This window comes from Pseudomonas sp. NPDC078700 (genome assembly GCF_044542375.1).
GTDB lineage: Bacteria > Pseudomonadota > Gammaproteobacteria > Pseudomonadales > Pseudomonadaceae > Aquipseudomonas.
This window is the reverse complement of sequence record NZ_JBITUI010000003.1, coordinates 709,970-766,117: the sequence shown is the minus strand read 5'-3', so window position 1 is coordinate 766,117 and position 56,148 is coordinate 709,970. Positions and strand designations below refer to the sequence as shown.

Annotated in this window: 56 protein-coding genes and 1 tRNA gene (2 of these 57 only partly in view); 35 read left to right on the top strand and 22 right to left on the bottom strand. The window is 54.0% G+C overall.

All coding sequences use genetic code 11. The features are described 5' to 3' along the window. From ACIGCM_RS13995 to ACIGCM_RS13980, 4 genes are all read right to left on the bottom strand, one after another. A protein-coding gene (locus ACIGCM_RS13995; protein ID WP_397502668.1) for a diguanylate cyclase domain-containing protein crosses the window boundary here: on the bottom strand, positions 1 to 691 show its 5' portion. It extends 182 nt beyond the left edge of the window; only the first 691 of its 873 coding nucleotides appear in the window; the start codon lies at positions 689 to 691; its stop codon lies off the left edge, out of view. 351 nt (positions 692 to 1,042) lie between these two features. Beyond that, entirely contained in the window at positions 1,043 to 2,335 is a 1,293-nt protein-coding gene (locus tag ACIGCM_RS13990; protein WP_397502667.1) for a PQQ-dependent sugar dehydrogenase, read from the bottom strand. Next, a complete protein-coding gene (locus tag ACIGCM_RS13985) occupies positions 2,332 to 2,760 on the bottom strand; it encodes a DUF2231 domain-containing protein (RefSeq protein ID WP_397502666.1) in 429 nt (142 codons plus the stop codon). Before ACIGCM_RS13985 ends, ACIGCM_RS13990 begins: the two co-directional genes overlap by 4 nt. A 212-nt stretch (positions 2,761 to 2,972) precedes the next feature. Continuing rightward, on the bottom strand, positions 2,973 to 3,365 hold the full coding sequence (locus tag ACIGCM_RS13980; protein WP_397502665.1) for a hypothetical protein: 393 nt from the start codon (positions 3,363 to 3,365) through the stop codon (positions 2,973 to 2,975). An 89-nt stretch (positions 3,366 to 3,454) separates the two neighbouring features. On the opposite strand from ACIGCM_RS13980, the gene ACIGCM_RS13975 reads away from it, so the two are divergent. Further along, complete coding sequence (locus ACIGCM_RS13975; RefSeq protein WP_397502664.1) at positions 3,455 to 3,844, top strand: GFA family protein; 390 nt, start codon at positions 3,455 to 3,457, stop codon at positions 3,842 to 3,844. Between the two features lie 124 nt (positions 3,845 to 3,968). Here the strand turns inward: ACIGCM_RS13975 and ACIGCM_RS13970 are convergent. Further along, positions 3,969 to 4,053: transfer RNA gene (locus ACIGCM_RS13970), tRNA-Leu, on the bottom strand. A gap of 110 nt (positions 4,054 to 4,163) precedes the next feature. Between ACIGCM_RS13970 and queA the strand changes: the two genes are divergently transcribed. From queA to ACIGCM_RS13940, 6 genes are all read left to right on the top strand, one after another. After that, entirely contained in the window at positions 4,164 to 5,213 is a 1,050-nt protein-coding gene (gene queA / locus ACIGCM_RS13965) for a tRNA preQ1(34) S-adenosylmethionine ribosyltransferase-isomerase QueA (protein WP_397502663.1), read from the top strand. Between the two features lie 14 nt (positions 5,214 to 5,227). After that, positions 5,228 to 6,343 (top strand): tRNA guanosine(34) transglycosylase Tgt, encoded by a 1,116-nt coding sequence (gene tgt, locus ACIGCM_RS13960; protein WP_397502740.1) that lies wholly within the window; start codon positions 5,228 to 5,230, stop codon positions 6,341 to 6,343. Positions 6,344 to 6,383: 40 nt separating this feature from the next. Next, positions 6,384 to 6,719 carry a preprotein translocase subunit YajC gene (gene yajC / locus ACIGCM_RS13955; protein WP_397502662.1) on the top strand — a complete coding sequence of 112 codons (336 nt, stop codon included), beginning with the start codon at positions 6,384 to 6,386 and terminating at the stop codon, positions 6,717 to 6,719. Between the two features lie 62 nt (positions 6,720 to 6,781). Next, complete coding sequence (gene secD / locus ACIGCM_RS13950; RefSeq protein WP_397502661.1) at positions 6,782 to 8,650, top strand: protein translocase subunit SecD; 1,869 nt, start codon at positions 6,782 to 6,784, stop codon at positions 8,648 to 8,650. Between the two features lie 9 nt (positions 8,651 to 8,659). Further along, complete coding sequence (gene secF, locus ACIGCM_RS13945; RefSeq protein ID WP_397502660.1) at positions 8,660 to 9,565, top strand: protein translocase subunit SecF; 906 nt, start codon at positions 8,660 to 8,662, stop codon at positions 9,563 to 9,565. 114 nt (positions 9,566 to 9,679) lie between these two features. After that, entirely contained in the window at positions 9,680 to 10,213 is a 534-nt protein-coding gene (locus ACIGCM_RS13940; protein WP_397502659.1) for a glycine zipper 2TM domain-containing protein, read from the top strand. Positions 10,214 to 10,433: 220 nt separating this feature from the next. On the opposite strand, the gene suhB is transcribed toward ACIGCM_RS13940, so the two are convergent. Beyond that, positions 10,434 to 11,249, bottom strand: a complete 816-nt coding sequence (gene suhB, locus ACIGCM_RS13935; RefSeq protein WP_397502658.1) for an inositol-phosphate phosphatase — start codon at positions 11,247 to 11,249, stop codon at positions 10,434 to 10,436. 144 nt (positions 11,250 to 11,393) lie between these two features. Here suhB and trmJ point away from each other — a divergent pair, with 144 nt between their 5' ends. The 22 genes from trmJ (at position 11,394) to ACIGCM_RS13825 (ending at position 30,476) form a co-directional block, all read left to right on the top strand. Further along, positions 11,394 to 12,173, top strand: a complete 780-nt coding sequence (gene trmJ, locus ACIGCM_RS13930) for a tRNA (cytosine(32)/uridine(32)-2'-O)-methyltransferase TrmJ (protein ID WP_397502657.1) — start codon at positions 11,394 to 11,396, stop codon at positions 12,171 to 12,173. Next, positions 12,166 to 12,957, top strand: coding sequence for a serine O-acetyltransferase (gene cysE / locus ACIGCM_RS13925; RefSeq protein WP_397502656.1), 792 nt, complete (start codon positions 12,166 to 12,168; stop codon positions 12,955 to 12,957). The genes trmJ and cysE overlap by 8 nt, the downstream gene beginning before the upstream one ends. A gap of 126 nt (positions 12,958 to 13,083) precedes the next feature. Beyond that, entirely contained in the window at positions 13,084 to 13,575 is a 492-nt protein-coding gene (gene iscR / locus ACIGCM_RS13920; protein ID WP_397502655.1) for a Fe-S cluster assembly transcriptional regulator IscR, read from the top strand. A gap of 40 nt (positions 13,576 to 13,615) precedes the next feature. After that, positions 13,616 to 14,830, top strand: coding sequence for an IscS subfamily cysteine desulfurase (locus ACIGCM_RS13915; protein WP_397502654.1), 1,215 nt, complete (start codon positions 13,616 to 13,618; stop codon positions 14,828 to 14,830). 41 nt (positions 14,831 to 14,871) lie between these two features. Continuing rightward, entirely contained in the window at positions 14,872 to 15,258 is a 387-nt protein-coding gene (gene iscU, locus ACIGCM_RS13910; RefSeq protein ID WP_010484583.1) for a Fe-S cluster assembly scaffold IscU, read from the top strand. Positions 15,259 to 15,270: 12 nt separating this feature from the next. Next, positions 15,271 to 15,594 carry an iron-sulfur cluster assembly protein IscA gene (iscA, locus tag ACIGCM_RS13905; protein ID WP_087516039.1) on the top strand — a complete coding sequence of 108 codons (324 nt, stop codon included), beginning with the start codon at positions 15,271 to 15,273 and terminating at the stop codon, positions 15,592 to 15,594. 7 nt (positions 15,595 to 15,601) lie between these two features. Beyond that, positions 15,602 to 16,123 (top strand): co-chaperone HscB, encoded by a 522-nt coding sequence (hscB, locus tag ACIGCM_RS13900; RefSeq protein ID WP_397502653.1) that lies wholly within the window; start codon positions 15,602 to 15,604, stop codon positions 16,121 to 16,123. A 53-nt stretch (positions 16,124 to 16,176) separates the two neighbouring features. Then, on the top strand, positions 16,177 to 18,042 hold the full coding sequence (hscA, locus tag ACIGCM_RS13895; RefSeq protein ID WP_397502652.1) for a Fe-S protein assembly chaperone HscA: 1,866 nt from the start codon (positions 16,177 to 16,179) through the stop codon (positions 18,040 to 18,042). 2 nt (positions 18,043 to 18,044) lie between these two features. Continuing rightward, complete coding sequence (gene fdx, locus ACIGCM_RS13890; protein WP_397502651.1) at positions 18,045 to 18,383, top strand: ISC system 2Fe-2S type ferredoxin; 339 nt, start codon at positions 18,045 to 18,047, stop codon at positions 18,381 to 18,383. An 11-nt stretch (positions 18,384 to 18,394) separates the two neighbouring features. Beyond that, complete coding sequence (iscX, locus tag ACIGCM_RS13885) at positions 18,395 to 18,595, top strand: Fe-S cluster assembly protein IscX (protein ID WP_397502650.1); 201 nt, start codon at positions 18,395 to 18,397, stop codon at positions 18,593 to 18,595. 103 nt (positions 18,596 to 18,698) lie between these two features. Then, the gene (gene ndk / locus ACIGCM_RS13880; RefSeq protein WP_087516044.1) at positions 18,699 to 19,130 is read left to right on the top strand and encodes a nucleoside-diphosphate kinase; all 432 of its coding nucleotides are present in this window, start codon (positions 18,699 to 18,701) and stop codon (positions 19,128 to 19,130) included. A 23-nt stretch (positions 19,131 to 19,153) separates the two neighbouring features. Then, a complete protein-coding gene (gene rlmN, locus ACIGCM_RS13875; RefSeq protein WP_397502649.1) occupies positions 19,154 to 20,302 on the top strand; it encodes a 23S rRNA (adenine(2503)-C(2))-methyltransferase RlmN in 1,149 nt (382 codons plus the stop codon). 12 nt (positions 20,303 to 20,314) lie between these two features. Next, a complete protein-coding gene (pilW, locus tag ACIGCM_RS13870) occupies positions 20,315 to 21,073 on the top strand; it encodes a type IV pilus biogenesis/stability protein PilW (protein ID WP_397502648.1) in 759 nt (252 codons plus the stop codon). Then, positions 21,073 to 22,083, top strand: coding sequence for a RodZ domain-containing protein (locus tag ACIGCM_RS13865; RefSeq protein ID WP_397502647.1), 1,011 nt, complete (start codon positions 21,073 to 21,075; stop codon positions 22,081 to 22,083). Before pilW ends, ACIGCM_RS13865 begins: the two co-directional genes overlap by 1 nt. Before the next feature lie 3 nt (positions 22,084 to 22,086). Further along, entirely contained in the window at positions 22,087 to 23,199 is a 1,113-nt protein-coding gene (gene ispG, locus ACIGCM_RS13860) for a flavodoxin-dependent (E)-4-hydroxy-3-methylbut-2-enyl-diphosphate synthase (protein ID WP_397502646.1), read from the top strand. A gap of 25 nt (positions 23,200 to 23,224) precedes the next feature. Beyond that, positions 23,225 to 24,514 (top strand): histidine--tRNA ligase, encoded by a 1,290-nt coding sequence (gene hisS, locus ACIGCM_RS13855; RefSeq protein ID WP_397502645.1) that lies wholly within the window; start codon positions 23,225 to 23,227, stop codon positions 24,512 to 24,514. 27 nt (positions 24,515 to 24,541) lie between these two features. Further along, positions 24,542 to 25,186, top strand: a complete 645-nt coding sequence (locus ACIGCM_RS13850) for a tetratricopeptide repeat protein (protein WP_397502644.1) — start codon at positions 24,542 to 24,544, stop codon at positions 25,184 to 25,186. After that, a complete protein-coding gene (bamB, locus tag ACIGCM_RS13845) occupies positions 25,179 to 26,330 on the top strand; it encodes an outer membrane protein assembly factor BamB (RefSeq protein ID WP_397502643.1) in 1,152 nt (383 codons plus the stop codon). Before ACIGCM_RS13850 ends, bamB begins: the two co-directional genes overlap by 8 nt. Before the next feature lie 160 nt (positions 26,331 to 26,490). Continuing rightward, complete coding sequence (gene der, locus ACIGCM_RS13840) at positions 26,491 to 27,963, top strand: ribosome biogenesis GTPase Der (protein ID WP_397502642.1); 1,473 nt, start codon at positions 26,491 to 26,493, stop codon at positions 27,961 to 27,963. Between the two features lie 118 nt (positions 27,964 to 28,081). Then, the gene (locus ACIGCM_RS13835; protein ID WP_397502641.1) at positions 28,082 to 29,230 is read left to right on the top strand and encodes a pyridoxal phosphate-dependent aminotransferase; all 1,149 of its coding nucleotides are present in this window, start codon (positions 28,082 to 28,084) and stop codon (positions 29,228 to 29,230) included. Next, positions 29,218 to 30,009, top strand: coding sequence for an amidohydrolase (locus ACIGCM_RS13830; protein WP_397502640.1), 792 nt, complete (start codon positions 29,218 to 29,220; stop codon positions 30,007 to 30,009). The genes ACIGCM_RS13835 and ACIGCM_RS13830 overlap by 13 nt, the downstream gene beginning before the upstream one ends. Positions 30,010 to 30,110: 101 nt before the next feature. After that, entirely contained in the window at positions 30,111 to 30,476 is a 366-nt protein-coding gene (locus ACIGCM_RS13825) for a hypothetical protein (RefSeq protein ID WP_397502639.1), read from the top strand. A gap of 75 nt (positions 30,477 to 30,551) precedes the next feature. Here the strand turns inward: ACIGCM_RS13825 and leuA are convergent, their stop codons facing one another. The 9 genes from leuA to xseA form a co-directional block, all read right to left on the bottom strand. Next, positions 30,552 to 32,219, bottom strand: a complete 1,668-nt coding sequence (leuA, locus tag ACIGCM_RS13820; protein WP_397502638.1) for a 2-isopropylmalate synthase — start codon at positions 32,217 to 32,219, stop codon at positions 30,552 to 30,554. Between the two features lie 329 nt (positions 32,220 to 32,548). Next, entirely contained in the window at positions 32,549 to 33,805 is a 1,257-nt protein-coding gene (locus tag ACIGCM_RS13815) for a mechanosensitive ion channel family protein (RefSeq protein ID WP_397502637.1), read from the bottom strand. A 77-nt stretch (positions 33,806 to 33,882) separates the two neighbouring features. Next, positions 33,883 to 34,725: a peptidoglycan DD-metalloendopeptidase family protein gene (locus ACIGCM_RS13810; RefSeq protein ID WP_397502636.1), complete on the bottom strand. Its 843-nt coding sequence runs from the start codon at positions 34,723 to 34,725 to the stop codon at positions 33,883 to 33,885. Between the two features lie 252 nt (positions 34,726 to 34,977). Continuing rightward, positions 34,978 to 35,733 (bottom strand): M15 family metallopeptidase, encoded by a 756-nt coding sequence (locus tag ACIGCM_RS13805; RefSeq protein ID WP_397502635.1) that lies wholly within the window; start codon positions 35,731 to 35,733, stop codon positions 34,978 to 34,980. A gap of 4 nt (positions 35,734 to 35,737) precedes the next feature. After that, a complete protein-coding gene (locus ACIGCM_RS13800) occupies positions 35,738 to 37,018 on the bottom strand; it encodes a TRAP transporter large permease (RefSeq protein ID WP_397502634.1) in 1,281 nt (426 codons plus the stop codon). After that, a complete protein-coding gene (locus ACIGCM_RS13795; protein WP_397502633.1) occupies positions 37,015 to 37,509 on the bottom strand; it encodes a TRAP transporter small permease in 495 nt (164 codons plus the stop codon). The genes ACIGCM_RS13800 and ACIGCM_RS13795 overlap by 4 nt, the downstream gene beginning before the upstream one ends. 214 nt (positions 37,510 to 37,723) lie before the next feature. Beyond that, positions 37,724 to 38,764 carry a TRAP transporter substrate-binding protein DctP gene (gene dctP / locus ACIGCM_RS13790; protein WP_397502632.1) on the bottom strand — a complete coding sequence of 347 codons (1,041 nt, stop codon included), beginning with the start codon at positions 38,762 to 38,764 and terminating at the stop codon, positions 37,724 to 37,726. 177 nt (positions 38,765 to 38,941) lie between these two features. Beyond that, positions 38,942 to 39,874, bottom strand: a complete 933-nt coding sequence (locus ACIGCM_RS13785) for a LysR family transcriptional regulator (RefSeq protein WP_397502631.1) — start codon at positions 39,872 to 39,874, stop codon at positions 38,942 to 38,944. A 5-nt stretch (positions 39,875 to 39,879) separates the two neighbouring features. After that, the gene (gene xseA / locus ACIGCM_RS13780; protein WP_397502630.1) at positions 39,880 to 41,259 is read right to left on the bottom strand and encodes an exodeoxyribonuclease VII large subunit; all 1,380 of its coding nucleotides are present in this window, start codon (positions 41,257 to 41,259) and stop codon (positions 39,880 to 39,882) included. A gap of 121 nt (positions 41,260 to 41,380) precedes the next feature. Here xseA and ACIGCM_RS13775 point away from each other — a divergent pair, with 121 nt between their 5' ends. Further along, complete coding sequence (locus ACIGCM_RS13775; RefSeq protein WP_397502629.1) at positions 41,381 to 41,929, top strand: sugar ABC transporter ATPase; 549 nt, start codon at positions 41,381 to 41,383, stop codon at positions 41,927 to 41,929. Between the two features lie 14 nt (positions 41,930 to 41,943). On the opposite strand, the gene ACIGCM_RS13770 is transcribed toward ACIGCM_RS13775, so the two are convergent. Beyond that, complete coding sequence (locus ACIGCM_RS13770) at positions 41,944 to 42,552, bottom strand: hypothetical protein (protein WP_397502628.1); 609 nt, start codon at positions 42,550 to 42,552, stop codon at positions 41,944 to 41,946. A 137-nt stretch (positions 42,553 to 42,689) separates the two neighbouring features. On the opposite strand from ACIGCM_RS13770, the gene stpA reads away from it, so the two are divergent. Then, the gene (gene stpA / locus ACIGCM_RS13765; RefSeq protein ID WP_397502627.1) at positions 42,690 to 43,985 is read left to right on the top strand and encodes a glucosylglycerol 3-phosphatase; all 1,296 of its coding nucleotides are present in this window, start codon (positions 42,690 to 42,692) and stop codon (positions 43,983 to 43,985) included. An 8-nt stretch (positions 43,986 to 43,993) separates the two neighbouring features. Here the strand turns inward: stpA and ACIGCM_RS13760 are convergent, their stop codons facing one another. Together ACIGCM_RS13760 and ACIGCM_RS13755 are read right to left on the bottom strand one after the other, a co-directional pair. Beyond that, a complete protein-coding gene (locus tag ACIGCM_RS13760; protein ID WP_397502626.1) occupies positions 43,994 to 45,904 on the bottom strand; it encodes a UvrD-helicase domain-containing protein in 1,911 nt (636 codons plus the stop codon). Between the two features lie 92 nt (positions 45,905 to 45,996). Next, positions 45,997 to 48,084 carry a TonB-dependent siderophore receptor gene (locus ACIGCM_RS13755; protein ID WP_397502625.1) on the bottom strand — a complete coding sequence of 696 codons (2,088 nt, stop codon included), beginning with the start codon at positions 48,082 to 48,084 and terminating at the stop codon, positions 45,997 to 45,999. Positions 48,085 to 48,253: 169 nt separating this feature from the next. Between ACIGCM_RS13755 and guaB the strand changes: the two genes are divergently transcribed. After that, entirely contained in the window at positions 48,254 to 49,723 is a 1,470-nt protein-coding gene (gene guaB / locus ACIGCM_RS13750) for an IMP dehydrogenase (RefSeq protein ID WP_397502624.1), read from the top strand. A gap of 135 nt (positions 49,724 to 49,858) precedes the next feature. Next, a complete protein-coding gene (gene guaA / locus ACIGCM_RS13745; RefSeq protein WP_397502623.1) occupies positions 49,859 to 51,439 on the top strand; it encodes a glutamine-hydrolyzing GMP synthase in 1,581 nt (526 codons plus the stop codon). A 235-nt stretch (positions 51,440 to 51,674) separates the two neighbouring features. Here the strand turns inward: guaA and ACIGCM_RS13740 are convergent, their stop codons facing one another. The 3 genes from ACIGCM_RS13740 to ACIGCM_RS13730 form a co-directional block, all read right to left on the bottom strand. Beyond that, positions 51,675 to 51,974, bottom strand: a complete 300-nt coding sequence (locus ACIGCM_RS13740; protein ID WP_397502622.1) for a type II toxin-antitoxin system RelE/ParE family toxin — start codon at positions 51,972 to 51,974, stop codon at positions 51,675 to 51,677. A 5-nt stretch (positions 51,975 to 51,979) separates the two neighbouring features. Further along, positions 51,980 to 52,237 (bottom strand): type II toxin-antitoxin system ParD family antitoxin, encoded by a 258-nt coding sequence (locus ACIGCM_RS13735; protein WP_397502621.1) that lies wholly within the window; start codon positions 52,235 to 52,237, stop codon positions 51,980 to 51,982. A 395-nt stretch (positions 52,238 to 52,632) separates the two neighbouring features. Then, on the bottom strand, positions 52,633 to 53,526 hold the full coding sequence (locus ACIGCM_RS13730) for an oxidoreductase (RefSeq protein ID WP_397502620.1): 894 nt from the start codon (positions 53,524 to 53,526) through the stop codon (positions 52,633 to 52,635). 264 nt (positions 53,527 to 53,790) lie between these two features. Here ACIGCM_RS13730 and ACIGCM_RS13725 point away from each other — a divergent pair, with 264 nt between their 5' ends. Next, positions 53,791 to 55,158: a multicopper oxidase family protein gene (locus ACIGCM_RS13725; RefSeq protein ID WP_397502619.1), complete on the top strand. Its 1,368-nt coding sequence runs from the start codon at positions 53,791 to 53,793 to the stop codon at positions 55,156 to 55,158. Continuing rightward, entirely contained in the window at positions 55,158 to 55,646 is a 489-nt protein-coding gene (gene tadA / locus ACIGCM_RS13720) for a tRNA adenosine(34) deaminase TadA (RefSeq protein ID WP_397502618.1), read from the top strand. Before ACIGCM_RS13725 ends, tadA begins: the two co-directional genes overlap by 1 nt. Before the next feature lie 15 nt (positions 55,647 to 55,661). On the opposite strand, the gene mltF is transcribed toward tadA, so the two are convergent. Then, positions 55,662 to 56,148 carry the final stretch of a membrane-bound lytic murein transglycosylase MltF gene (gene mltF, locus ACIGCM_RS13715; RefSeq protein ID WP_397502617.1) on the bottom strand. 983 nt of this gene lie beyond the right edge of the window, so the window shows 487 of its 1,470 coding nt (coding positions 984-1,470); its start codon lies off the right edge, out of view — the gene reads right to left on this strand; the stop codon is at positions 55,662 to 55,664.

The window sequence follows — 56,148 nt, the reverse complement described above, 5'->3', positions numbered from 1 at the left end:
TCTGCTCCACCTTCGCTGAAACGGCCTCCGCAGATTGGATATCGGTCAACAGAACCGTGAATTCATCGCCGCCGATGCGTGCCACTGTGTCGGTCTCACGTACGCAGCCCTCCAAGCGTCGTGCAACACTGCAAAGCACGCGGTCACCTGCCGAGTGCCCGTGGATATCGTTGATCCCCTTGAAGTCGTTGATGTCTACAAAGAGCAGCGCCAACGTGCTTTGATTACGGCGTGCTGTTCGCAAGGCCGAGTCCAGTCGTTCATTGAACAACGACCGATTAGCCAGCGCTGTCAGCGAATCATGGTGGGCAAGGAAATGCAGTTCCGACTCGGCCTGCCAGAGTGCCGTTACGTCCCGTGCAACACCAATACGCGCCCCTACTTCCTCGGACCAGAATGCAGCCCAGAGGATGTGCACGACACCGCCATCCTTGCGGATATAGCGGTTGCGAAAATCGATATGCGGTTGACCATTCATGACCCGGATAATTGAGGCCTGCGTGATAGCCAGATCCTCTGGATGCATATAGTCAGTGATGGGCGTGCCGGTCAGCTCATTGGCCGGGTAACCGAGCAGCGCCTCGCAGGCATCGCTGACAAATACAATCTGATTGTCCCTATCGACCACGAAGACTGTATCCAGCATCAGATTGATCAGCTTAGGGTAGAGGGCTTGAAGGTCGACGGGCATAGGTCAGGGAAGTCCGCTTTATATATCTTGATTACAGCCCGATCACGATAGGGCACAAAGAGTCCTGCGGGCTTCCAGCAGTCAGTTAACAGTTGGTCTCGTCAGTACAGCACATCAAATACCTTGTCAGCTTAACCAATTGGCGAGTAAGAAAAAATCGCAAGTAGCCGCGTGACTAAGATTTTCAGGTGCGAACGGGAGTTTTTTACCCGCGGCAATCTTGGCCTGGTGCCAAGATGAGTGGCTGGATCTGGGATCAACGCACGGATCAGTGGCCTAAAGGTGCAGTGCCGCAATTGCTGCAAGCACAAGCGGTGTTCAACCGTTAAACAGCCGAACACCGCCCCGGGTTTATTGCTTGGGCGTGACTCGCCAGATGGTGTTTGAAAGGTCATCGGCGATAAGAAGTGCGCCGCGTGGGTCAACCGTTACGCCGACGGGACGACCGCGGGTTTTTCCATCCTCCCCGCGAAAGCCTGTGGCGAAATCAATCGGTTCACCTGCGGGGCGGCCGTTGCTGAAAGGCACGAAGACCACTTTATAGCCAACTGGATTATCGCGGTTCCAACTGCCATGCTCACCAATAAACACGCCGTCTGCGAAGGTGTTGCCCATTGCAGGCTGGGAGAAATCGAGCCCGAGTGCTGCAACATGCGAACCAAGGCTGTAGTCAGGTTTGATCGCCGAGGCGACTTTGTCCGGGTCTTGCGGCATTACGCGGGTGTCGACGTGCTGACCCCAGTAGCTATAAGGCCAGCCATAAAAACCGCCGTCGCGAACTGTGGTCAGATAGTCTGGAACCAGATCAGGTCCAAGCTCATCGCGCTCGTTTGCCACCGCCCACAATTGCTCGGTCCCAGGCTGAATCCTCAATGCTGTCGGGTTACGCAAACCGGTCGCATAAGGTCTGTGGGCACCGGTGTCGGCGTCGACCTGCCACACTCTGGCTCGGTCAAGTTCAACCTCCATGCCACGTTCAGTGATATTGCTGTTCGAGCCAATACCGACGTACAGGAAGCGGCCATCCGGGCTGATGGTCAGTGACTTGGTCCAGTGGTGGTTAATCTGTGAAGGCAGGTCAGTGATCTTTTTCGGTTTGCCGCTGGCCTTGGTTTGGCCGTCCTGGTAGTCGAAACTCACCAGTTCATCTTGGTTGGCGACATACAGCTTGCCGTCAGCAAAGGCCAATCCATAAGGTGCGTTGAGGTTTTCGGCAAATACAGTTTTCAGCTCGTAGGTGCCGTCACCATCAGCGTCGCGTAGGAGTGTCAGGCGATTTCCGCCTTTAACTTTGGTATTGCCTTCGGCTTTGATAACACCGGCAATAATGTCTTTGGGTTTGAGCTTTGGCGCATTGCCGCCTCGGCCTTCCGCAACAAGGATGTCGCCATTGGGCAGGACCAGAATTCGACGCGGGATTTTCAAGTCGGTGGCGATAGCCGTGACGGTGTAACCCTGCGGCACTGTAGGTTTTTGATCGCCCCAATTGACCGGCTCAGCAATCTTCATATTGGGTAACAGGCCGCGCTGCGGTTCTGGCAGCTTTGGGTCTGGCCCAAATGCTTCTTTGCTGCTACCGCCGTCACCACAGGCGCTCAAGAGCATTGCCATACTCAACAGAGTCAGTGCTTTTGAGTGTTTCATTGTGCACCTCCCGAACGCAGGTTAGTCAGCCCTGTCCAGGCGGCAATGCACGCCAGTACGGTAATCACCACTGACAAATACAAGCCCATCGGCATGGCGGCCCAGGCGTCTTTGGCATGCTCGAAAGCATTCACCAAGCCAATTACCCAGGTCACCAGCAGAAGCAGCAAGTACACCGCTGGCCGCCCAGATTTTTGGTCGGCCCTGAACAGGTTTACAAGCGCAAACAGCAAGGCCAGTCCACAGAAAACCAAGCCTGCGGCTATTAGCCAAGAGGCGAAGTTACTCCACTGGATCTCGTAGGTTTTGAAATAGGCAATGTCGCTCAACAATGCGCCGAGAAACAAAGGCACAGTGCCTGCAAGCAGGATTGCATGAAGCGGGCTTGGCACATTTCGATAAACGGGGTTGGCGGTTACGGTCACGACAGCTCCTTATCACTTTACGTTACGCGCGAGAGTTGAGTCTTCAGTGCGGGCGCACTGGCCAATGAGGCCGCAAAATGCGCACAGTGAACATAGGTCTAGAACGTGATTTTCCCGCGATAGTTCAGCTTATTTGCTGGGAAAGCGGCGGTAATCGTGTCGGATACGTTCACCACGTTTAAAAATGGCCACAAGCGATTTACTGCCGATGATCAGTCCCGGCAATAGCCTTCGCCTGGCTTTACAATCAAGCAGTTGTGCTTATCAGCTAACCATTTCAGCCCGGTGGCCTGGCCATCTCCGGCGCGCAGTAGTTGTGGGCCGTCATCGCGCTCGAAGGCGATACCTTCAGCTGTGGCTTGGCCTTTGAAGGTCCCGCTCTGATCTGCGTCGAGGCCATATTGCATGTCCAGCAAGTAATGCCCGGGACCGGCTTGCATATCTTTGCTCAGGGTTAGATTGAGTCCCTCGACACCGATCCATCGACCCACCCACTGATCGCTGACCGACCCAGGTGTGAGGGCGGGTGGTCTTGGAGCACTGCTGTCTTGAGTGCAAGCGCTGAGCACAACGCCTAAGCTGAGTACTAAAGCGGTCTTGAGCATGGGCAGTTCTCCAGATGGTTATTTGTGTTCGGCGTGCCGATAGTCCCGTGGTCTACAGAACCTGGATACCAGTCTTAGAGGAGGTGGGTGTGGAGTCGTTCAATGCGGGTTGTCAGTGCGGCAATGTTCGAGTTGTAGCGCTTGGCCAACCCTATCGAGTGGGGATTTGTCACTGTCTCGACTGTCGCAAGCATCACGGTGCTTTATTTCATGCCTCAGCGATATTTCCAGAGGTTGCAGTGACTGTAGCAGGGGAGACCCGTGAATATCAGGGGCGTCATTTTTGCCCGCGCTGCGGCTCATCTGTATTTTCCCGCAGCGATGATGAAGTTGAGTTAAATCTAGGCTCATTGGATGAGCCAGACCAACTGCGGCCTACCTACGAACTTTGGATGCTGCGACGCGAGTCATGGCTGCCGGAATTTCCGTTGTCACGCCGCTATCTTCGCGACCGTGATGGCGCTGGGCGGTTTGAGTAAAACGCCATCACCGACTAGGGCGAGGCTGTGCTGTTCTTGCTGAAAACAGGTTGGGGAAAGACCAGGTTGCTTTTCTACAGGCATAAAAAAAGGCCTTGATAATCAAGGCCTTTCTTCGAGTTTGTGGTGCCCCGGGGGAGACTCGAACTCCCACTTCTTTCGAAAACGGATTTTGAATCCGCCGCGTCTACCGATTCCGCCACCGGGGCACGATGGCGGCGAAGTATAGGGACGAGTTTCGAGTTGGTCAATGCTCTTTCGTGGTCATTTTAAATATTTTCCGCTAAACTTTGCCGCCCTGCTAGATGACCCTTCTGTCATGCGTGTTGCCGATTTTCATTTTGATTTACCTGAAGCCCTGATTGCTCGTCATCCATTGACCGAGCGGCGCGCGAGTCGCCTGCTTACTGTTGATGGGCCGAGCGGTGCCCTGGGCCATCGTCAATTCAGCGACTTGCTTGAGTTTCTGCGACCTGGCGACCTGATGGTGTTTAACAACACGCGGGTCATTCCTGCGCGTTTGTTTGGCCAGAAGGCATCGGGCGGAAAACTTGAGGTGCTGGTTGAGCGTGTGCTCGACACTCATCGTGTGCTGGCGCATGTGCGCTCAAGTAAATCACCAAAGCCCGGTTCAAAAATATTGCTTGAAGGCGGCGGCGAAGCTGAGATGGTTGCCCGCCACGATGCATTATTCGAACTGCGTTTTGCTGAAGAAGTACTGCCGCTGTTGGAGCGGGTTGGCCATATGCCATTGCCGCCTTATATCGACCGTCCGGACGAAGCCGCTGACCGTGAGCGCTACCAGACTGTCTATGCACAGCGCGCAGGGGCAGTTGCAGCGCCCACGGCAGGGCTGCATTTCGATCAAGCGCTGATGGCTGCAATCGCTGACAAGGGCGTTGAATCGGCCTTTGTCACCCTGCATGTCGGCGCGGGGACTTTCCAGCCGGTGCGCGTTGAGCGCATTGAAGAGCACCATATGCACAGTGAGTGGCTGGAGGTCGGCCAGGATGTGGTTGATGCCGTAGCCGCTTGCCGTGAGCGCGGTGGGCGGGTTATCGCAGTGGGCACAACCAGTGTGCGCTCGCTGGAAACCGCAGCCCGCGATGGCGAGCTCAAGCCGTTTAGTGGTGACACCGATATTTTTATTTACCCAGGCCGACCTTTTCATGTGGTCGATGCCTTGGTCACCAACTTCCACCTGCCTGAGTCGACCTTGCTAATGCTGGTGTCGGCATTTGCAGGTTATCCGGAAACCATGGCGGCTTATCAAAGTGCTGTCGCCGAGGGTTACCGCTTTTTTAGTTATGGTGATGCCATGTTTATCACCCGTAATCCCGCGGCGCGCGGGCCAGAGGATCACGTATGACGCGTACTTGCCGTATGTCTTTTGAGTTATTGGCGACCGATGGCAAAGCGCGTCGTGGGCGTCTGACATTTCCCCGTGGCGTGGTGGAAACCCCAGCGTTTATGCCGGTCGGTACATACGGCACGGTTAAGGGCATGTTGCCGCGTGACATCGAAGCAATCGGCGCGCAGATGATTCTGGGGAATACCTTTCACCTGTGGCTGCGTCCGGGCACCCAGGTGATCAAGGAGCACGGTGACCTGCATGACTTTATGCAATGGAAAGGGCCGATTCTTACCGACTCTGGTGGTTTCCAGGTCTTCAGTCTGGGCGCGATGCGCAAAATCAAGGAAGAGGGCGTAACCTTCGCCTCGCCAGTTGATGGCGCCAAAGTTTTTATGGGGCCTGAAGAGTCAATGCAAGTTCAGCGCGACCTGGGTTCTGATGTTGTGATGATTTTCGACGAGTGCACGCCATACCCGGCGGAGTTCGATGTTGCCAAAACCTCGATGGAGTTGTCGTTGCGCTGGGCCAAGCGTTCCAAGGCGGCTCACGGTGATAACACCGCAGCTTTGTTCGGCATCGTTCAGGGCGGTATGCACCAGGAACTTCGCCAGCGTTCACTCGAGGGTCTCAATGAAATCGGCTTTGATGGTTTGGCCATTGGCGGTTTGTCGGTGGGCGAGCCTAAAGAAGAAATGATCAAGGTGCTGGATTACTTGCCAGGCATGATGCCGGCTGAAAAGCCACGTTACCTGATGGGTGTTGGCAAACCTGAGGATTTGGTCGAAGGTGTGCGCCGTGGTGTTGATATGTTCGATTGCGTGATGCCGACGCGTAACGCTCGCAACGGTCATTTGTTTATCGATACGGGCGTGCTGAAGATCCGTAACGCGGTGCATCGTCACGATGATTCACCCTTGGATGCCAACTGCGACTGCTACACCTGTCAGAATTTCTCCCGGGCTTATCTGCACCATTTAGATAAGTGCGGTGAAATGCTCGGCAGTATGCTCAATACAATCCACAACTTACGTCACTACCAGCGCTTGATGGCTGGTTTGCGCGGTGCTATCCAACAGGGTACATTGGCCGCCTTTGTCGATAGCTTCTACACCCAGCGTGGTTTGCCAACACCGCCGCTGGACTAAAAATGAGTTTGTTTAAAAACTATTTCAACAGGAGTGATACATGAGCTTTTTTATCCCTGCGGCATTCGCAGACGCCGCTGCACCTGCAGCAGGCCCAGCTGGTAGCGGTTTTGAGTGGGTATTTTTGGTCGGCTTCCTGGTCATCTTTTACCTGATGATCTGGCGTCCACAGTCTAAGCGTGCCAAAGAGCACAAAAACCTGCTGGGTAACTTGCAGAAGGGTGATGAGGTGGTAACGACCGGCGGCATCGCTGGCAAGGTCAACAAAGTTAGCGATGACTTTGTGGTCATTGAAGTCTCGGATACTGTTGAGTTGAAAATTCAGAAGGTGGCCATTGCTGCGACCTTGCCTAAAGGCACTCTGAAAGCCATCTAAGTTGCAAACCATTACCATTCGACGGGGCGCTAATTGCGCCCCGCGTTACAACGGGCGGCGTCATGCTCAATAAATTTCCACTTTGGAAGTACCTGCTGATTGTGGCCATATTGGTCGTCGGCTTTATCTATTCCGCACCTAATCTGTACCCGGATGATCCGGCGATTCAGATCAGCGGCAACAGCACCGCTCAGCGCATCGAACAGGCTGACCTTGATCGCGCAGACCGCGCGTTAAAAGAAGCCGGTATTGAAGTCAAGGGTTTAAGCGTCGCTGAACAAGGCAAGGCCGGTTTGCTGCGCCTGGCCAAGCAGGAAGATCAGCTTCCTGCAAAAGACATCGTGCGCAAGGCGCTCGGTGAAGATTTTGTCGTTGCGCTAAACTTGGCGCAAACCACTCCTGACTGGCTGCGTAGTATTGGTGCCACGCCAATGAAGCTAGGTCTGGACCTTTCCGGTGGTGTGCACTTCTTGCTCGAAGTGGACATGGAAAAAGCCCTGGATGCACGGCGCAAGGTTTACGAAGGTGAAGTGAAAACGTTGCTGCGTAAAGAACGTGTACGTTATCGCAGCATGCCAGTGCAGGACGGAGCCATTCAGTTGGGCTTCGCTGATGAAGACTCGCTGGATAAAGCCACCAGCTTAGTGCGCAAGGACTACACCGACTTTGATCTGACCACCGTTGAGCGTGGCGGCATGCAAGTGCTGCGATTGACGCTGACCAAGGCCAAGGTTGCTGAAATTCGCGAGTACTCGATCAAGCAAAACCTGACCACTGTTCGCAACCGGGTAAACGAGTTGGGTGTGGCTGAGCCTTTGGTTCAGCGTCAGGGCGCCAACCGTATCGTGGTTGAGTTGCCGGGCGTTCAGGACACCGCTGAAGCCAAGCGTATTCTGGGTAAGACTGCCAACCTTGAATTCCGTCTTGAGGCCGCGGCTGATGCCTCTAAAGCATCGACTGAGGCCTTTGAGTTCCGTGAGCCGGGTCGTCCACCTGTTGATCTTGAGCGTGAGCTGATCATCACCGGTGACCAAGTGACGGATGCTCAGGCCAGCTTCGACGAAAACGGCCGCCCGCAAGTGAATATCCGTCTGGATAACCACGGCGGAGACTTGATGAGCCGCGCAACGCGTAGCAATGTCGGTCGCAGCATGGCGGTAATTTTCATTGAGCAAAAGCCAATCACCAAGTATGTGCGCAAGACCGTTGATGGTGTTGAGCAAGACGTGGCGGTGCCAAGCTTCTCTGAAGAAAAGAAAATCATCAGTCTGGCAACCATTCAGTCGCCGCTGGGCAGTCAGTTCCGTATCACCGGTCTCAATGGTCAGGGTGAGTCGTCTGAGCTTGCACTGCTGCTGCGCGCCGGTGGACTGGCTGCGCCGATGTACTTCGCTGAAGAGCGTACCATCGGCCCTAGCTTGGGCGCTGATAACATCACCAAAGGTGTAGATGCAGCGTTGTGGGGCATGCTGTTCGTGTCGCTGTTTATTATCGCGATCTACCGATTCTTTGGTGTGCTGGCGACGATCGCGCTGGGCTTCAACATGATCTTGCTGCTGGCATTGATGTCGTTGCTCAGTGCAACGCTGACCTTGCCAGGTATCGCCGGTATCGTGTTGACCATGGGTATGGCGGTTGACGCCAACGTACTGATCTTCTCGCGTATCCGTGAAGAAATCGCCAACGGGATGTCAATTCCGCGAGCCATTCATGAAGGTTTCGACCGTGCGTTCTCTGCGATCATCGATGCCAACCTGACGACATTGCTCGTGGGCGGTATTTTGTTCGCAATGGGCACCGGGCCGGTTAAAGGCTTTGCGGTGACGCTGTCGCTTGGCATCCTGACGTCTATGTTCACTGCCATCTGGGTGACCCGCGCTATGGTCAACCTGATTTTCGGCGGGCGTGACTTCAAGAAGTTGTGGATTTAAGGGGCTGACATGAATCGTACAATCAACTTCATGGGCGTACGCAATATTGCGTTTGCTGTAACTGTTTTTCTGACGCTGCTGGCGTTGGGTAGCTGGGCGTTTAAAGGTCTTAACTTTGGTTTGGACTTCACGGGTGGTACCCAGATCGAACTGAGCTATGAACAGCCTGCTGTTCTTGAACAGGTGCGTGAGAAGCTTGGGGCAGCTGGTTTTACCGATGCTGTGGTACAGAGCTTTGGTGCAACCACCGATGTGGTCGTGCGCATGCAGGGTGATGACCCTGAGTTGGGCAGCAAGGTTGCAAGCGCTCTGCGCGCAACCGGTGATCAACTAGAGGTCAAGAAGGTCGAATTCGTTGGCCCGCAAGTGGGTGAAGAGCTGCGTGACCAAGGCGGTATCGGCATGCTGCTGGCGCTGGGTGGGGTGCTGTTGTATCTGGCCTTCCGCTTTCAGTGGAAGTTCGCGGTCGGTGCCATCGTCTCCTTGGTTCATGACGTGATTGTGACCTTGGGGATCCTGTCGTTTTTCCAGGTAACCTTCGATCTGACCACCTTGGCCGCGATTCTGGCGATCATCGGCTACTCGCTCAACGACACCATTGTGGTGTTTGACCGGGTGCGTGAGAACTTCCGAGTTCTGCGCAAGGCAACGTTGATTGAAAACATCAATATCTCGACCACCCAAACCTTGCTGCGTACTTTGGCGACCTCGATCTCGACACTGCTGGCCATTGGTGCGCTGTTGATTTTCGCGGGCGACAACTTGTTCTCGTTCTCGGTTGCACTGTTTATTGGTGTATTTGCTGGTACTTACTCATCGGTCTACATCGCTAACGTGGTGCTGATCTGGCTGAACCTGACGGTAGATGATCTTATTCCGCCAGTTGTAGCTGAAGAGGTAGACGAGCGCCCTTAATACGCGGCGCTGCGTCAACCTTGGGCCCTCACAAGTATTGAACTTGTGGGGGCTTTTTGTTGTCTGAGCTACAGGATAAGGCGCGATGCGCCAGTTAAAAGTCAGGAGTCAGTTATGAATAAGTCTTTGCTTGTAGGTGCAGTTTTAGGTGCGGTGGGCGTAACTGCTGGCGGTGCTGTGGCGACTTACAGCTTGGTCGGTGGCCCAGACTACGCAGATGTGGTGGCTGTTGAGCCTATCAATGAAACAATCAAAACCCCGCGTCAGGAATGTCGCGACGTGACTGTGACGCGACAGCGTCCAGTGCAAGATCAGCATAAGATTGCTGGTACGGCCATTGGTGCCGTAGTGGGCGGCCTGCTGGGTAACCAAGTAGGTGGCGGTAACGGTAAGAAAATTGCGACTGCAGCGGGTGCTATTGGTGGTGGTTACGCCGGTAACAAAGTGCAGGGCAACATGCAGGCTAACGATACCTACACCACAACCGAAAATCGCTGCAAAACAGTGACTGACACCAGTCAGAAGCTGGTGGGTTACAACGTTAAATACGAGTTGGATGGCAAAGTTAGCCAGATTCGTATGGCAGAAGATCCGGGCAGCCGTATTCCGGTTAAAGATGGCAAGCTGGTGCTCTCTGACGCCCAATAAACCAGTTGCTCAAACAAGCGCCCTGATTGGGCGCTTTTTTGTGGGCGATGGTGTTGTGTGGGGCGAAGCCTGTCCGCCGTAGACTTGCGATGATATTTCGGGCGCGGTAGTGCTGTTGTTCTGTGGTGCTAATGGTGGGTGGAAAAGCGTCATCCATCCTGCGTAGGCACTTTTTGTGGCATAAAAAAAGCGCCCGTAGGCGCTTTTCGATCAATCAAGCTTAGCGCTTCAGTGAGGCTGAAAGGTGCGGCTGAATTGCAGTCAGTACAGCTTTGAAGCATTTGGTGTTGCCGGCAACAATCTGGCCTTTAGCCAGGAAGTCGTGGCCGCCAGTGAAGTCACTGACCAGGCCGCCTGCTTCTTGAATCAGTAGTGCACCTGCGGCCATGTCCCACTCCGACAGACCGAACTCCCAGAAGGCATCAAAGCGGCCGGCGGCGACATAGGCCAAATCGAGGCTGGCTGCACCTGCGCGGCGAACACCGGCGGTTTGGCCGACCAGGCTGCGGAACATGCCGAGGTAGTTTTCTAGGTTGTCGAGTTGGCTTTCGCGGAACGGAAAGCCGGTGCCGAGCAGGGCGCCATCAAGACTTTTGCGGGTGCTGACGCGAAGGCGGCGACCATTAAGAGCGGCGCCACGGCCGCGACTGGCAGTAAATTCTTCCTGGCGAACCGGGTCGATAATCACGGCGTGCTCAAGGCGGCCACGGTATTTACACGCAAGGCTAACTGCAAAGTGGGGTACGCCACGAATGAAGTTGGTGGTGCCATCCAGTGGGTCAATGATCCACAGGTAATCAGCGCCTTCGCCAGTGCCTTCGGTAAGGCCGCTTTCTTCGCCGTAAAAGCCGTGAGTTGGGTAGGCTTTACGCAGGGCCTGAATGATCAGCTGCTCTGCGGAGCGATCAATCTCTGTCACGTAATCGTTGGCATCTTTCTCGTCTACCGAGATGACGTCCAGGCGTTCGATAGAGCGGAAGATCATTTCACCGGCGCTACGGGCTGCGCGCAGCGCGATATTCAGCATAGGCTGCATGGATGGGTCACCTGGGTCGTTAAAGAAAGCCGAACATTCTATCAGAAAACTTTCATATATGAAGTGCCGCTTAGCCTTGCGTGGCGTAATCAAGGTGGGTTCTGTAAGATTTGCTCCCTTGTGCATTCAATGTGAGCGCTTTCGTTGCTGCAAAATATTCGAGTGGTCTTAGTCAATACCAGTCATCCCGGGAATATCGGTGGTGCGGCGCGGGCAATGAAAAACATGGGGTTGAGCCGTTTGGTTCTGGTCGACCCGATTGATTTTCCCAGTCATGAAGCTGATGCACGTGCTTCGGGTGCCAGCGATATCCTGCAGGCGGCGCAAGTTGTCGGCACCCTTGAAGAGGCGTTGGTTGGCTGCAATCTGGTTTTAGGTACCAGTGCTCGTGATCGGCGTATTCCATGGCCGCTGCTGGATCCGCGTGAGTGTGGTGTGGCTGCGTGCGAGCAGGCGCTGGAAGGGGCTGATGTGGCGTTGGTGTTTGGTCGTGAGTACGCCGGCCTTACCAATGAAGAGCTACAGCGCTGCCAGTTTCATGTGCATATTCCGTCTGATCCATCATTCAGCTCATTGAATCTGGCGGCGGCAGTGCAGGTTTTGGCGTACGAAGTCCGCATGGCCTGGCTGGCCGCGCAAAATCAGCCGACCAAAGTGGCCAAGCTGGAAACCACTGCGATGCTCAATACGCAGATGGTCACGGCTGATGAGCTTGAATCGTTCTATGCGCACCTGCAAAAAGCGCTGGAAGAGATTGGTTTTCTTGATCCGGAAAATCCACGCCACCTGATGAGCCGGTTGCGGCGTTTATATGGTCGCAATAACATCAGTCGAGCTGAAATGAATATTTTGCGCGGCATTTTGACGGAAACGCTCAAGGCTGCGCGCGGTGAACACCATAAGCAGGGGAAGTCAGATGTTTGAGCTCATCCGGGAAGACATTCGAAGCGTATTTCATCGCGATCCAGCCGCGCGTAATACCTTCGAGGTGGTCACCTGTTACCCCGGCTTGCATGCTGTTTGGCTGCATCGTGTGGCGCATGCATTATGGGTCAATGGTTGGAAGTGGTTGGCACGCGTGGTCTCAAATTTTGGTCGATGGATGACCGGGATCGAGATTCATCCGGGTGCCAAGATCGGGCGTCGTTTCTTTATCGATCACGGCATGGGTATCGTCATTGGCGAAACGGCTGAGATTGGTAACGACGTAACCCTTTATCAGGGTGTTACCTTGGGTGGAACCACTTGGAATAAAGGCAAGCGTCACCCGACTCTGGAAGATGGTGTGGTGGTCGGCGCTGGGGCCAAAGTTTTGGGGCCTTTTACCGTGGGTGCCGGGGCTAAGATTGGCTCAAATGCGGTGGTTACCAAGGAAGTTCCAGCGGGTGCTACTGCGGTGGGTATTCCGGGGCGAATCATTGTTAAGGATGACAGCGACCAAGAAGCCAAGCGCAAGGCAATGGCTGAAAAACTAGGTTTTGATGCCTATGGCGTTAGCCAGGATATGCCTGATCCGGTTTCGCGAGCGATTGGTCAGTTGCTGGACCATCTGCAGGCGGTCGATGGTCGTCTTGAGGGTATGTGTGAGGCGCTTACTTCGCTGGGCAGTGACTATTGCGCGAAAGATTTACCGGTATTGCGCGATGAGGACTTTATCGGCGTCTGTAAAGAGCAGAAAGACAAGCCCGCCACAGATGCGCAGGCATAGCGAGTTTGCTATGCTTTGCGCCCCTCGCAAGCTCTAATCCCGAGTAATTTAATAGGTCTTATAGTTGACTTAAATACTCGGGAATTGCATAATTTGCAGCATATTGTAATCCTCGGTACCTCTTAGATGAGACTGACAACCAAAGGCCGATACGCCGTCACCGCCATGCTTGATCTGGCGTTGCATGCGCAAAATGGCCCTGTGTCCCTTGCTGATATTTCTGAGCGTCAGGGAATTTCCCTTTCTTACTTGGAGCAACTTTTCGCCAAATTGCGTCGCGGAACATTAGTGTCCAGCGTTCGTGGTCCCGGCGGTGGTTATCAGCTTGCGCGTGATATGGCCGGTATTCAGGTTGCGGAAGTGATTGATGCGGTCAATGAGTCGGTTGACGCAACACGCTGCCAAGGTCAGGGCGACTGCCATGCAGGCGATACCTGTCTGACTCATCACCTGTGGTGTGACCTGAGCCAGCAGATTCACGAATTTTTAAGTGGTATCAGCTTGGCAGATTTGGTTACCCGTCGTGAGGTTCAAGAAGTCGCTCATCGACAAGATCAGCGTCGCTGCAACGGCAAGGTGCCACACCTCGACAAAATCGAAGCTTCCACCGTCGACTGAATTCAGCTTGCAAAGCCTGATTCCTGATAGGAGAGAATCAATGAAATTGCCTATTTACCTCGATTATTCGGCCACTACGCCGGTTGATCCGCGCGTTGCGCAAAAGATGGTTGAGTGCCTGACCGCTGACGGTAACTTCGGTAATCCAGCTTCGCGCTCACACTTTTTTGGCTGGAAAGCTGAAGAAGCAGTTGAGAATGCGCGTCGTCAGGTTGCTGAGTTGGTTGGCGCAGATCCACGTGAGATCGTTTGGACTTCCGGTGCAACCGAGTCCGATAACCTGGCCATCAAAGGCATCGCTGATTTCTACAAGAGCAAGGGTAAGCACCTTGTAACCTCGAAGATTGAGCATAAAGCGGTGCTCGATACCATGCGCCAGCTCGAGCGTGAAGGTTTCGAAGTCACCTATATTGAGCCAGGTGAAGACGGCTTGATCACCCCGGCAATGGTCGAGGCGGTTCTGCGTGAAGACACCATTCTGGTTTCGATCATGCACGTCAACAACGAGATCGGCACGGTCAATGATATTGCGGCTATCGGTGAGCTGACCCGTTCGCGTGGGATTATCTTCCACGTTGATGCGGCGCAATCGACTGGTAAAGTTGAAATCGACCTTGAGAACCTCAAGGTTGATCTTATGTCCTTCTCCGCACACAAAACCTACGGCCCTAAAGGTGTTGGTGCCCTGTATGTGCGTCGTAAGCCGCGTATCCGCCTGGAAGCGCAGACTCACGGCGGTGGTCATGAGCGTGGCATGCGTTCGGGCACCTTGGCGACCCACCAGTGCGTCGGCATGGGTGAAGCCTTCCGTATTGCCAAAGAAGAAATGGTCGCAGAAAACAAGCGCCTGCTGGCTCTGCGTGATCGTTTCTACTCGCACCTTGAAGACATGGAAGAGCTGTACATCAATGGCAGCATGATTGCCCGTGTACCGCACAACCTCAATTTAAGCTTCAACTATGTTGAGGGCGAGTCGCTGATTATGGCGCTCAAGGATCTGGCCGTTTCGTCGGGCTCTGCCTGTACATCGGCATCGCTTGAGCCTTCATACGTATTGCGCGCCTTGGGCCGCAACGATGAGCTGGCACATAGCTCGATTCGTTTCACCTTCGGTCGTTTCAGCACCGAAGAAGAGATTGATTACGCAGCAGCGAAAGTTCGCGATGCAGTTACCAAGCTGCGTGAACTGTCGCCACTGTGGGATATGTTCAAAGAAGGTGTCGATCTGTCCCAGGTTGAATGGGCGGCACACTAAAGCTGCCGGTGAGCGGCGCCTGATGATTGAGGAATAAGAGCATGGCTTACAGCGAAAAGGTCATTGACCACTACGAAAACCCGCGCAACGTCGGCAAGATGGATGCGCAGGACCCTGATGTTGGTACCGGCATGGTCGGTGCTCCTGCGTGCGGCGACGTTATGCGCCTGCAGATCAAGGTAAACGGCGAAGGCGTTATCGAAGACGCCAAGTTCAAAACCTACGGTTGCGGTTCGGCTATCGCTTCCAGCTCCCTGGCCACTGAGTGGATGAAGGGTAAGACGCTGGATGAGGCTGAAACCATCAAAAACACTCAGCTCGCTGAAGAGCTGGCGTTGCCGCCGGTTAAAATTCACTGCTCGGTACTCGCTGAGGACGCCATCAAGGCTGCCGTGCGTGATTACAAGCAGAAGAAAGGTTTGCTCTAAGGAGGTTTGTCGATGGCTATCAGCATGACCGAAGCCGCTGCCCGGCACGTACAGCGCTCCCTCGATGGGCGCGGTAAAGGTGAGGGCATTCGTTTGGCTGTTCGCACCACTGGCTGCTCTGGTTTGGCGTATGTGCTGGAGTTTGTCGATGAAACTGCTGGCGAAGACCAAGTGTTTGAAAGTCACGGGGTTAAGGTGATTATTGACCCTAAAAGCTTGGTATACCTCGACGGTACTGAGCTGGACTTCGTCAAAGAAGGTCTGAACGAAGGTTTCAAGTTCAATAACCCTAACGTGCGCGGTGAATGTGGCTGCGGCGAAAGCTTCAACATCTGAGGCTATTGTGGGTACTCCTTGTCACTTCGCTTTATTTGACCTGCAGCCGAGTTTTCGCCTGGACCTTGAGCAGTTGGCTACGCGCTACCGTGAGTTGGCGCGTGCGGTTCATCCAGATCGTTTTGCTGATGCCGAAGCGCGCGAACAGCGCGTTGCGCTAGAGAAGTCTGCGAGCCTTAACGAAGCGTATCAAACGCTGAAAAATGCTCCACAGCGTGCCCGTTACTTGCTTGCGTTGAGTGGCCCTGAGCTACCGCTTGAAGTAACAGTGCATGATCCTGACTTCCTGATGCAGCAAATTCAGTTGCGTGAAGAGCTAGAAGACTTGCAGGACGCCGCAGACATTGATGGCGTCATGCAGTTTAAGCGTCAGCTGAAAGTTGCCTCGGATGAGCTCAACGAAAGCTTTGCGGTTTGTTGGGATGACCCTGCAAGACGAGATGAGGCCGAGCGCCTGATGCGTCGCATGCAGTTTCTCGACAAACTTTCCCACGAGGTTCGCCAGTTAGAAGAGCGCCTCGACGATTAACGCTCGCGCACCTGACCAGGTGCGCTTGATATTCACAAAAGCACATATAAACCATGGCCTTACTGCAGATCGCTGAGCCCGGACAGAGCCCCCAGCCACACCAACGTCGGCTGGCAGTTGGTATCGACCTGGGTACCACCAATTCGCTAGTCGCAGCCGTTCGCAGCGGCATATCCGAGCCATTGGCTGATGTCCAGGGTGCGCTTATCTTGCCGTCCGCTGTGCGCTATCACGCGGATCACGTTGAAGTGGGTGAGGGTGCCAAAGGGGCCGCCTCCAGTGACCCTCTCAACACTATCGTTTCGGTTAAACGCCTGATGGGTCGCGGCCTTGCTGATGTTAAACAGCTCGGCGACCAACTGCCGTATCGCTTTGTGGGCGGTGAATCGCAGATGCCTTCAATTGAGACGGTGCAGGGCGCAAAAAGTCCGGTTGAAGTCTCTGCTGAAATTCTCAAGGTGTTGCGTGAGCGTGCTGAGTTAACCCTTGGCGGTGAGCTGGTGGGTGCTGTAATTACCGTGCCTGCCTATTTTGATGAGGCTCAGCGTCAAGCGACTAAAGATGCAGCACGTCTTGCGGGCTTGAATGTTCTGCGTTTGCTCAATGAGCCAACAGCCGCGGCGGTCGCCTATGGTCTTGATCAGAATGCCGAAGGCATTGTCGCGATTTACGACTTGGGTGGCGGCACCTTTGATATTTCTATCCTGCGTTTGACTAGCGGGGTTTTCGAGGTCATGGCTACTGGCGGCGACAGTGCGCTGGGCGGTGATGATTTCGATCACGCGATCGCTAGCTGGATCATCCAGCAAGCAGGTTTGTCAGCTGATATCGATCCAAGTGCGCAGCGCAGTTTGCTTGAAGCCGCTTGTGCGGCGAAAGAAGCCCTAACCAGCAGTGATTCAGTTGAGGTGGTTTATCAGCAGTGGCGCGGTGAGTTGACTCGCGAGCTGTTTGAATCGCTGATCGAGTCCATGATTGCCCGTAGTTTGAAGGCCTGTCGCCGCGCCGTGCGTGATGCCGGTATCGAGCTGGAAGAGGTCGGTGCGGTGGTCATGGTAGGCGGTTCAACCCGCGTACCTCGCGTGCGTAAAGCTGTGGCTGAAATGTTTGCCCGTGAGCCGCTGACCGATATCGACCCTGATCAAGTGGTTGCCATTGGTGCAGCGATTCAGGCTGACACCTTGGCCGGTAATAAGCGTGAGGATGGCGAAGAGCTGTTGCTGTTGGATGTGATTCCATTGTCCCTGGGGCTTGAAACCATGGGCGGTCTGATGGAGAAAGTCATCCCGCGCAACACCACAATCCCCGTCGCTCGGGCTCAGGATTTCACCACTTACAAAGATGGCCAGACTGCAATGATGGTTCACGTGCTCCAGGGCGAGCGTGAGCTGATCAGCGATTGCCGCTCGTTGGCGCGTTTTGAGCTGCGTGGTATCCCGCCAATGGTGGCCGGTGCCGCAAAAATTCGGGTGACCTTTCAGGTCGATGCCGATGGTTTGCTGAGCGTGGCTGCGCGTGAGTTGGGTTCTGGCGTTGAGGCGAGCATTCAGGTTAAGCCGTCCTACGGCCTGACTGATGATCAGGTTGCAAAAATGCTGCAAGACTCATTCAGTAATGCCGGCGATGACAAGCAAGCCCGTGTGTTACGTGAGCAGCAAGTTGATGCTCAGCGTTTGCTTGAGGCGGTAGAAGCGGCGCTGGCCGCTGACGGTGAACGCTTGCTGGATGCTGAAGAGCGCATCGCAATCAATGCCCAGGTTGAGCTGTTGCGCGAGTTGATGAATGGCAGCGATGGCTTGGCTCTTGAGCAGCAAACTAAACGATTGACCCAGGTGACCGATGCGTTTGCAGCGCGTCGTCTGGATTCCACGGTCAAAGCCGCACTGGCGGGCCGTAGTCTGAATGAGATTGAGGAATAAGCATGACCCAGTTGATTTTCCTGCCGCACGCCGAGCATTGCCCAGAGGGTGCGGTTTTTGAGGCTCAGCCTGGTGAGACTGTGTTGAATGCGGCGCTGCGCAATGGCATCCATATTGAACACGCTTGTGAGAAGTCGTGCGCCTGTACCACCTGTCACGTTGTGGTGCGTGAAGGTTTCAATTCGCTTGAGCCTTCCGACGAGCTGGAAGACGACATGCTCGACAAAGCGTGGGGCTTGGAGCCTAATTCGCGCCTGTCTTGTCAGGTAGTGGTGGGTGAGGAAGATATGGTTATCGAAATTCCTAAATACACCATTAATCAGGTTTCTGAAGGCCATTAAGGAGCATCGGCATGAGTATTAAATGGGCTGATGTGCTGGAAATTGCCATTCAGTTGGCCGATAGCAAACCCGATGTTGATCCACGGTACGTTAACTTCGTCGATCTGCACCGTTGGGTGATCGAACTTCCTGATTTTTCAGACGATAGTCAGCGCGGTGGTGAGAAGGTGCTTGAAGCCATTCAGGCTGCCTGGATCGAAGAAGCTGACTAGTTAGCGATGCGCCTTCAGGCGCGAGCCCTACGCATTTCCCAAGAACCCGCGTATAATTCGCGGGTTTAATTTTTCGCTTTAATCCTCTTTTTTGGAGTTTCACATGGCTGTTGAACGTACTTTCTCTATTATCAAACCAGACGCAGTGGCTAAAAACGTCGTTGGTGAGATCGTTACCCGCTTCGAAAAAGCTGGTTTGCGCGTAGTTGCCTCGAAAATGGTTCAGTTGTCCGAGCGTGAAGCTGGCGGTTTCTACGCTGAGCACAGCGAGCGTGGCTTCTTCAAGGATCTGGTTGCATTCATGACTTCCGGTCCAGTTATCGTTCAGGTTCTGGAAGGCGAAGGCGCCATCCTGAAAAACCGTGAGCTGATGGGCGCTACCAACCCTAAAGAAGCAGCTGCTGGCACCATTCGTGCTGATTTCGCTGTTTCCATCGACGAAAACGCTGTTCACGGTTCGGACTCCGAAGCCTCAGCTGCTCGCGAAATCGCTTACTTCTTCGCTTCTACCGAGGTGTGCGCTCGCATTCGCTAAGCGAATCGAGTGAAGGTGAAACCATGACTATTGCGACCGGTAAAATTAATCTTCTGGGTCTGACCCAGCAGGAAATGGAACAATTCTTCGACAGTATCGGGGAGAAGCGTTTTCGTGCCGGTCAAATAATGAAGTGGATTCACCACTTTGGTATCGATGATTTCGATGCCATGAGTAATGTCAGCAAGGTCTTGCGCGAAAAGCTCAAGGCCTGTGCTGAGATTCGTGGCCCGGAAGTGGTCAGCGAAGATATCTCCACCGATGGCACCCGCAAGTGGGTGGTTCGTGTGGCCTCCGGTAGCTGTGTTGAAACTGTGTATATCCCCCAGGGTTCGCGGGGCACGCTATGTGTGTCGTCCCAGGCTGGTTGTGCACTGGACTGCAGCTTCTGTTCCACCGGTAAACAAGGCTTTAACAGCGACCTGACCGCCGCCGAAATTATTGGCCAGGTATGGATCGCGAATAAGTCATTCGGCACTCAGCCCGCGAAGATTGATCGCGCTGTCACCAACGTGGTGATGATGGGTATGGGTGAACCGTTACTGAATTTCGACAATGTCGTCGCCTCCATGAAAATCATGATGGACGACCTTGGCTATGGCATCTCCAAGCGTAAGGTGACCCTGTCTACCTCGGGCGTGGTGCCAATGATCGACAAGCTGGCAGAGGTGATCGACGTATCACTGGCACTGTCACTGCACGCACCCAATGATGCACTGCGCAATCAATTAGTGCCGATCAACAAGAAATACCCGTTGGAAGTACTCCTCGCTGCCTGTAAGCGTTATGTCTCGCGTTTGGGTGAGAAGCGCGTGCTGACTATCGAATACACCTTGCTTAAAGATGTGAACGATAAGATTGAGCATGCTGAGGAGATGATCGCACTTCTTCAGGATGTACCTTGCAAAATCAACCTGATCCCGTTTAATCCTTTCCCTTTTTCTGGATATGAGCGGCCGAGCAACAATGCGATACGCCGTTTCCAAGACCTGCTGCACAAAGCAGGGCACAATGTCACTGTGCGGACAACGCGCGGTGAAGACATTGATGCGGCTTGTGGCCAGTTGGTTGGTCAAGTTATGGATCGTACTCGCCGCAGCGAGCGTTATATCGCCGTGCGTGAACTGAGTAGCGAGGCAGAGTCGCCACGTTCCACCGCAAACAGAAACTAAGAGAGGACTTTCATGACCCTGCGCCCCGCGCTGTTCTTGTTGCTTGCCAGCCTGCTTGTAGGCTGTGTTACGACCGGTGATGTTGATCCGATGAGAACTGAGAAGGGCCGTGAGGACGCGCGTGATGCCTACATTCAGCTGGGGCTGGGTTACATTCAGCAAGGCTCCAGTGAACGGGCCAAGGTTCCACTGAAAAAAGCCCTTGAACTTGACTCATCCAGCGCTGATGCGCATGCAGCGCTGGCTCTGGTGTTCCAGCTCGAAATGGAGCCCAAACTTGCAGATGAACACTACCGCAAAGCCATTTCTGAACGTCCAAGCGATGCACGGCTGTTGAATAACTATGGCAGCTTTTTGTTTGAGCAAAAGCGTTACGATCAAGCACTGGAACAGTACAAGAAAGCCGCGCAAGATAACCTCTACCCGGAGCGTTCGCGGGTGTTTGAGAATCTTGGGGTTACTGCTTTAGCACTGAACAAGCCTGCTGAGGCTAAACACTATTTCGAACGCACGCTGCGTTTAAATAGCCGCCAGCCACGTGCGTTGCTTGAGATGGCTGAGATATCCTACAAAGAGCTGGACTATGTTTCTGCGCGGCGTTACTACGATAGTTACAGCCTTATTAGTGAGCAAAACGCTGCAAGCCTGTTGTTAGGTGCGCGTCTTGCCAAAGTATTTGAAGACCGTGACAAGTCAGCCAGTCTAGGTCTGCAACTCAAACGTTTGTATCCCGGTACCCCGGAATACAAGCAATACCTGTCGGAGCAATGATGAAATCGGCGCCACCTGAAGCTATAGCAGCAAATCGCGTCAATCCCGGTGAAACCCTGCGCATGGCGCGAGAGGCCAAAGACTGGTCGATTGCTGAGGTCGCCGCACAGCTTAATCTAACCCCTGAACGTCTTGGTCAGATTGAAGCAGGCCAGTTCGACAAACTGCCTGGCACTACTTTTGCCCGTGGTTATTTGCGCACCTATGCAAAATTGCTGGGTGTTGATCAGGCACAAATCGTCAATGAATTTGACCAGTTCACAGGCAGCAGCGTAGCGGCCAGCAATGTTCAGAGTCTGGGGCGTATTGAAGAGCCGACTAACTATTCTCAGAAGATTCTGCGTTTTGTCAGCTTCGCCTTGTTGGTTGTCTTGGGCACCGTAGGTTTCTTTTGGTGGCAAGAGCAGGCTAATCGTCAGGCTGAAGATGCTGCCGTTGCCGGGATTGAGCACGTTGAGGTTGAGGGGGCCGATGGTTCTACTCAGATTCACGCTTTGGATGAGCCAGAAGATCAGGCCGTCGCAGCTGCGCAAGGTGAAACCGAACTAACCCTGCCGGGAACGGGCGATTCACTCACTGAGTCCCCTGAGCCAGAAGGTGATGCGGCGCAAGTAGACAATGCCCAGGCCACTGAGTCGACCACCCCTGCGCCAACGGCTACAACTGATAACGCGCCTGCAGCTGCAGCAGAAGCCACGACGCCTTCAACTGACACACCACTGGTTGCTTCTGAGCCGACCCCAGCACCTGCACCTGCAGCCGTGGAAGGTGAGGGTAACGTTAGCATTAACTTCACCGCTAATTGCTGGCTGCAGCTCAAAGATGCCAACGGCAAAGTGGTGTATAGCGGCTTGAAGAAAGCCGGTGAAAGCCTAAACGTCAGCGGTAAAGCGCCTTTAGAACTGCGTCTTGGTTTTGCCAGTGGTGCGCAGGTGACTTACAACGGTCAGGCTGTAGATGTCGCACCCTATGCGACTGGCGAAACAGCACGCCTGAAACTGGGGCTTTAACTCATGCACGGTGAATCTCCGATCAAGCGTCGCTTGTCGCGTAAAATCTGGGTTGGTTCAGTACCGGTAGGTGGCGATTCGCCGATCTCGGTGCAGAGCATGACCAACACCGACACCAATGATGTGGCTGCCACCGTGGCGCAAATCCGTCGTTTGGAAGAAGCCGGTGCTGATATCGTCCGGGTCTCTGTGCCCGATATGGATGCCGCAGAGGCATTCGGCAAGATCAAGAAGCAAGTAAACCTGCCCTTGGTTGCGGATATCCACTTCGATTACCAGATCGCCCTGCGTGTGGCTGAGTTGGGTGTTGATTGCCTGCGTATAAATCCGGGCAATATTGGCCGTGAAGACCGCGTCCGTGCGGTAGTTGAAGCGGCGCGTGACAAAGGTATTCCGATCCGTATCGGGGTCAACGCCGGTTCGCTGGAAAAAGACCTGCAAAAGAAATACGGCGAGCCGACCCCAGAGGCATTGGTTGAGTCGGCGCTGCGCCATGTTGAGCACTTGGATCGGCTGAATTTCCCTGATTTCAAAGTCAGTGTTAAAGCCTCTGATGTGTTTATGGCTGTGGCGGCATACCGCTTGCTGGCGAAGCAAATCGAGCAACCTTTGCACTTGGGTATTACTGAGGCCGGTGGTTTACGCTCGGGTACGGTAAAATCGGCCGTGGGCTTGGGCATGCTGCTTGCTGACGGAATTGGCGATACTATTCGCATCTCGTTGGCTGCCGACCCAGTTGAAGAAATCAAAGTCGGTTTCGACATCCTCAAATCTTTGCGTCTGCGTTCGCGTGGGATCAATTTCATTGCCTGCCCGAGTTGTTCACGGCAGAACTTTGATGTGGTCAAGACCATGAACGACCTTGAAGGCCGTTTGGATGACCTGCTGGTCCCCTTGGATGTTGCCGTCATAGGCTGTGTGGTCAATGGGCCCGGTGAAGCAAAAGAGGCCCATATCGGTTTGACGGGTGGTTCACCGAACAACCTGATTTACATTGATGGCAAGCCTGCACAAAAACTGAATAACGAAAACCTCGTGGATAATCTGGAACGATTGATTCGCGAGAAAGCCGCTGAAAAGCTCGCAGCCGATGCCGCTGTGATTGTTCGCAGCTAAGAGCTTTGATGCCTAAGGAATTGAATTGAGTAAGCCCCTGCAAGCCATTCGTGGCATGAACGATATCCTGCCAGAGCAAACCCCATTGTGGCGCTATTTTGAAGCCACAGTTGCAGGTCTGCTGGATGGCTACGGCTATCGACAGATTCGTATGCCGATTGTTGAGTTCACCGAGTTGTTTAAGCGCTCGATTGGTGAAGTCACCGATATCGTTGAAAAAGAGATGTACACCTTTGAGGACCGCAACGGCGATTCACTGACCTTGCGCCCTGAAGGCACAGCGGCCTGTGTACGAGCGGTGCTTGAGCATGGTTTGTCTGGTGGCGGACAAACTCAGAAGCTGTGGTACATCGGGCCAATGTTTCGTCACGAACGTCCGCAGAAAGGCCGCTATCGTCAGTTCCACCAGATCGGCCTTGAAGTGTTCAACCTGCCTGGCCCGGATATCGATGCCGAGCTGATCATGCTGACCTGGCGGCTGTGGAAGCTGCTCGGTATTGGTGATGCAGTTACCCTTGAACTGAACAGCCTTGGCACCAGTGAAGCCCGCGCGGTCTACCGTGGCGAGCTGGTTGAGTACCTCACCGCGCGAATTGATCAGCTTGATGAAGACAGCCGTCGCCGTCTTTCAAGCAACCCACTGCGTATTCTTGACAGCAAGTCGCCAGAGACTCAGGCGCTGCTGGTTGATGCGCCGAAGCTTGAAAACTATCTGGACGAAGAATCACGCATACACTTCGCCGGCCTCAAGGCGCGTCTTGATGCTGCTGGCATTTCCTATGTGATCAATCCTAAGTTGGTACGTGGCCTCGACTATTACAGCAAAACTGTATTCGAGTGGGTCACCGATAAATTGGGTGCACAAGGGACAGTTTGTGCCGGTGGCCGGTATGATGGGCTGGTTGAGCAGATGGGCGGCAAGCCGACCACCGGTGTTGGTTTCGCCATGGGCATTGAGCGTCTGCTTTTGCTGATTGAGACACTCGAGAAAGTACCTGCGCAAATCGCTCGTACGGTAGATGTGTACCTCTGTGCTATTGGTGAGGCCGCTGAGCTGGCTGCTATCCCGTTGGCCGAGCAATTACGTGACAAAATCCCGGGTTTACGCCTGCAGGTTAATGCGGGCGCTGGCAGCTTTAAAAGCCAACTGAAGAAAGCCGACAAGAGTGGTGCGTTATTCGCTCTGGTCATGGGAGAAGACGAACTGGGCCAGCAAGTGGTAGGTTGCAAGCCGCTGCGTGGTCAAGGCGAACAAAACAGCATTGCCTGGGATGTTCTGGCTGAACACTTGGCAACCAGCCTCAAACAGGCTTAAGCGAATTAGCGGATAAGGAGTATTGGGGTGGTTTCGCGTAACGACGAAGAAGAATTAGCGGTAATCAAGGACTGGTGGCAGCACAACGGTAAGCCGCTGATGGCAGGTTGTGCTTTGGCGCTAATTGCAGTGCTCGGTTGGCAGGGTTGGCAGAAGTATCAAGCCAATCAGTCCCAAGGTGCCTCAATGCTTTACCAGCAATTGCTGGAAACTGCCCTTGATCCAAGTGGCAAGCCGGACACCGGCAAAGTCGCTGAACTGGCCGGCAAGCTGAGCAGTGAGTACGGCGGCACTTATTATGCGCAGTACGGCAGCTTGTTTGTGGCGAAAGTCGCGGTTGAAGCCGGTGAGCTCAAAGATGCTGCCAACGAACTGCAAGCAGTGGTTGATAAGCCCGCTGATGCAACGCTAGAAGAGTTGGCGCGTCAGCGTCTGGCACGTGTACTGGCCGCGCAGGATAAAACGGAAGATGCCTTGAAACTGCTTGATGGCGATGCTGACAAAGCATTTCTGGCGAGTCGTGAAGAGCTCAAGGGTGACTTGCTGGTTAAGCTGGGTCGCGCCAATGATGCCCACGCAGCCTATGAGAAAGCCAAGTCTGCCCTGTCAGAAGATGCAGCGGTTGGTGGCTTGCAAATCAAGCTGGACGACCTAGCGAAAGGGGATGCGTGACGTGATTCGGTGGAAGAATATCGCACTACTGAGCCTGGCCTTGTTGGCCGTAGGTTGCAGTAGCAATAGCAAGAAGGAACTGCCCCCAGCAGAACTCCCTGACTTCACCGCAGAAGTTGAGCTCAATGAGCAATGGGATCGTTCGATTGGCGATGGTCAAGGCGAAACGTTCAACATGCTTCAGCCAGCGATTGATGGCGAAAAGATCATTGCTGCTGACGTTGAGGGCATTGTCATCGCCATGGATCGCAAGACCGGCGATGTCATCTGGAAAGAAGACCTCGAACTACCGGTTTCTGGCGCTGTAGGCGCGGGTTACGGGTTGGTTTTGCTGGGCACTGAGAAAGGCGAGATTATTGCCCTTGATGCCACCAACGGTGAAGAGAAATGGCGCGCCCGCGTCAATAGCGAAGTGCTCTCGGCACCTGCTGTTAACGGTGATATCGTACTGGTGCAGACTCAGGATGACCGTCTGGTTGCCTTTGATGCCGATACCGGTAATCAACGCTGGAGTTTTGATAACACGCCAGCGGTCCTGACATTGCGCGGCACCAGTGCGCCATTGCTGACCAGTACACTGGCAATTGCGGCATTATCCAGCGGTAAAGTGATTGCCTTGGACGCCCAGCGTGGCATCCCTGTCTGGGAGCAACGTGTTGCTGTTCCACAGGGCCGCTCCGAGTTGGATCGCGTGGTTGATATTGACGGCGGCCTGTTGCTGTCCGGCGGTAAGCTTTACGTGGTCAGCTATCAGGGCCGTGTCGCGTCTCTGGATCTGGAGTCTGGGCGCGTGCTTTGGCAGCGTGAGGCCTCTAGTTCAGTGGGTGTCGCTGAAGGCTTTGGCACTGTTTATGTCAGCTTGGCCAGTGGCACGGTTGAAGGTATCGATGAGCGCTCTGCATCGGCACTGTGGAGCAATGACGCGCTGGCCCGTCGCCAGTTGTCGGCTCCAGAAGTATTTTCCAGCTACGTTGTATTTGGTGATTTTGAAGGCTATCTGCACTTGATCAGCCAGGTTGACGGACGCTTTGTCGGCCGTGAGCATGTTGACAGTGATGGCTTACGTGCCCGCCCACTGGTGGATGGTGACTGGCTGTATGCCTTTGGCAACAGCGGTAAATTGGTCGCCTACACCATCAAATAGCGGGCAACTCAAGGTTGTGTGAAAGCTTGATAGTTTTCATACGCTTTGAAATGACAGGCTTGTCTATGCTGCTTTGTAGTGTACAAGCCTCGCTGCAAATTCCGGCCGCTGCTTATGCAGCGGCCTTTGTATTTTCTGAAATAACGAAGTGGAGAGCCTAATGGTTCCCGTAATTGCCCTGGTGGGCCGACCGAACGTCGGTAAGTCCACGCTATTTAACCGCTTGACCAGGACCCGCGATGCCATCGTTGGTGACCTGTCGGGTTTAACCCGTGATCGTCAGTATGGCGAGGCCAAGTGGCAGGGACGCACCTACATTGTCGTTGATACCGGTGGTATTTCCGGCGATGAAGAAGGTATTGACGCAAAGATGGCTGAGCAGTCGCTGCAAGCTATCGAAGAAGCCGATGTGGTGTTGTTCCTGGTTGATGCGCGAGCGGGCTTGTCTGCCTCTGACCAGATGATTGGTGAGCACCTGCGCAAGCGCAACAAGGACAGCCACCTGATCATCAACAAGGTCGACAATCTTGACCCTGATTTGGCACGTGCTGAGTTCGCATCAATGGGCATGGGCGAGTCGCTGGCCATTGCCGGCGCTCATGGCCGTGGCATCTCGCAGATGCTCGAAGCTGTGCTTAGCCGTTTCCCGAAAGATGCGGGCGAGCTGGAAGAGGGCGAAGAAGCTGAGGATGTTGCTGAAGGCGAAGAAGCCAAGCGCATTCCTGGCCCGAGCGAGAAAGACGGTATCAAGCTGGCGATTATCGGTCGTCCAAACGTGGGTAAATCGACGCTGGTTAACCGCATGCTCGGTGAAGACCGAGTGATCGTTTATGATCAGGCGGGCACCACGCGTGACAGCATCTACATCCCGTTTGAGCGTGATGACGAGAAGTACACCCTGATCGACACCGCCGGTGTGCGTCGCCGTGGCAAGATTTTTGAAGCTGTCGAGAAGTTCTCGGTGGTTAAAACCCTGCAAGCGATCCAAGACTCCAACGTTGTGGTGTTCGTCATGGACGCCCGTGAAGGGGTGGTCGATCACGACCTTAACTTGCTTGGTTTTGTGCTGGAAAGTGGTCGTGCGCTGGTTATTGCCCTCAACAAGTGGGATGGCATGGAGCCCAGCGAGCGCGATTACGTGAAAACTGAGTTGCAGCGTCGGTTGTTCTTCGTCGACTTTGCCGATATTCACTTCATCTCGGCTTTGCATGGCACCGGTGTGGGCCACCTGTATAAGTCGGTTCAGGCTTCGTTCCAGTCCGCGATTACCCGCTGGCCGACTAACCGCCTGACTCAGATCCTTGAAGATGCAGTGCGCGAGCATCAGCCGCCGTTGGTTAATGGCCGCCGGATCAAGCTGCGTTACGCCCACTTGGGCGGTGCCAACCCGCCGCTGATCGTGATCCACGGTAACCAGGTTGAATCAGTGCCACGTGCCTATTCTCGTTACTTGGAAAACACCTATCGTCGCGTTCTCAAGCTGGTTGGGACACCAATCCGCATCGAGTACAAAGGTGGCGAGAACCCGTACGAGGGCAATAAAAACACCCTTACTGACCGTCAGGTGAACAAGAAGCGTCGCTTGATGAGCCACCATAAAAAAGCTGAGAAAAAGCGTAAAGACAAGCGCTAGTCTGGCTGTTGTACTGGTGTTTAAAAAGGCGTCCGATGGACGCCTTTTTCATGTTTGAATGATCCGTTATCCTGAGCCTATTAATCGCCTCGTCGGGCGTGTGCAGCAGGAATCTGTGATGATCATCAGCAAATTGCCGAATGTTGGCACAACCATCTTTACCCGCATGTCTCAGTTGGCCATGGAAACGGGTGCCTTGAATCTGTCCCAGGGCTTTCCCGATTTTGATGGCCCGCTGGCGCTGCGTGATGCTGTCGGTCGACATATCGCCGCCGGTCATAACCAATACACGGCGATGACCGGTTTACCGGCGCTGCGTGAGCAAGTCGCCGCTAAAATTGCTCACTGTTATGGCAGCGCCGTCAGCGCCGATACTGAGGTGACTATCACCCCGGGTGCAACTCAGGCCATCTTCTGTGCCATTCAGGCGCTTATCCATTCGGGTGACGAAGTCATAGTATTTGACCCCAGTTACGACAGCTACGAACCCTCAGTGGAACTGGCGGGCGGGCGCTGTATTCATGTGCCCTTGGCCTTGCCGGATTTTTCAATCGATTGGCAGCAATTTACAGATGCACTCAGTGATAAAACCCGACTGATCATCCTTAATACACCGCACAACCCGAGTGGGGCCCTGATCAGCCGTGCGGAGCTTGATCAGTTGGCCGACCTCATTCGTGATCGCGATATTTATCTGATCAGCGATGAGGTGTATGAGCACCTGGTGTTTGATGGTGTTGCCCATACCAGTGTGTTGGCCCATGAAGAGCTGTATCAGCGTGCGTTTGTGGTCAGCTCTTTTGGCAAGACCTACCACGTGACGGGTTGGAAAACGGGCTATGTGGTGGCACCACCGGCGTTAACTGCCGAGCTACGCAAGGTCCATCAATATGTCAGTTTCTGCGGCGTCACCCCGTTGCAATGGGCTTTGGCCGATTTTATGAGCGAGCAGCCTCAGCATATTGAGGAGCTGCCGGGGTTTTATCAGGCCAAGCGCGATTTGTTCTGTGATTTACTCAAGGACTCTCGCTTCAAGTTTACCCCTACACCGGGTACTTACTTTCAGCTGGCTGACTACTCGGCCATACGTGATGACCTGGATGATGTCGCCATGTCGGAGTGGCTGACGCGTGAGCATGGGGTCGCGACGATTCCTGTGTCGGTCTTTTATCAGCAAGCACCGCGAGATCTACGTTTGGTCAGGTTCTGTTTTGCCAAGCGAGAAGAAACCTTGCGTCAAGCCGCGGAGAAATTATGCGCGATCTAACGACATTGCCAGACCTCAAGCTTGCACTGGTCCAGAGTGAGTTGTTTTGGCAGGACCCCGCCGCCAACCTTGAGCGATTTGAGCAGTTGCTGGCACCTGTTGAAGGTGCTGATTTGGTGATTCTGCCGGAAATGTTCAGCACCGGTTTTTCCATGGAGTCGGCCAAGTTGGCTGAGCCAGAAGACGGGCCGAGTACTCAATGGATGATCAAACAGGCAGCTCGCATGGGTGCTGTGGTGACTGGCAGCCTGATTATCCAGGCAGCAGACGGCAGTTATCGCAATCGACTGATCTGGGCTCGGCCTGACGGATCCATGGCTTATTACGACAAGCGCCATCTGTTTCGCATGGCAGGTGAGCACAAGCACTTTGCCGCCGGTGAGCAGCAAGCGCTGTTCAATCTCAAAGGCTGGAATATACGTCCGCTTATTTGTTACGACCTGCGTTTCCCTGTATGGAGTCGCGACGCCAAACAAACCGACCTGTTGCTGTATACCGCCAACTGGCCAGCAGCACGGCGTAATCATTGGAACCGCCTGCTACCTGCTCGGGCGATTGAAAACCTGTGTTTCGTTGTAGCGGTTAATCGCGTTGGCGAGGACGGTAAGGGACACGCTTACAGCGGTGATTCGAAGGTCATAGATTTTCAGGGGGATGTAACACTTGATTGCAAGGATGTAACAGGGGTTCAGTGCTTTACTCTAAAAGGTGTCGATCTGGCAGAGTATCGCCAGCGTTTTCCCGCAGATTGTGACGCGGACACATTCACACTTGGATGATCTAAAGGATTTAGATGGATGCTCGCGCGCCGACCAGCAATCCAGAACGTACAGCTCATCGCACGAGTCCGCGGGAGGTTGCTCAGGCTAGGTTGTACTCTGTGACAGCGATTGTCATCGCTACCATTCTGGGTACGCCTCTTGCGGGCGCCTTTGTTTTGCACCATAACCTTATCGTGCTCGGTCGCAGCCGTGAGTCATTCAGGCTCTGGTTGGTTGCAATCAGTCTGTTTATCGTCACATTTGCCTTTTGCGAAGTGCTGCCTGAAGCTTATGGAGCACAGTTGCTCATTGTGCCAGAAGCATTGATTATGTTTGGCTATGCCAAATACAGCTTTGCAGATTCTGCCCAACTGCAAGCCAGGGGTTTTTATTCAAATTGGCGGGCGGTGGGTGTTTGCTTGCTCTTGCTGTTGGCCATGCTGGCAGCAATTCTGGAGCTGATGTTCTTCTTGCGCTTGTTTTAACCCCTCTTAAATGCAAACAACCCCGCCAATTGGCAGGGTTGTTGGTTTGCGCGTTACTTGAGCTTTAAGCGCAGACTATGCGGCTTCTTGTTCCTGGACCAGTGCGCGGTTCAGCGCACTAAACAGGGCGCGGAAACTGGCTGTTGTCAGGTTTTCATCAATGCCAGCGCCGTGTAAGGCACGACCGCCATTGACACGCAGTTCAATGTAGGCCGCTGCTTTGGCATTGGTCCCAGCACCAATCGCGTGCTCTGAGTAGTCCATAATTTCCACATCGAGTGGCAGGCCCGCAACCAAGGCTTCCAGTGGACCTTTGCCGATACCACTCCAGCGCTTGGTTTCGCCGCCGGTGATGACTTCAACGTCTACCGCGCTGGTGCCGTTTTCCTCTTGCAAACGATGGCTCTTGAGCGCGTAGGGTGAGGCGGCTTGCAGGAACTCGTTTTTGAACAGGCTGTAAATCTGCTCAGCTGTCATCTCCAAGCCTAAGCGGTCAGTTTCTTTCTGAACCACTTGGCTGAATTCAATCTGCATACGTCGTGGCAAGCTCACGCCATATTCTTGCTCAAGCAAGAAGGTGATGCCGCCTTTACCAGACTGGCTGTTGACGCGAATCACCGCTTCATAACTGCGGCCAATATCAGCCGGGTCAATTGGCAGGTAAGGCACTTCCCAGATGGCGTCTGCTTTTTGCTGGGTCAGGCCTTTGCGGATAGCATCCTGGTGCGAGCCGGAGAATGCGGTATGCACCAGGTCACCAACGTAAGGGTGGCGTGGGTGAACTGGCAACTGGTTACATTCTTCGACTACTTTGCGCACGGCATCAATGTCGGAGAAGTCCAGACCCGGGTTAATGCCTTGGGTGTAGAGGTTCAGTGCCAAGTTAACCAAGTCAACGTTGCCAGTACGTTCGCCGTTACCGAACAAGCAACCTTCAACCCGGTCAGCGCCCGCCATCAAGCCCAACTCACTGGCAGCAACGCCAGTGCCACGGTCGTTGTGGGTGTGCAAGCTGATCAGAACGCTATCGCGACGGCTAATGTTGCGGCCAAACCATTCAATCTGGTCGGCGTAGACGTTTGGTGTCGCCACTTCAACCGTGGTCGGCAAGTTGAGGATGACTTTGTTGTCTGGAGTTGGTTGCCAGACATCAAGCACCGCATCGCAGACTTCAACGGCGAAATCCAGCTCGGTAGAGGAGAAGATTTCCGGCGAGTATTGGAAGGTCCACTGAGTATCAGGCTGTGCTTCGGCCAAACGCTTGATCACTTTTGCCGCATTGGTGGCGATATCGACTACGCCTGCTTTATCGAGGTTAAACACGATGCGGCGAAATGACGGTGCGGTTGCGTTGTACACGTGAACGATGGCTTTCTTGGCACCCTTGAGTGATTCAAAGGTGCGGGTGATCAAGTCTTCGCGAGCCTGGGTCAACACTTGAATCGTAGTGTCGTCAGGGATATGCCCATCGGTGATCAAGGTGCGCACGAAGTCAAAGTCAGTCTGCGAGGCGGAAGGGAAGCCCACTTCAATCTGCTTAACCCCGACCTGAACGAGGGTTTTGAAGAAGCGCATCTTCTTCTCTGCATCCATCGGCTCAATCAGCGATTGATTGCCATCACGCAGGTCTGAGCTGCACCAGATAGGCACTTCGGTAATGGTTTTTGATGGCCAGGTGCGGTCAGGCAAATTAATCGGCGTAAATGCGCGGTATTTGCGTGATGGGTCTTTAAGCATGCTCATGATAAATCCTTGGAAGCGGCGACCTGATAGGTACAGGTGAGATCAATGGGTAGCGTGGGCGAGGCGTAGCGGTACTAGCTACGCAGTCGCTGGCTTACCAGGCAAAGATTGGCGTGTTGGCGCTGCAGAATGAGGGTGTGAGACGTATTCATAGGTCTACACTACTGCGCTGGGTTAAAGCTGGCAAGCATGCTGGAAAAATTGGTGATTTTGGTTTTTGTAGCAGGCTGAGCGCTTAATAATTGCGCGTTTGTGCTGTTTTTTGTTGGAATATTGCGTGCGGTTGCCTTGGTCAAGCATTGCACTCAACCAAGGCTGTTAAATCCCGTTCAGTCCACTTGGCTTAACGGCGCGTGTTGGCGTAGTTCGCGCATGTCTGCGCCACTCGGCTGCTGGAAAACCCGCAGGCCAAACTCCGGCAGAATTGCCAGTAAGTGGTCGAAAATATCCGATTGAATGCTCTCGTAACGGGCCCAGGATATTGTTGTGGTGAAGCAATAGATCTCAATTGGCAGACCTTCAGCTGTTGGCGCCTGTTGGCGGACCAGTTGAGTCATTTGCTGGTGAATGTCGGCGTGGTGTTTCAAGTAGTTTTCAACGTAGGCGCGAAATGTGCCGATATTGGTCAAGCGTCGCGTATTGGCCTGTACATCTGCGCCACCTGCTAATTCTTTGTTCCACTTGCTGACTTCGGCGGTTTTATCCGTCAGGTACTGTTTCAGCAGGGTCATTTGCTGCAAACCTTCGATCTCTTCAGGGCTCAGAAAACGAATACTCGATTGATCAAGGAAGAGGCTGCGCTTGATTCGCCGGCCGCCGCATTCCTGCATGCCGCGCCAGTTCTTGAAGGGGTCGGTAATAAAGCGCCGGGTCGGGATACTGGTGATGGTCTTGTCCCAGTTCTGCACCTTGACCATGTGCAGGGCAATATCAATAACGTCGCCATCGGCATTGAGCTGCGGCATCTCAATCCAGTCGCCAACCCGGACGATATCGTTGGACGATATTTGAATACTGGCCACCAGAGACAAGATGGTGTCCTGAAAAATTAACATCAGCACCGCGGCCATGGCACCCAGGCCAGACAGAAGAATCACCGGGGAACGGTCGATCAGTGCAGCGATTATCAGAATAAGTGCGATGGCCGAAATAATGATCTGCAGGACTTGCAGATAACCCTTTATCGGCCGAAGGTGCGCGTCGGGGCGGCGCTGGTAGAGGGCATTGATGATGTTGAGGGTGGAGTGAAAGGCCAGGGCGATGGTCAGCACAATAAAGGCGCTGCAGACATTGGTGACAATGGTAACCAATGACTCAGGCAGGCCGTCAATGGTGTGTACACCGTTGGACAGGATCAGTGCTGGAACTATGTTCGACAGCCGCTTGATAACCCCGCTTTCTTGAATGTTGGTTTCGCGCCAAAGCCGAGTATGGGATGCGACAGCATGCAGGCCACGGATCAGTACACGCTTGACCAACCAGTTACACACCATCGCGACCAATACCAGCGCCAGAAACGCGATCGGCGTGTACAGGTCGGGGTGTTGTTGCAACCACTCCAACCCATTCGTTAGCTCTTGTTGCATAAAAACTCCTGCTTACCTCATTAAAAGCTGGGGCACCTTAACAAAGCTTTATGAGGCGTGCAGGGGTTTACTGTTACTCAAGGTTTGAACGCGCCAATAAAAATTGCCGGGTCAATCCGGTTGGCATTTAGGCTGACGTTCCAATGCAAGTGCGGTCCAGTGGCGCGACCCGTAGAGCCGACTTTGCCAATCACGCCGCCGCGCGGCACTTCATCGCCGACCTTCACGTCGATTTTTGAAAGGTGACAAAACATGCTGATCAGTCCTTGGCCGTGATCAATAAAGACCGTATTGCCATTGAAGAACAGATTACCGGTCAACAGCACTTTTCCTGCGGCCGGGGCCTTGATTGGCGTGCCGCTGCTGGCGGCAAAGTCCAAGCCTGAGTGCGGGTTGCGCTCCTCGCCATTAAAGAAGCGGCGCAGGCCGAATGGGCTTGAAAGCGGGCCGCTGACAGGGCGATCAAACAGTAAGTTACTGGGCTGGCGCGGGCTGAATGTATCGTAGGCGGCGTTTTGTTCAGCCAGTTCGCGGTTGATCCGCTTTAGGTTCGCCGCATTGGGATTGACCTGTTGGGTATTCTTGATGGTGATGTGTTGCTCTTTGTAGTGCTTGGCCTTGACTTGGAAACTCAGGGTTTTATCACCGCCGTCGCTGCTTACCTGAAGGCTTTCTGTACCCGCTTTAGTGGTTAAGGCAATGCCGACAATGGCGATCCAGCGTTGCTGATCCTCGTGCACCACCAACACCGGTTTGTTGTGATACACCGCGCGTGGTGCATTGGCGTCGCTGCCCAGGTCAACCACTGCAACTCCACCAGGTACAGGCTGATTGAGCAGGCGGGTAATAAAGCCTTCAGCACTGACAGGTAAAGCAACCAAGAGTAAGCACGAGAGCAAAACATAACGCAGGCGGGACATAAAAAACTCAATCTAGTGAATGCATGGCCAATGCTTGCATTAAAGGTTGGGTGCTGTGAAGTGTTAGGGAACCTCTGAAAAACTACTGCGCTCGGTATTACGGCGTTAAAAACTGCTCAGAATGCTCATTTAGAACACCTAAAGTCGAGCGCGACCCCGGTCGTTTTTTCACACTTTTTTGCCTTGTCCTCCCGTCGCTCGCTACCTTTTTCAGAGGATCCTTAGCGCTTGTAATATTCGCTCAGGCGGGTCTTAACCGCGCATTTGCTGTTCCAACTGTTGACGCCACAGGTTATCCAGGGATTGAACTTGGGTAGGGCCATACATTGCCGACTCCAACTGGTTATGCCAAGCCCATAACTGATCGCCGAAGTCGTAATGCCACCACTCGCTGGGCAAATTACTGAATCCTGCTGCATGCATGGCGTTATAAAGAATGCGGCGATTGTCACGGATGCGTGTTTGCAGCTCGTCGGGACGCTCCAACTGCTCAAAATAATGGCTGGACGAAAGCGGGCTGGCCTCATCGAATCCGCTGCCCATGTCGAGCCATCGGCCTTCTTTATCGCACAGGGCTACATCGACCGCACCACCGGTCAAATGCGGGCTGGGTGCGGTTTTACTGGTGCTGGGTGGCGAAACGAACTGGCGTGTCAGGTGTTCAAGTTGCGCGGCATTGGCCTGCGGGTGGTACTCGGTAAGGGCATCCCACAAGCTGTCGTAAAGGTATTGTTGAACCCCAAATGGTCGCCATGCATCAAGGACAACCAGGCGTACCCCTTCGGGCAGCAATTGAGTGACGTGCAGCAAGCGTTCAAACACTTCACTGCGCACGTAGCATTCAGCTATCGCATTTGGCACGCCGAGTTTGTGATAGGCCGGATGAACACTTAATGAGCGATTCAAACTGAGCGCTTGCAGCGGTTGGTTGCACTCGGCAATTGGCAGAGCAGCAACCGCTTGCCAGTCGGGTTCAGGATTGTGCGGGATAGGTTGATTAGCATTCATGTGATTAGCTCAGCAGGCGCGGTAGCCACAGCGTAAGAGAAGGGAACAGGATCAATAGATAGAGCACGCCCAGGGCCACGGCGATAAACGGCCAAATGCCTTTGAACATCTCTGTAATGCTTAACTTGCTGATCGTCGCCACAATAAACAGGCAAGAGCCCATCGGCGGTGTAATCATCGCAATGGTGATATTCAGGGTGAATATCAGGCCCAGATGCACAGGGTCGACGCCTGCGGCCAAGGCGACTGGGGCAATAATGGGTGTGAGCAGCATCAGTACCGATACTTCTTCCATCACCATGCCGCAGATGAAGATGATTGCGCTGATTACCAGCAGCATTATTGTCGGCGAGTGATTGAATGGCTGCAGCAGTGTGGCGAATTCGCTCGCCACTTGCGCATAGTTGAGCAGCCAGTTGACCACTGAGGCAGCGGCAATAATCACGTAGATGCTCGCCGTCAGTCGCACGGTTTCTTGGATTGACGTCCAGAAGCCCTTTAACGATAACTCGCGTTGGATGAACCCAATCAGTGCTACATAGAGCACGATAATCGCACCTGACTCAGTGGGTGTGACTAAACCTAAGACGATGCCTGCAACGATAAGCACTGGAGCAACAAGGGCTGTGGATGCGCCCGCGAAAGCGGCAAAAACTTCGGGCCATGACGGGGCTTCGCGTTGCGCTTTCAGACCGGCTTTGTGGGCGTAAATTGCATTAATGGCCATAAACGCCAGGGCTAGTACTAAACCTGGGATAACCCCCGCCAGAAAAAGCTCGCCCACCGAGGTATTGGTCAGTGAGGAGTAAAGGATCATAAAAATGCTGGGCGGAATAATCGGGCCAATCAACGAGCTGCCTGCGGTAAGTCCGGCAGCGAATTTGCGCGAGTAACCTTCCTTTTCCATGGCAGGGACCAGCAGGGTACTTAGTGCGGATGCATCGGCGGCAGCCGAACCATTTACACCCGCAAAAAACACACCGGCGACCACGTTGACGTGGCCCAATCCCCCACGGAAATGCCCAACCATGGCATTGGCCAAGCGCATAAGACGTGGGGTCATCCCCGAGCTGTTCATCAAGTTGCCCGCAAGGATAAATAGCGGAATTGCCATCAATGAGAAAATATCCATGCCGCCGTAGAAGCGCTGCGGCAGGGTATTGAAAAATAGATGTGGATCAACAAATAGAAAGCCAACCAACGCCGTCAGTAGCAAACATAAGAACAGCGGGATGCCCAGTACCAAGTTAACGGCAAAGGCTAGGATCATGGCGAAGCCCATCATGGCACTAATCCTTGTTCTATCTTCTGTTCGGGTTGATTGTTGCTCCAGGGGCCTTGGATCAGAACCATAAGTGTCAGTAGGGCGAAACCTATAGGTAGGCTTAACAGAGGCCACATCCGGCTAACGCCAAGGCCCATGCTCCGGAAACGGCTGGCATTGAGGGCGTAGTGGATACTTGCCCAGGTTGCAAAAGCGAAAAAACACAGCGCAATCAACCACTGATAGAGCTTAACGACCCGCGCAAGATTGGTCGGGAGATGCTGTTCAAGCAGGTTGATGCGCATGTGCCCGCCCTGAACCCACAGGGTGCCCATGACCAGCATCACGCTGCCGATAATCAGATAGCGTGCGAGTTCGTCCATCCAGATGGGTGAGCTGCCAATCAGGTAGCGTGCAACCACGCCGTAGCTTAGTAACAACAAGTCGAGCAACAGCAGCAACGTCCCGAGATTGAGCAGGAAGTTGCTGCTGCGCTGTAGTAACGAGTGCATAGGTGACTCCGGGTCAGGGAACCTCTGAAAAACTACTGCGCTAGATATTACTGCGTTAAAAAAACGGCTCAAAATGCTCATTTAGGTCAACTAAAGTCGAGCGCGACCCCGGTCGCTTTTTCGCAGTTTTTTGCCTTGTCCTATCTTCGCTCGCTACCTTTTTCAGAGGTTCCTAAGGCGCAGCACCCCCGTAAACAGGGCGCTGGCCAGCGTTTTACTGAGCGTGATTAAGGCCGGTATCTTTCAGCGCCATATCGATCCACTTGGCCTCGATATTTTGCTCTTTAAGCCAAGAGAGGTAAGCCGGTTGGCCTTTGCTCTGAAAGGCTGCCAGATCTTTATCGTCAGGCTGGATAATCTCCATGCCTTTATCCTTGAGGAATGCCAGGTCAGTGTGTTCTTGCTTGGCAATTGCTTCTCGGTTGAGACGCGTTGCCTCTTCGCTAGCCGCTAAAAGCGCTGCGCGATCTTTTTCAGACAACGAGGCCAGCATGTCACCGTTGGCAACCAAGAACTGGTCAGAGTATTGAATGTTGGCCAGGGTCAGGTATTTCTGTACTTGGTACAGGCTGCCCATGATGATGTAAGACGCGGGATTCATCTGGCCATCTGCTACGCCAGTACGTAAGCCCATATACAGCTCAGTCCAGGGGATCGGTGTGCCGGATGCACCAAACGATTCATAGAGTGCGACTTGGCTTGGGTCCATTGCACGAAAGCGTAAACCGCTAAAGTCCTCGGGTGATTTGATCGGTTTTTTATTGTTGGTGAAGTTGATGAATCCGCCTTCCTCAACAACCGCGAGCAGTTGCGTGCCTGTGCGCTCTTTGAATTCAGCTTTGGATGCTTTCCAGTATTGGCCTTCATCAAAAAATTTATGCGCAGCGCTGGCGTCCTTAAACATAAATGGGATTGCGCTGACATAGATTTCAGGAAACAACGGTGCGATACCGGCGAAGGATGCAATGTTTAAACCGGGTGTGCTCATAACCTGTTCCATGCGCTGCTCTTCTTCGCCGAGCATGCTGTTTGGATAGAGCTTGATGGTTAGATCACCTGCGCTTTTTTCTTCGGCCAAACGTTTGAGGTTTGTGGCGAATAAGTGAACAGGGTTCTTTGCGCTATCAGCGGCGCCGTTGTAGCTCAGGTTTATTTCTGTTGCCGCTTGAGCAATGGCCCCAGCCAGTGAAATCGCGGTAAATAGCAGCCCAGCGGTGAAGCGACGGGCAAGGTTATTACGCAGAATCGAATGCATTTTATTTTCCTTGTGGCAGAGCGAGGTCGAGTTAGAGGCGAAATTATTATTGTGTCGAGCACGTGCTCAGTTCCCTGAAGAGAAACTAGCTGTTGTCGTGTTGACTATTCAAGTCTGTTAGTGGTGCATTAAATGCAACACTGTCTCTGCGTAACAGCCCCTTTGACGCAGTGGTTATTATTTATCGCGGATACTGGGGGCGTGATCGTTAAAAAAGCGCATGCCGTCTCGTAAATGCTCAAGGCATGCCTGGCTGGCGACAGTCAGCTCGCGGCCCTTGTGGCTTACAATGCGTGCCCGTGCGTCACGTAAAGCCCGGTTGGCCAGAGCACAGCGGCGAATACTGCCTGACTGTAATTCATCGCTGACGGTCAGCTCTGGCATAAACGCCACGCCAATGCCTGACTTCACAAAGTTGACCAGCACCGCCACTGAGTTAGTGCGCAACTTGGGGCGCAACTGTAAATGCTCCAGTTGCGCGACAATCACTGCCAACTGGCCCATTCCGGTGCTGTTGTGGATAAGGGCAAGGGACTCGTTGCGTAAAGCCGACATGGTGATAGGCGTTGTCGATTGCGCAAGTGGATGGTTGGGTGGGGTGATCAGGTCGAGCGGCTGTTGGGTATCGACATGCACATGCAGGGAGTCATCTTCTGCCGGTGCATAAACCAGAGCGAAGTCGACGGCATCTTCTTTGACTAAACCAATCGCCTCATTTGCCCCGGCCATCTGTACTTCAAGGTCGATACCCGGATGGTTAAGGATAAAACTCTGCAGCGGTTGAGATATCAAATCGGCAATAAAACCTTCACCAACTGCAATACGCACATGGCCCTGACGCAGCCCACGTAAGTCGGACAATCTAGACAGAACGCCTCGGTCATTGGCCTGTTGCTGGCGGTAGTGAGCCACCAGCATTTCGCCTGCCTCAGTAGGGCTGACGCCCTGAGCCGTGCGTTCGAGCAAGCGGGTATCTAACTCCAACTCCAGCGCTGAGATCTGGCGACTGATGGCTGAAGGGTCAATATTAAGATGCTGTGCGGCACGCCTCAGCGAGCGGTGGTGAATGACTTCATTCAAGTAAGCCAGTGCGCGCTGGTTAATTCGCATCGTGCTTAATCCAGCAGCGACAAGGTGGTTGGCGTGATGTGATTGTCTTCGACGCGGATAGCCAGTTCACCTTCGCCAAGTCGGGCTTTCAGGCGTTGGCCGGGTTGGGTGTCGGCGGCGCTGCGTATGACTCGATTCTGCTCATCAAGCAAAATACTGTAGCCACGGCCGAGGGTTTCTAGAGGACTTACCGCATTTAGCGTTTTCATCTGGCTCTGCAGTTCTAAGCGGCGCTGTTTAAGTCCTTCGTTAATGGCTCTGGGCAGGCGCTCGGCGAAGCTGTCGAGGCGCTGGCGCAGCAGTTGCAGGTGACGCCCCGGATGCTGGGTGACTAAGCGTCGGTCCAAGTAGGCAAGACGGTCTTTGCGGGTGTTGAATTGCTGGTGAAATGCCCGCTGCATGCGCATTTCCAAGTCATCAAGCTGCTGCGCTTGCTGACGTAGACGTTCGCCCGGATGACGCAGGCGTCGGCTAATGCTCTCAAGGCGCAGACGTTCACGTTCCAGACGGCTTTGCAGGCGTAGCACTAAACGACGATGCAGGTTGCTCAACCGCTGCACCAACTCTGAACTGTCTGGTGCGAGCAACTCTGCGGCGGCGGAAGGCGTCGGGGCACGCACGTCGGCAACAAAGTCACTAATGGATACGTCGGTTTCGTGACCGACTGCGCTAACCAGCGGGGTGATGCAGGCATCGATAGCTCGGGCCACTACTTCTTCGTTGAAGCACCAAAGGTCTTCAAGTGAACCGCCGCCACGGGCCAGAATCAACGCGTCAAACTGCTGCTTATCGGCAAGTTGCAACGCGCGGACAATTTGTCCTGTGGCCTCGCGACCCTGGACCGCCGTGGGGATCAGTACCAGTTCCACCTGCGGCGCACGGCGGCGAAATACGCTGATGATGTCGCGTATCACTGCGCCCGTTGGCGAGCTGATAATGCCAATGCGTTTGGGGTGGCTGGGCAGGGCGACTTTGCGTTCGGCAGCAAATAAACCTTCACTGCTAAGCTTCTCTTTGAGGGCATCGAACGCCGCGCGTAAGGCACCATCACCGGCGGGCTCTACGGTGTCGAGGATAAGCTGGTAGTCGCCTCGGCCTTCAAATAGCGAAACCTTGCCGCGTACCTTTACGGCTAAACCATCGCGCAGCTCTTGGCGAACCCGCGCTGCGCTCTGGCGAAACAGCGCGCAACGCACCTGAGCTTGACGGTCCTTAAGGGTAAAGTAGACGTGACCCGAGGCAGGCTTGGCTAAGTTGGATATTTCACCTTCAACCCAAATGCCGCCGAACACGTCTTCAAGCAACAGACGCGCACGGTTGTTCAGTTGGCTTACGCTCAGCACCTCGCGATCAAGGTCTAAACGCTGGAACGGATCTTTAATCATGAGCGCATGATAAAGACTTTAATGGCTACGCCATAGAGCGACACGGCTAGATTGTCTTGACCCGGAGGTTGGTGCGTTTAAGCTGCGCGCCTTCTACTTATACCTCAGCAGAGTTCGTCAGATGAATGATCAGGCCATCATAGTCCCGCAGATATCCAGCTTCCCTGGGCACGAGGGGCGGGCGCGTTTGATTGTGCGCTGGCTGGTGCAGCAAAAGATTATCGAAGAGCAATTGACCACCTGCGGGCGCACTTTTAAGCATATGGCTTATGCAATTGCACCGGGTGCACGGCGAGTCGTCGAAAAGCCTGAGCTATTGCCCTTTAATCAACCGGTTAACGGTTTGGAAATTGTTACCCGGCGGTGCATTTTTACCCCGCAAAAAGACTTTAAAGAGGAGGCGGGTTGCCCGCAGTGCCGACAGGAAATCGGCGAGGCGCTGTTCGACAGTCTTGAGCGTTGGATGCCGGGGCAGACCGATAACTTTATCTGCCCTGAATGTCGCTATGAGGATGACATCAATGGCTTCCTCTACCTTCAGCCCTGCGGTTTTTCCAACCTTGGGTTTATCTTCAATAATTGGGCGGATGCGGTTTTCAAGCAAAGCTTTGTTGATGAGTTCGCCGAGCGTCTGGGCTACGCGGCAACTGTGGTGCGCGTCGACATCTAGCCGAGCGCGCTGCACTAAACAGCAGTTTGATCGGTTTTGGGTAGCCAGGGTTCGGCCAGGGTTAAGCTGCCATGGCCGTTGCGCTTGAGGCATTTGATGACTTCGAACCACGTCAGCTCGGTAAGATGCACATGCGCTGACGGGACGATTTGTACGGCGCCCGCGGTAAGCCCAGCAGAACCCCCGTCCGGAATAAATACTGAGATCCAGTCACTGCCACTCTCGACAATCAAACAGAACTGCACAATATCGCCATCCAGATATAGGCCTACCCGAGTGTCGCCTTCCTCTTCAACCCCAGCCATGCGTGCCATGGTGTCTTTAAGCAGGCGATAGCCCGGCACATTGTCGAGCAGCTTGTCTTCAATTGAGGTGCGAACCCGCTTTGCTGCACTGGTTTTGGCCAGCAGGCCGGCGAGAAAACACAGCAACAGCAAGGCAAGCAGGGTCGCCAAGGTCGCTGCAGTGATACCGGCGACGCTGTGGTGATCGAAAACCGGTATTATCTTGCTGATCGGGCCGCGCAACAGATGCACGGCTTTCTCGATTAATACGATGACCAATACCAGCGGCAGAATAAACAACACACCACCGAGTGCAGTGGTTTTCAGAAACTTAAACATTGCACACTCCAGAGCACCAATTATCCGTTGTCACTAAAGTTAGCCTACATCCCTGTTGTAAGCCGAAAAGTTGCAATCTTGGTTGGCAAATAGGGCGCTGGTTTGGTGCTGGCCAAGTCAGCACGTAAGATACTGTCATGGCTGATTATCAAACAGGGTATTCCCTCGACTCCACCGAACTGCTCAATTCACTGGCTGCCACAGAGCGCTTTTTGATCGTCCAAGATCTGGATGGCGTCTGTATGGGGCTGGTGCGCGACCCGCTCACCCGTGTCATTGAGCGCCGCTACGTAGCCGCAGCGGCGCGGTTAGCAGGACGATTTTATGTGCTAACCAATGGCGAGCACATTGGGCGGCGCGGGGTGAATAATATTGTCGAAAACGCCTTGGCTGACCCTGCCCATGCACGTGAGCAAGGCTTGTATCTACCCGGATTGGCGGCCGGCGGCGTGCAGTTGCAAGACCGGTATGCGCAGGTTTCTCATCCGGGTGTTAGCGAGACCGAGTTGCAGTTCTTGCAGCAGGTGCCAGCTAAAGCTGAGGCTTTTTTACAGGCACTGCTGGCAACTGCGCCTTATGCAATTGAGGAACCGTTGATTAGCACGCTAGTGGCTTCAGCGGTGTTGGATAATCGGGTTTCGCCCACGCTGAACATCAATGTGCTGTACCAGTATTTTAAGGCTCAGCCCGATATCTACTGCCATTTACAGCAAAAGGTCGCCGCGTTTATGGCTGATCTACACAAACAGGCGGCTGAGCAAGGTCTGGAGGGCAGCTTCTTTACCCACTACGCACCTAACGCCGGGCGTGATGCACAGGGTAATGAACGCTTAAGGCTTGCTGTTGATGGCATGGCTGGAACCACCGACTTTCAATTTATGCTCAGTGGCGCGATCAAGGAAGTGGGCCTTCTGGTGCTGCTCAATTATTACTATTTTGAGCAAACCGGTGAATATCCATTGGGCGCTGATTTTAATCCGCGCCTAGCCCCTCATGGGCAGGCCGAGTTGCTTAAGCTGGCGGGTGATACCTTTGACCCGCAACTCATGCCACGCATAGTCGGGGTTGGCGATACCCTAAGTTCAAGCCTGTTGCCAGGCTCATCTGAAGTGGTTCGGGGCGGCAGTGATCGCGGTTTTTTACAGCTGATTCAGGCGTTGGGCGAGTTGTTTGAGCGTGACAATAAACTGGTTTATATCGACAGTAGCGCCGGTGAAGTACGCCGCCCTGGTATTGATACGGCGCTATTGCAGCGACGCAAAACCGAGCCAGCGCTGGAGCCATGGGCTGCGCTTGCAGGCATTACCGACGCGACTGACCCGTTACGCTTGGATGTAATCTTCAGTGGCGGCCATCAGCAATATGTTGAGTTCTTCTGCGAACTGGCTGGGCGCATGTCTAACCTAGATCATGCCTTGGCCGCCAAGAGCTGAGTGGCACCTTAGGTTTTTTGCGTGTACCAGAAGACCCGGCTTACGCCACGGGTGATCGCCACATAACCCAAGCGCAAGCTTTCATCGCGCATGGCCTGGTCATAGCTGTTCACAAAGTAGCCTGAGTAGGCGTACAGCGCGTTGCGCAGAGGGTAGCTTTCAGGTGTTTTGCAGTCGTCGACAATAATAGCGACCTGCGCTTGCAAGCCTTTGGCGCGATGGATGGTGTAGCCCTTAACCGGCAATTTTTTGTCGAGTTGGGCTTGGATGGTTTGCAGGCTATGGTTGGCCCTGCTCAGCAGTAAAACGGCGGTTTTCTCGGGTTTGTCCTGCTCGGCTGCATAGCGGCATTGCTCGCTGATTTGCTTGAGCAGTTCAGGCATGCGCTTATTGAGATCAAAGCGGCTGATGACCTTAACCCCGTGCTCGCCGGCTTGTAGGGTTCGGAATGCACGGCTGAGCTTGTTCTGTTTTAGCTCTACGCCGCTCAGGACCTGTTCGCCGTCACGAATGATGGGCTCAATCGAGCGATAGTTGGTGGTCATCATCAGTACGCTGCTTTTGTTTGCCTTGCCCTTGCTCGGAAAGTGTTTATCGAAATTCATAAACAGTTCGGGCGAACTTCCACGCCACGCATAAATTGACTGCCAATCATCACCGATTGCCATCAGGCTGACGGCTTTTTTTTGCCTGGCCAGCGACCGTTGCACCGCTTGTAGCCATTCAACGATTTGCGGTGAAATATCTTGGAATTCATCAATCATCAAATGCGTGAAGGGCACAAGAGAGGAATGGCTGCAGTCATTGAGGCGCTCAGTCAGTTGCTCGAAGGCCAGGTTGAAGGTCAGCAAGCCTTGTTCTTTCAGCGTCGTTTCAAAATAACCGTTAAACGCTACCAGCGCTTGAATGAACAGGCGTTCATTGGTGCTGCATGCCAGTTTCACCGGGTCTAGCTGACTGATGCGAATCCCGATGCTCTGGATAAAGTTGATCTGCGCATAAAAGGCTTCAAACAATGGCGCAGGGCTGAACTCGCCTTTGACTTTGAAGCCATCCAGCGGCGCTTTGCCTGCGGGCTTTGTTTTTGCGTTGTCTGCCATGGCTGCAGGCGCGGGTAGATTCAGCAGTTGATGCACCTGCTGGCGAAACTCGGGCTCTGCGCTGTAGCAGTTTTGGTACGCCTGCTTTAGTAATCGTTGCTGCGGTGCGCCTAAACGTGAGGCCGTGAGTGGATTATCCAGTTCATTGGGCTTGGCCGATTTCTCGTTCAGTTGCTCGAACCAACTCGGCTTGTTTAAGAGCTCTGTGGCCTGCGTGCCCATGGCCGAGTGGAAGGTACGCACACATTGGCGAGCCTGCGTCTGGTCGAAGGGGTATTGCCAGAAGCTCAGTAAGCTAAGCAGTTGCTTGCGCAGTTGTTCGCAGGACGCGCTGGTAAATGAGATCACCGTCAGTTGCTCGGGCTTAATCTCAAGGTGGCAAAGCATAAATACCATGCGCAACAACAGCGTCGTCGACTTCCCCGAGCCTGCCCCGGCGAATACCCGTGTGAGCGGGGTATCGCTCAGAATCATTGCCCATTGCTCTGCTGATGGCTGGCTGACCACGCCAGCGCTGACAGCTTTGCTGACCTGATCACGCATGGCTTGGATTTGCTGCTCGGCAATCGGCATCGGGGCCGGGCCATAAATGCCTTCAATGCTCTTCTTAGGGCGACTAGCGGTTGGTTTGCGCGGTGCTTTGGCAGCAGTCTTTCGCGGCTTTGCTGGATTTTTGGCCTTGGATTTTTTGCCTGTGGTACTTGAAGGGTGGCGTAGCAGTTGGCCATCTTCGTCGCGCAGATAGGCGCTGGTGCGTGGGAAATAACGGCCCAATGCCCCGGATAACATAAGTTTGTAGCGTTTAACGGTAGACAGCATTCAAATGTTCCAGCGAACTGATCATATACATCGCTGAATCATAAGGGTTTTGCGCGCTGGCAGGGGGCCAAGCGCGCAGTTTGCTGACGCAATTAAAAGTCGACACTGGCTTGCAAGCGAACCTCACGGGGCTCGCCGACATTGACCCGTAAATTACCACCACTTGATGGGTAGTAGTGTTGGTCGAAGAGGTTGCGCACGTTGAGTTGTAAGTGGGTTTTATCGCCTAGCAGCATACTGTCCCATGCGATAAAAGCGTCGGCAACAGTGTAGCTGTCGAGCCAGAAGGAGTTGCTGTTGTCGCCAGCGCGCTCCCCCACATAACGTGCACCGCCGCCAATGCGCCAGTTTCCGGTTGCGGGATTTAGATCAAGGTCATGGGAGAGGTACAGGCTGGCGATATTTTTCGCGGCGTTGACCAGTTCGTTCCCCTTGTTTACCGGGTCGTCCTTAATCTCTGTGTCCGTGTAGGCATAAGTGCCAAGCAGGTTCCAGCGCTCAGCAATGCGACCGTTGATGTCCACTTCCACGCCCCTTGAACCCACTTTTCCTGCGGCCTCAGAGCTGCCGTTATTGCTAACGACGACGTTTTCTTTTTCGATATCAAAAACGGCAACACTGGCAGTTAGCCCGCGCTCAAGGTCAAGTTTGACCCCCAGTTCATAGCTGCGGCCTTCCTCTGGATCGAATGATTTGCCCGTGTCTGCGTCGGACGAGTTAGGCACGAACGAGCGGCTGTAATTGGCGTAAAGCGAGGTGCTTGGATCGAGTTGGTAAACCAATCCAGCGAACGGCAAGAAGGTGTTGTCTGTGCGGTCTGTGGTTTTTATATAGTCATCGCCACGGCCTTGGTCAGCGTACTGATCAAAGCGTTGATAGCGGCCGCCCAGCACCGCAATCCATTGATCGTCCAAGTGCCAGTTATCCTTGAAGTAAACCGACTGAGAGTGCAGTTCATCGCTGCGGTCGCTTTGCGACTCGCTGAGCAACGAAGGCTTATCCAGATTGCCATATTGCGGATCATAGATATTGAAGCCTGTGCTGTTACGCCCGCGATAGGTGTCGCCGCGGAAATTGTCGACACGTTCGGTGTCTGCACCGAGTAGCAAGTCGTGTTGCTGGCTGAGCAACTGCGCCTGGCCGACCCAGTCCCATGCTAGGTATTGGGTTTGATTATCGTGCTCGCTGCCATCGGCGCGGCGCGTCAGTTCGCCGGTGCTTTCGTTAAGCGAAGCGGGTCGCGCCTCGCTGTAATCGTAGTCTTCGCGGTTCCAGCCATAAGTGAGGCGGGTTAACCAGTTGGGGTTGATCTGGTATTCGGCTTTAGCTGTAACCAATTCGTCTGTGCCTTCAGCTTCAGACCAAGATTCACTAAAGCGTTTGTTGTAATCAACCTTGGCAGGTTTTCCATTAATTATCACTGTGCCGCGATCCAGTGGTGTCGAGTACTCTTTGCGCTCGTAGGCCAGGCTCAACGTTAGGTCATCGCCAGTCCAACTGACCGATGGCGCGATTAAGCTGTGGCTGTCGTCGCCCGAATTGCGCCAATAATCCTCATGTTTACGTTCAGCAATAAAGCGAAAGGCCAGACCGCTGTCTGCCAAGGGTCCTGTGACATCGATCATCGCGCTACCGCCGCCAAAGCTGGAGGTTTCGCCGCTGATTTGGCTGCTCCAGATATACTCGGGCTGTTTGCTGATGACGTTGATCAGACCGCCGGGTTCTAGGGCGCCATAAAGTAGCGAGGCCGGGCCTTTGAGCACTTCGACTCGCTCGGTGGTGGCGCTAAAATTGCGCGATAAGCTTGAGCGAATACCATCACGCAGAATAGAACCGTCGGCATTACTGCCAAAGCCACGCTTAACAAATCCGTCCTGACTGCCCGCCAAGGTATTGCTCTGGGTGATACCACTGACGAAATTCATTGCGTCGTCCAAGCTGTTGACTTGGAAGTCTTTAATGACCTGTTCAGTCACCACTTGCACTGATTGTGCTTCCTGCATGATAGGCACAGCACTTTTACTTGCAGTGCTAGCGGTGCTTGTCGTGTATTGGTCAGGTTGCTGCTGTGCGGTGATTTGCTGACCCGGCAATTCCAGTGCTTCGTCAGCGCGAACAACAAAAGGGCAGAGGGTGAGAGCGGCAAAGACATAGAGCTTATTTATGAGAAATGGCTGCATTAGTGATTAATTCTTTGGTGCAATTGATAATCATTATTGTAAGTGCTTTTAAAGCTCAAAAACCAACCTTTGCAAAGCATTTAAATTCCTTTGCTTGTTTGCATTGAGTGGATGGCCTCTGCTGGGTATAATGGCGCGCTTCCTATTTTCCCGTCTGGGAGCCCCCGCCATGCTGCGTATTAGTCAAGAAGCTCTTACCTTCGACGACGTTTTACTTATTCCCGGTTATTCCGATGTTCTGCCGAAGGACGTCAGCCTCAAGACTCGCCTGACTCGTGGAATCGAGCTGAATATTCCCTTGCTTTCAGCTGCAATGGACACTGTTACTGAGGCGCGCTTGGCGATTGCCATGGCGCAAGAAGGCGGCATCGGTATCATCCACAAGAACATGACCATCGAGCAGCAAGCTGCCGAAGTGCGTAAGGTCAAGAAATTCGAAGCGGGTGTGGTTAAAGACCCCATCACTATCGAGGCTGATGCCACGGTGCGTGACCTGTTCGAATTGACGCGTCAGAACAACATTTCCGGTGTGCCTGTGCTGTCTAACGGTGACCTGGTCGGTATCGTCACTTCCCGTGACGTGCGCTTCGAAACCCGCATGGACGCTAAAGTCCATGAAGTGATGACGCCGAAAGAGCGTTTGGTCACGGTTAAAGAAGGCGCTGACAAGAACCTTGTGCGTGACTTGCTGCACAAGCACCGTATCGAGAAAGTCCTGATCGTTAATGATGCCTTCCAGCTAAAGGGCATGATGACCGTCAAGGACATCGAAAAAGCTAAAGCCTACCCGCTGGCCAGCAAAGACGACCAAGCGCGTCTGCGTGTTGGCGCGGCAGTCGGCACGGGTCCTGAAACCGGTGACCGTGTGGCTGCACTGGCAGCGGCGGGCGTTGACGTCATCATCGTCGATACGGCTCACGGTCATTCCAAAGGTGTGATCGAGCGCGTGCGCTGGGTTAAACAAAACTTCCCGGACATTCAGGTCATCGGTGGCAACATCGCCACGGGTGCTGCGGCTAAAGCCTTGGTCGAAGCAGGCGCTGACGCCGTTAAAGTCGGTATTGGCCCGGGTTCGATCTGCACCACGCGTATCGTCGCGGGTGTTGGCGTGCCACAAATCTCTGCAGTGGCTAACGTTGCTGCAGCCCTTGAAGGCACAGGCGTGCCATTGATCGCTGACGGCGGTATCCGTTTCTCCGGCGACCTGTCGAAAGCCATCGTTGCCGGTGCATCCTGCGTGATGATCGGTTCGATGCTTGCCGGTACTGAAGAAGCACCGGGTGAAGTTGAACTGTTCCAGGGTCGTTCGTACAAGGCTTATCGCGGCATGGGCTCGCTGGGTGCTATGTCCCAGGCTCAAGGCTCTTCCGACCGTTACTTCCAGGACTCCTCGGCGGGTGCTGAGAAGTTGGTGCCGGAAGGTATTGAAGGGCGCGTGCCTTACAAAGGCTCGATGGCGGCAATCGTCCACCAGTTGATGGGTGGCTTGCGTGCCTCGATGGGCTACACCGGTTGTGCAACGGTTGAAGACATGCGCACCAAGCCTGAGTTTGTGCGCATTACCGGTGCTGGTATGGCTGAATCGCACGTGCATGATGTGCAGATCACCAAAGAGGCGCCGAACTACCGCGTCGGCTAAAAATCAGTTTGACGCTATTGCGCTTGCTTCAGCTGCGCTCATTAGGCGACAAAACGATTTTTATATAGGTTATGAAATACGGGGCTGAGTTGATCAGCCCCTTGTCATTTGTGAATTCCGCTACGAGAGACGGTTATGGCTCATCCTGATATTCACGCCCATCGCATCCTTATTTTGGATTTTGGCTCCCAGTACACCCAGTTGATCGCCCGTCGCGTGCGTGAAATCGGGGTTTATTGCGAGCTGCATCCGTTCGACATGAGCGATGACGAGATTCGCGCATTTGCACCTCGCGGCATCATCCTCGCCGGTGGCCCTGAGTCGGTTCATGAGGCCGACAGCCCGCGAGCACCGCAAGCTGTATTCGAGCTGGGCGTACCGGTTCTGGGTATCTGCTACGGCATGCAAACCATGGCTGAGCAGATGGGCGGCAAAGTGCTGGGCTCTGATGTTCGTGAGTTTGGTTATGCGCGAGTTGATGTGGTCGGTAAAGGCCGTCTGCTCGACGGCATCGAAGACCACGTTGATGACGACGGTGTATTCGGCCTGGACGTCTGGATGAGCCACGGCGACAAAGTCACCACCATGCCTGAAGGTTTCAGTGTTCTGGCGAGCACGCCGAGCTGCCCGATTGCCGGCATGTTCGATGACGCGCGTGGCTACTATGGCGTGCAGTTCCACCCAGAAGTTACGCACACCAAGCAGGGCGGTCGTATCCTGTCGCGCTTCGTGCTGGATATCGCCGGTTGCGAAGCATTGTGGACGCCGTCAAACATTGTTGATGACGCCATCGCTCAAGTGCGTCAGCAAGTGGGTGATGCTAACGTTCTGCTCGGTCTCTCAGGCGGTGTTGACTCCTCAGTTGTAGCAGCGCTGCTGCACAAAGCGATTGGCGATCAACTGACCTGCGTATTCGTCGATAACGGTTTGCTGCGTTTGCACGAAGGCGAGCAAGTTATGGCCATGTTTGCTGAGAACATGGGCGTAAAAGTCATTCGCGCCAATGCTGAAAAGCAGTTCCTCGACAATCTGGCTGGCGAAGCCGATCCAGAGAAGAAGCGCAAAATCATTGGTCGTACCTTCATCGACGTGTTTGATGCACAAGCCTCGAAACTGGACAACATCCAGTTCCTTGCCCAGGGCACGATTTACCCAGACGTGATCGAGTCTGCGGGTGCCAAAACTGGCAAGGCACACGTAATCAAGTCGCACCACAACGTCGGTGGACTGCCAGAGGAAATGAACCTCAAACTGGTTGAGCCTCTGCGTGAATTGTTCAAAGACGAAGTGCGCAAAATCGGCCTTGAGCTGGGCTTGCCATTCGATATGGTCTACCGCCACCCATTCCCAGGCCCAGGCCTTGGTGTGCGTATCCTCGGTGAAGTGAAAAAAGAATACGCCGACCTGCTGCGTCGTGCCGATCACATCTTCATCGAAGAGCTGCGCAACTTTGACTGGTACCACAAGACCAGTCAGGCATTCGTGGTGTTCCAGCCAGTCAAGTCCGTTGGCGTGGTCGGTGATGGCCGTCGTTACGCATGGGTTGTTGCCTTGCGCGCCGTGGAAACCATCGACTTTATGACCGCACGTTGGGCGCACCTGCCTTACGAGCTGCTGGAAAAAGTCAGCAACCGCATCATCAATGAAATCGAAGGCATCTCACGCGTCACTTACGACGTATCGAGCAAGCCACCGGCAACCATTGAGTGGGAATGATCCCGCGTCCGGCCTAGGCTGGAGATAGCGAAATAAACAACCAAAAGCCCGCTTAATTGCGGGCTTTTGGTTTTAGCGGCGAGCTGTTGTACAAAAGCTCGCGATACCATGAAAGGCAAGTTAACGCTGGTATGGCGTCTAAGTGCTTGAGCAGCGTGGCTGGTGGGGCAGTCATCAAGCGGGCTATACCCTTTCCAGAGTCTGTGGCTTGGCTTTTTTCTGCTTTTGCCCGTGGCTATATCAGGTGACGTTGTGGGTCTTGGCGGCCGTGCAGTACACGGATGACTTCAACCCTGTTGGCGATTACTCGGTAAAACAGGGTGTGGCTTTCTATGTGAAAGCTTCTGGTGTTAGGCATGAGCTCGGGGCGCTCGGTACCCATAAGCGGCTGTTGGGTCAGTAACCAGAACTGATTTTTGAGCTTAGCCAGATAGCTTTCGCAATGGTTCCGTCCCCACTGGTCCAGGCCGTATCGGTAAATGTCTTTGAGGTCATTTTGGGCGGCAGGCGCGATGACGAGCAGGTGAGAGGTCATGAAACTTAAGGTTTGATATCGTCAAAAAAAGCCTCAAGCGCCACTTTTGATTCGATCGCGATACCGTTGCCATGATCCAACTGGTCTGTGCCGACTTTCAGTTGCTCACGCAGGCGCGCCAGCTTGATCTCGTGAACCCAGTCTTCGTGGGTTTCCATGAACCTTAATGCTTCGCGAATGACTTCGCTGGCGTTGTTGTACATGCCAGTTTCCACTTTGGCTTTAATGCGTGACTCCAGTTCGGGAGTGAGTGATACATGCATAATGACCTCCAATGAAAACATTTCCGTAAAGAACCCTAGGTGGGCTTACAAAGATTGTCAATCATTGTACTTGCTGCGGCGAAGCGTATAGCGGGCTGAAAAAAGCCAGAGGGGCGTATCAAACGCGGTTCTCTGTTGGCTGAAATCGGTCGTGAGGTTAATTTGAATGACGATGAGTCAGTCATTTTTGACGGTGTGCGCGCTAAAACCTCGGCTCGGGCAGCGAGTTTTGGTTGATGTTTGTATCGCGGCTGTTGCCTGTATGAATGGACTGATTGTTGCAACGCGCGACACAAGCCCTTTTCGGGCTGCTGGCCTGACCGTAATTAACCCATGGGAAAGTTGTTAGAACGCTCACCTGCCGCAGGCTGCTTGGACATGTTTCGGTCAGCGTATTACCCCGGCCCATCGCTGGCGACTGCCAACAGCGGCACGATCAAATCGCTGATAGGGGTGGGGATGCCGTGAGCCTTGGCGCAGCGTTGAATGACCCCGTTGCGGCCATCCCACTCCAGCGTTTGGCCAGCGACGCGGTCGGCAAGAATGGATGTGCCTTGGTCAGTCGGGTAGCGGCGGAATACATCGATGATATCTTGCGGCACGCCGTCGCTTAGCACTGCACCCTCCGCGCGAGCCACCTCAAGGGATTCTCGCAGGTAGGCTAAGGCTAGCTCGCTAATGTCTTCACGGTTAAACATGCCCGCACGGCGGCCAGTTAGCACCATCAAGCCTGCGGCTGCGTTTTGTAGCAGCTTGCGCCAGGCGACGGAGCTAAAGTCTGCTGCTACTTCAACTGAGCAAAGCGTGTCCTTTAACGCATTGACCACTAGCTCGGTTGCCTCGGTATCCGGCAAGGTTAGGCGCGCTTTAGCGCGTAGCCACACTGAAGTATCGGGTTCTCGTTGCGCCGGAAACCACACCACCGAAGGCAGTACTGGTCCGCCAGAGACGTGCGGTGTGATCAGCGCTTTTTGCTCAACGCCGTTTTGCAGCGCGCAGACAACTGTCTTCTCGCTACATAAGGCAGACAGCCACGGCACTATTGCATCGATCTGGGTGGTCTTGACCGCAACAAACACCAAGTCGAATGTGGTTTTGATTGCAGACGGATCAGTTAATACAGGGCCTGGCACTAAGATAGTGCCGCCGTCGTGGCGTAGCTCAAGCTGTTCGTAAGCAGTGCGGCCGCAAATCGTCGGTGTGCGCCCGACTGCGTGCAGGGCTGCTGCGATGGTTGTGCCGATTGCACCTGGGCCGACGAGAGCAATGCTTGGGCTGTCAGATGTCATCATTCTTATCCTGTTTAGATCGGGCGTGAACAACCATGAGGCACCGGTGGCGGTTGATCAAGTGTTTCATCGCAAGCGCGACCTTGTGTTCGCTCGGTCTTGGGCTTTTGCCGTGGTAAAATCAGCGCATCGCCGACTGAAGTGATTTGTGACAACCCGGGGTGCTGTTGCAACCCTTAGCATATAGGCTGTTTTCCACAGAGAAGACGCTATAAACCGTTGCCTGATGGGCTCGAATTGATTGGCTATTAGGAGCCCATTTATATGTCGTTCACGCGTAGACAAGTGCTCGCAGGTCTTGCGGGTTTGAGTGTTATTGGCCTTGGCGTCGGTGGTGCTCGCCTGTGGTTGGGTCGTCCGTTTAATCAAGAGACCCACGATTATGAATTAATCGCCGCCCCGGTTGATCTAGAGCTGGTGCCTGGGCATATGACGACTGCCTGGGGCTACGGCGGCTTGGCTCCCGGCCAAGAGATTCGCTGTCGTCAGGGCGATCTGTTGCGTGTGCGCTTTATTAATAAGCTGCCTGAGCAGACCACGATTCACTGGCATGGTATCCGCTTGCCGCTGGAGATGGATGGCGTGCCTTACGTTTCGCAGATGCCGGTGCTGCCGGGTGAATACTTCGACTATCAGTTTGTGCCGCCTGATGCGGGCAGTTACTGGTATCACCCGCACCTTTTCAGTTCCGAACAGATGGGGCAAGGGCTGGTTGGGCCTTTGGTGATTGAAGAGCGTGAGCCCAGTGAGTTTAAGCATGAGCGTACGCTGAGCATAAAAAGCTGGCACGTTGATGAGCAGGGCCAGTTCACGCCGTTTAGCATACCGCGTCAAGCTGCGCGGGAAGGCACCCGCGGTCGCTTGTCGACCATCAACGCGGAGCATGTGCCGACGCTGGAGCTGCCTGCCGGGCAGGTGGTGCGGCTGCGGCTTATCAATCTTGATAACACCATTACCTATCGCTTGAATTTGCCCAAGGGCGATGCCCGGATCTATGCAATCGATGGCAACCCAATCGATCCTCGCGACATAGGCAAAGAGTATTGGTTGGGTGCCGGCATGCGTCTTGATCTGGCTGTTCGGGTGCCGGAGGCAGGAACAGAATTATCCCTGCGCAATGGTTCTGTACGCTTAGCCACGCTTAAGAGTGTGGCTTCGACCGAGCCTGCGGCTGACTGGCCAGCGGCATTGCCCGCCAACCCTGTGGCTGAGCCGGATTTGGCTAACGCTGAGACCATTAAATTCAACTTTGAGTGGGCGGCATCGCTGGCAGACCCTAATCAGAAAGGGCCAGCTAAGTACTGGCAAATTAATGGTCAGGCTTGGGATATTAACGACAAAACTTGCGCTGATCGGCCCATCGCTACGCTTAAGTTGAATAACAGCTATATTTTTGAACTGCGCAATATGGCGCAGTACCTGCACCCGATTCATTTGCATGGTATGACCTTTAAAGTCCTCAGCTCGAACCGCAAGAAGATCACTCCGTACTTCACCGACACCTATTTATTGGGCAAGAATGAAACCGCAAAAATCGCTTTGGTTGCCGATAACCCGGGCGTTTGGATGTTCCACTGTCACGTGATTGATCACATGGAAACCGGTCTTATGGCCGCTATTGCGGTGGTTTGATGCGCCAACCGAGAATTATTGATCGCAGTCAGGATCAACACTTTATGCAAGAAGCGCTGCTGCTGGCCAGGCAGGGTGCTGCGCTGGGTGAGGTTCCGGTGGGGGCAGTGCTTGTGCAGGGCGGCGAGATCATTGGGCGTGGTTTCAATTGCCCAATTTCAACCCATGACCCAAGCGCCCATGCCGAGATGGTGGCGGTACGTGATGCGGCGAAGCACTTGGCTAATTACCGTTTACCGGGTAGCACGCTGTACGTCACCTTAGAGCCTTGCAGCATGTGTGCAGGGCTGATCGTTCATGCCAGAGTGGCGCGCGTGGTATTTGGTGCGACCGAGCCCAAGGCGGGGGTGGCCTTGAGTCGCGGTGAGTTTTTCAGCCAAGCCTTTCTTAATCATCGGGTAATGATTGAAGGCGGAGTGTTGGCGCAGGAGTGCAGTGAGGTGCTAAGCGCATTTTTCAAGGCGCGCCGTGGGAATGGGGCGGGCTAGACAGTCAGCCCATGCTTAGAGTGGAGGTGACTCTGCTTCGATCGACTCTTTACTCACGCCTGGCAGGTGCATGCTGCTCTCGACAACTTGATTGCTTTCAAGTTGAGGCTGGGTCACCCAGGTGAGAATGTCGTAATAACGGCGGATGTTGCGCACAAAGTGCACGGGCTCGCCGCCCCGGGCATATCCATAACGCGTTTTGCTGTACCACTTCTTTTGCGCCAGGCGCGGCAGAATAGACTGCACGTCGACCCACTTGTTGGGGTCCAGGCCTTCGGCCTCGGTGAGCTTTCGGGCATCTTCCAAATGCCCGCCGCCAACATTGTAGGCGGCGAGGGCGAACCAGGTGCGATCCGGTTCTGGAATGCTGTCCGGGAGCAATTCCTTCACGTGAATGATGTATTTGGCACCGCCTTCGATGCTTTGCTTGGGGTCGAGTCGATTCGATACGCCCATAGCTTGCGCGGTGCGCAGGGTCAGCATCATAAGCCCGCGAACCCCA

What these genes read in the sequence shown, in the direction of transcription:
- ACIGCM_RS13775 (WP_397502629.1), top strand. Translation starts at nt 41,381, where the DNA reads ATGAATGATCAGGCCATCATAGTCCCGCAGATATCCAGCTTCCCTGGG.
- tadA (WP_397502618.1), top strand. Translation starts at nt 55,158, where the DNA reads ATGCGCCAACCGAGAATTATTGATCGCAGTCAGGATCAACACTTTATG.
- queA (WP_397502663.1), top strand. Translation starts at nt 4,164, where the DNA reads ATGCGTGTTGCCGATTTTCATTTTGATTTACCTGAAGCCCTGATTGCT.
- cysE (WP_397502656.1), top strand. Translation starts at nt 12,166, where the DNA reads ATGTTTGAGCTCATCCGGGAAGACATTCGAAGCGTATTTCATCGCGAT.
- ACIGCM_RS13865 (WP_397502647.1), top strand. Translation starts at nt 21,073, where the DNA reads ATGAAATCGGCGCCACCTGAAGCTATAGCAGCAAATCGCGTCAATCCC.
- stpA (WP_397502627.1), top strand. Translation starts at nt 42,690, where the DNA reads ATGGCTGATTATCAAACAGGGTATTCCCTCGACTCCACCGAACTGCTC.
- ACIGCM_RS13805 (WP_397502635.1), bottom strand. Translation starts at nt 35,733, where the DNA reads ATGAATGCTAATCAACCTATCCCGCACAATCCTGAACCCGACTGGCAA.
- yajC (WP_397502662.1), top strand. Translation starts at nt 6,384, where the DNA reads ATGAGCTTTTTTATCCCTGCGGCATTCGCAGACGCCGCTGCACCTGCA.
- iscR (WP_397502655.1), top strand. Translation starts at nt 13,084, where the DNA reads ATGAGACTGACAACCAAAGGCCGATACGCCGTCACCGCCATGCTTGAT.
- ACIGCM_RS13760 (WP_397502626.1), bottom strand. Translation starts at nt 45,904, where the DNA reads ATGCTGTCTACCGTTAAACGCTACAAACTTATGTTATCCGGGGCATTG.
- ACIGCM_RS13830 (WP_397502640.1), top strand. Translation starts at nt 29,218, where the DNA reads ATGCGCGATCTAACGACATTGCCAGACCTCAAGCTTGCACTGGTCCAG.
- ACIGCM_RS13735 (WP_397502621.1), bottom strand. Translation starts at nt 52,237, where the DNA reads ATGCATGTATCACTCACTCCCGAACTGGAGTCACGCATTAAAGCCAAA.
- ACIGCM_RS13990 (WP_397502667.1), bottom strand. Translation starts at nt 2,335, where the DNA reads ATGAAACACTCAAAAGCACTGACTCTGTTGAGTATGGCAATGCTCTTG.
- tgt (WP_397502740.1), top strand. Translation starts at nt 5,228, where the DNA reads ATGTCTTTTGAGTTATTGGCGACCGATGGCAAAGCGCGTCGTGGGCGT.
- ACIGCM_RS13980 (WP_397502665.1), bottom strand. Translation starts at nt 3,365, where the DNA reads ATGCTCAAGACCGCTTTAGTACTCAGCTTAGGCGTTGTGCTCAGCGCT.
- der (WP_397502642.1), top strand. Translation starts at nt 26,491, where the DNA reads ATGGTTCCCGTAATTGCCCTGGTGGGCCGACCGAACGTCGGTAAGTCC.
- bamB (WP_397502643.1), top strand. Translation starts at nt 25,179, where the DNA reads ATGCGTGACGTGATTCGGTGGAAGAATATCGCACTACTGAGCCTGGCC.
- ACIGCM_RS13940 (WP_397502659.1), top strand. Translation starts at nt 9,680, where the DNA reads ATGAATAAGTCTTTGCTTGTAGGTGCAGTTTTAGGTGCGGTGGGCGTA.
- ACIGCM_RS13785 (WP_397502631.1), bottom strand. Translation starts at nt 39,874, where the DNA reads ATGCGAATTAACCAGCGCGCACTGGCTTACTTGAATGAAGTCATTCAC.
- fdx (WP_397502651.1), top strand. Translation starts at nt 18,045, where the DNA reads ATGACCCAGTTGATTTTCCTGCCGCACGCCGAGCATTGCCCAGAGGGT.
- guaB (WP_397502624.1), top strand. Translation starts at nt 48,254, where the DNA reads ATGCTGCGTATTAGTCAAGAAGCTCTTACCTTCGACGACGTTTTACTT.
- ACIGCM_RS13800 (WP_397502634.1), bottom strand. Translation starts at nt 37,018, where the DNA reads ATGATGGGCTTCGCCATGATCCTAGCCTTTGCCGTTAACTTGGTACTG.
- ACIGCM_RS13795 (WP_397502633.1), bottom strand. Translation starts at nt 37,509, where the DNA reads ATGCACTCGTTACTACAGCGCAGCAGCAACTTCCTGCTCAATCTCGGG.
- iscX (WP_397502650.1), top strand. Translation starts at nt 18,395, where the DNA reads ATGAGTATTAAATGGGCTGATGTGCTGGAAATTGCCATTCAGTTGGCC.
- iscA (WP_087516039.1), top strand. Translation starts at nt 15,271, where the DNA reads ATGGCTATCAGCATGACCGAAGCCGCTGCCCGGCACGTACAGCGCTCC.
- ACIGCM_RS13770 (WP_397502628.1), bottom strand. Translation starts at nt 42,552, where the DNA reads ATGTTTAAGTTTCTGAAAACCACTGCACTCGGTGGTGTGTTGTTTATT.
- iscU (WP_010484583.1), top strand. Translation starts at nt 14,872, where the DNA reads ATGGCTTACAGCGAAAAGGTCATTGACCACTACGAAAACCCGCGCAAC.
- rlmN (WP_397502649.1), top strand. Translation starts at nt 19,154, where the DNA reads ATGACTATTGCGACCGGTAAAATTAATCTTCTGGGTCTGACCCAGCAG.
- guaA (WP_397502623.1), top strand. Translation starts at nt 49,859, where the DNA reads ATGGCTCATCCTGATATTCACGCCCATCGCATCCTTATTTTGGATTTT.
- hscA (WP_397502652.1), top strand. Translation starts at nt 16,177, where the DNA reads ATGGCCTTACTGCAGATCGCTGAGCCCGGACAGAGCCCCCAGCCACAC.
- xseA (WP_397502630.1), bottom strand. Translation starts at nt 41,259, where the DNA reads ATGATTAAAGATCCGTTCCAGCGTTTAGACCTTGATCGCGAGGTGCTG.
- ACIGCM_RS13730 (WP_397502620.1), bottom strand. Translation starts at nt 53,526, where the DNA reads ATGACATCTGACAGCCCAAGCATTGCTCTCGTCGGCCCAGGTGCAATC.
- ACIGCM_RS13740 (WP_397502622.1), bottom strand. Translation starts at nt 51,974, where the DNA reads ATGACCTCTCACCTGCTCGTCATCGCGCCTGCCGCCCAAAATGACCTC.
- ispG (WP_397502646.1), top strand. Translation starts at nt 22,087, where the DNA reads ATGCACGGTGAATCTCCGATCAAGCGTCGCTTGTCGCGTAAAATCTGG.
- ACIGCM_RS13835 (WP_397502641.1), top strand. Translation starts at nt 28,082, where the DNA reads ATGATCATCAGCAAATTGCCGAATGTTGGCACAACCATCTTTACCCGC.
- ACIGCM_RS13810 (WP_397502636.1), bottom strand. Translation starts at nt 34,725, where the DNA reads ATGTCCCGCCTGCGTTATGTTTTGCTCTCGTGCTTACTCTTGGTTGCT.
- secF (WP_397502660.1), top strand. Translation starts at nt 8,660, where the DNA reads ATGAATCGTACAATCAACTTCATGGGCGTACGCAATATTGCGTTTGCT.
- ndk (WP_087516044.1), top strand. Translation starts at nt 18,699, where the DNA reads ATGGCTGTTGAACGTACTTTCTCTATTATCAAACCAGACGCAGTGGCT.
- leuA (WP_397502638.1), bottom strand. Translation starts at nt 32,219, where the DNA reads ATGAGCATGCTTAAAGACCCATCACGCAAATACCGCGCATTTACGCCG.
- dctP (WP_397502632.1), bottom strand. Translation starts at nt 38,764, where the DNA reads ATGCATTCGATTCTGCGTAATAACCTTGCCCGTCGCTTCACCGCTGGG.
- suhB (WP_397502658.1), bottom strand. Translation starts at nt 11,249, where the DNA reads ATGCAGCCTATGCTGAATATCGCGCTGCGCGCAGCCCGTAGCGCCGGT.
- secD (WP_397502661.1), top strand. Translation starts at nt 6,782, where the DNA reads ATGCTCAATAAATTTCCACTTTGGAAGTACCTGCTGATTGTGGCCATA.
- ACIGCM_RS13915 (WP_397502654.1), top strand. Translation starts at nt 13,616, where the DNA reads ATGAAATTGCCTATTTACCTCGATTATTCGGCCACTACGCCGGTTGAT.
- ACIGCM_RS13815 (WP_397502637.1), bottom strand. Translation starts at nt 33,805, where the DNA reads ATGCAACAAGAGCTAACGAATGGGTTGGAGTGGTTGCAACAACACCCC.
- ACIGCM_RS13755 (WP_397502625.1), bottom strand. Translation starts at nt 48,084, where the DNA reads ATGCAGCCATTTCTCATAAATAAGCTCTATGTCTTTGCCGCTCTCACC.
- pilW (WP_397502648.1), top strand. Translation starts at nt 20,315, where the DNA reads ATGACCCTGCGCCCCGCGCTGTTCTTGTTGCTTGCCAGCCTGCTTGTA.
- ACIGCM_RS13725 (WP_397502619.1), top strand. Translation starts at nt 53,791, where the DNA reads ATGTCGTTCACGCGTAGACAAGTGCTCGCAGGTCTTGCGGGTTTGAGT.